Raw genomic sequence first — 56,911 nt, forward strand, 5'->3', positions numbered from 1 at the left:
GGTGCCGTCGACGATCAGGTCGTACTGGCGGAACAGCTCGATCGCGTTGTCGGGCTCGAGGCGAATCTTGTGCAGCTCCACGGTGATTCCGGAGTTGATCTCCAGGATCGAATCGCGGGCGCTGTCCGCCTTGGAACGGCCGATATCGGATTCGCCGTGGATGATCTGGCGCTGCAGGTTCGAGGCGTCGACCTCGTCGAACTCGACGATGCCCAGGGTGCCCACGCCCGCGGCGGCCAGGTACAGCAGCGCCGGGGAACCGAGGCCGCCCGCGCCGATGACCAGCACGCGCGCGTTCTTCAAACGTTTCTGCCCGACCGTGCCCAGGTCAGGGATGATCAGGTGGCGGCTGTAGCGGGCGACCTCGTCGCGGGTCAGCTCCGCCGCCGGCTCCACCAGGGGCGGCAGGGAGGGATGCGATGACACGTCTTCGGACTCCTCAATCGAATTCGCCGGATACTCGCGGCCACTTCTGCAACACCGGGCCAGGCGGCGTTCTTCCCCCAGCCTAATTCCCGATCGCGACCCGGACCGACCTGGGTTACAGCCAGGCCGGGAGGTTGAAGAAGCGGAACAGGTCGGGGTCGTGGAAGAGGTCCATGCGGGCGATGCCGTCGGTGTCGAAGGTGAGGATGTGCAGGTTGGCGGCGACGAAGACGCCGTCGCGGCGGGCGTAGGCGGCCAGGGCCGGGCGGTCGTTGGCGCGGGTGGGGAGCAGGCGGAAGCCCTCGTCGCGGTCGAAGATCCGGGACAGGAAGGCGGTGATCGCCTGGCGGCCGTCGAACCAGGCCAGGAACGGCGGCATCTGGAGCATGGCGTCGTCGCGCAGGATGCGCTTGAGGGCGTCGATGTCCATCGTCTCGAATGCTTCGACGTAGCGCTGTAGCAGTTCGCGCTGCTCCTCGTCGCCGAGTTCGGCGGGAGCCGCGGGTATCTCCGACAGCTGCGCGTGCGCCCGCTGCAGCGCGCTGTTGACGGCCGCGGTGCTGGTCTCGAGCAGCCCGGCCACCTCGTTCGCCCGCAAGGCCAGCACATCGCGCAGGATCAGCACCGCTCGCTGCAGCGGCGGCAGGTGTTGCAGCGCCGCCACGAACGCCAGCCGCACGCTCTCCCGGGCCGCCACCACCGCGGCCGGATCGCCATCACCCAGCAACGCGTCGGGAAACGGCTCCAGCCAAGGCAATTCGGGCGACTTCTCGAACCGCCCCGGCCCCAGCACCGGATTCGGCTCCGCCAGATCCACCGGCAACGCCCGCCGCTCCGCCGTCTTCAACGCCGTCAGACACACATTCGTGGCGATCCGATACAGCCACGTCCGAATCGAAGCCCGTTGCGGGTCATACGATCCCGCCGCCTTCCAAGCCCGAACCTGAATCTCCTGCACCAGATCCTCCGCATCATGCAGCGACCCGGTCATCCGATAGCAGTAAGCCAGCAATTCCGAACGATGCGATTCAGCGACGGCGACCACGTCGTCGACAACAGCGGTCATCCCACCTTGCTAGCACGCCCCCACCCCACCGTCGAGCGATGAGTTTTGGCGGGGCGGTGAGTACGTATCTGCGACACCCGGAATCACTCGAAAGGTCGATTTCATGACCACGCATCAACGGTGGACGCTGGCGCTCGCTTCGATGGCGTCCTTGATGGTGGGGCTCGACGCGCTTGTCGTGACCACCGCGCTCAATACGATTCGCGTCAAGCTCGGGGCCTCGTTGGAGGCGCTGGGGTGGACGCTCAACTCATACACGCTCGCACTGGCCGTGCTGCTGTTGACGGCGGCGGTGCTGGGCGATCGGTTCGGGCGGAGGAATCTGCTCGTGGCGGGGCTGGCGTTGTTCACGGCGGCGTCGGCGGCATGTGCGCTGTGCACCGATATCGGGTGGCTGATCGCGGCACGAGGGGTGCAGGGCGTGGGGGCGGCGATGATCATGCCCGCGTCGTTCGCACTGGTGGGCGTGGCCTTCCCGCCTGAGCAAAGGGGCAGGGCCATGGGCATTTTCGCGGGGATCATCGGGCTGGCCATTCTCGGCGGGCCGGTGGTCGGCGGGGCGGTCGTGCAGGGGCTGACCTGGGAGTGGATCTTCTGGTTGAACGTGCCGATCGGCGTGGCGCTGATTCCGCTGGTGCGGCGGTTCGTGGCCGAAAGCACCGGGCCCGCACGGCCGGTCGACGTGCTCGGCGTGGTGCTGTCGGGGCTCGGTGTGCTGGGACTGGTGATCGGGCTGGTGCGCGGCAACACCAGCGGCTGGACCAGTGCCGAGGTGCTGGGCGGGTTGATCGGCGGGGCGGTGCTACTGGCGGTCTTCGTCGGGTGGGAGTTGCGGGCCCGCGCGCCGATGATTCCCATGGGGCTGTTCACGCATCGCGCGTTCAGCGCCGCCAATCTGGCCGGACTGCTCATGACCGCGGCGCTGTTCGGCACGGCGTTCTTCTTCGCCCAGTATCTGCAGGCCGGACTGCACAACAGTCCGCTCGGGTCCGGGCTGCGGCTGCTGCCCTGGACGGCAACGCTTTTCGTGGTCGCGCCGATCTCCGGCACGTACATGAGCCGGATCGGGGAGCGACGTCTGGTCGTGGGCGGGCTCGCGCTCTCGGCGGCCGGATTCGCGTGGATCGCGGTGGCGGCGGGCACCGGGGCCGGATATCCCGCGCTGATCGCGCCCATGCTGCTGGCCGGAGTCGGCATCTCGGCCGCCATGCCCGCCGTGCAGAACTCGGCCATCAGCTCGGTCGGCCCCGAATCCATCGGCACCGCCTCGGGCATCTACAACGCCACCCGCCAGCTCGGCGGCAGCCTCGGAATCGCGGTCACCTCGGCGGTTTTCACCGTCGCGGGCGGCTACACCTCGACCGCGGCCGTCCAGCACGGCTTCCGCGCCGCGATCCTCGCCGCGGCGGCCTGCGCGGGCCTCGGCGCGCTCACGGGACTGGGTGTGCTTGCGCGGCAGCGGGTTTCCATCGAACCCGCCGCGGAACCGGTGACCGTCGCGACGGCGTGACCCCTCCCCCACGATTCCGGCGCGCCACCCCGGCGCGCCGGAATCTCGGCGATTCAGCCGCGCGGGTAGGGCCAGGGGTTGAAGCGGCAGGTTTTGCCGTCCATGGGGACGACGCCCTCCGGATCCAGCTTCGCGATGTCGTTGTTCTTGATGCCGAAGGTCTGCTGCATCATGACCGGGGCCAGGCCGCCGTCGATCTCGCAGGGCTGGTGCTCGTGGTAGCCGATGGCGTGGCCGACCTCGTGGTTGATCTGATACTGCCGGTAGGAGCCGACGTCGCCCTCGTCCGACAGCGCGCCGCGCACCCAGCGCACCTGCGAGAGCAGCACGCGGCCGAGATCGGCGTTGTAGCAGGAGGAGTCGACCGGGATCTCGAATCCGCAGGCCTTGCGGGTGGTGTCACGCGAGGTGAGCGAGATGCGGAAGTCCGGATTGCCGGTATCGATGCGGCGGAAGGCGAAGCGCGGATCATGGGTCCAGGACTTGGGATTGGCCAGCGTCGCGTCGATCATCTTGCCGATGGCGTCATCGCCGCCCAGACTCGCGGTGTCCACGCCGTCCTCCACCTCGACGGTGTAGTTGAAGACGTGCTCGGAGCCGGTGCCCACCTGCCCGGTCGTCCCCGGCACCACATGCCAGGTGTCCTTGCCGGTGTCGGTGTACGCGCCGCCCGCGGGCACCGCGCCGGAGGGCAGGTCCGCGGCGTACTTCCCGTCGCCGCGCGGCGCGCCGCCGATGATGCCGCTGGGCTTGTCGGTGTGCTCGCTGAAATGTCCGAAGCCGGGGAGGCCGGTATCGCTGTCGCCGGTGTGGCGCAGGGCGTCCACGGCCACCACGATAGTGATCACCAGCAGCACCGGCAGCGCGTAGGCGCGCCAGCCGTAGGTGTTCACGAAACGCCCGATCGGGCTCTGCTTCTTGGTCTCGCGGTCGGGACGCTGCCGGTTCGGGCCGTCGGCGGGCGGGGCGGTGGGATCCCAGCGCGCCCGCAGGGGTTGATGCGAGTCGGGTCCTTGCGAAGTCGGCGATACCGACGGGCCGGTCTGCGGTGTGCCGCTGTCGGAATACAAACCGAGCGGATCGTAGATCGGCCCGGTGGGTCTTCCCCGTCGCTTGGAACCGGCGGCCCGCGGCGCACCGGCAGCCACGGGACGGCGTGTATCCCGCCCGCTGGAATTGCTGCCCCCATGGTCGGTCACGTCTGACAGACTCTCACAGCGCGGGCTCGAGCACGCGGGCGCCATCGGGGCCGCTCGTATTGCTGCGAGATATCTCACGGTAATGCGGCAGATCTCACAAATCGGAACATGTGCTACACAGTTGTGATCGGCCTCGCATAATCGACGCCACAATATTCGGAACCTGGATCGGCACCGGCCCCCCGAGCGAGTATCGTTCGGTGGATACCGCCCGGTGACATCCTTCCCGCCGGGAATCAACTGGGAGATCGGAATGACTGACCTCGTGGACCGGATGACTTCGCACCGCATGTCATCCGAGGCGACGAGCAAGCGCGGCACCCGCCTGCCTCGCGAGGCACGCCGGGCGCAGCTACTCGCCGCAGCCAGCGAGGTGTTCGTCCAACGCGGCTATCACGCCGCGGGCATGGACGAGATCTCGCAGTGCGCCGGTGTGAGCAAACCAGTGCTCTACCAGCACTTCTCGAGCAAGCTCGAGCTGTACCTGGCGGTGCTGCAGAACTATGTCGACGCGCTGGTGTCCAGCGTGCGCCAGGCGCTGCGCTCCACCACCGACAACAAGCAGCGCGTGCGCGCCGCCGTGCAGGCCTACTTCGATTTCGTCGATCACGAAACCCAGGGCTTCCGACTGGTTTTCGAATCCGATCTGACCAATGAGCCGCAGGTCCAGCGCCGGGTCGAGCAGGCCACCGAGGCGTGCGTGGACGCGGTCTTCGACCTGGTCGCCCACGATTCGGGGCTGGATCCCTACCGCGCCCGCGTTTTGGCCGTCGGCCTGGTGGGCGCGAGCCAGCTGAGCGCGCGCTACTGGCTCGAGGCGGATCGTCCGATTCCGAAGGATGACGCGGTGGATACCACCGTCGCGCTGTGCTGGGGTGGACTCAAGCACGTGCCGCTGCATCCGATCGATTGAGAGCACCCGATTGATTGAGAGAAATTCTCTCTCGCGCAATCAAATAGAAATTGCCCCGCCGAGTTGCTCGGCGGGGCAATTTCTTTCGTTCGAAAGATTAGACGGCAGCGAAGCCGACGCGACCCGAGGACGGGGTGCCGATCTCGACGTAGGCGACCTTGGAAGCCTGAATCAGGAACTTGCGTCCCTTCTCGTCGGTCAGCGCCACGACGCCGCCCTCGCCCGACAGCGCGCCGGTGACGAGCGCCTCGACCTCAGCCGGGGTCTGCGAGCTGTTGATGATGAGCTCACGCGGGCTATCCGAAATGCCGATCTTGACCTCCACGGCCAACCTCCGAACCTAGAGTCCTGTGATGTCTTTGATCAGGTTAGTGGAGCCGGAACCAGGCCCGGCCGCCACCGCCTGCGCTGTCAGCGAACAAGTACGGGAGCGCCGGTCTCACCCGGGCGGGGGCGATCTCAGCCCAGGCCGAGCACCCGCATGCGCTCGGCGTGGCTGTTCTGCATGTGCTCGAACAGCGTCGCGATCCCGTTCAGGTCGCCGGTGGCGGTGAGCACCAGCTCGGTGAGCTCGTCGCGCTGCGCCATCACGTACTGCGCCTGGGTGATGGCCTCGCCCAGCAGGCGGCGGCCCCACAGCGCGAGCCGGTCGCGCTCGGAGCGGTTCTGCGCGACCGCGGTCCGCACCTCCTCGATGACGAACTCGGAGTGGCTGGTCTCGGCCAGCACATCGCGCACCACGTCGGCGACCTCGGGAGCCAGGGCGCCGGCGATCTCGGTGTAGAAGTCGGCTGCGATGCCGTCGCCGACGTAGAACTTCACCATCGACTCCAGCCAGGTGGAGGGGTCGGTGGAGGCGTGATAGGCGTCCAGGGCGCGCACGAAGGGGGCCATGGCGTCGAAGACGTCCACGCCGCGATCGGCGAGCGCCTGTTCGAGGGTCTTGAAGTGTTCGGACTCGTTGCCCGCCATCTTGGCGACGGCCACCTTGCCGCGCAGCGTGGGCGACAGCTTGGCCTCTTCGGCGAGCCGGTAGAAGGCGGAGATTTCGCCGTAGGCCAGAACGGCGAACAGATCGGTGACGCCGGGGTGTTCGGCGGAGATACGACCGTCAGCGGACGCTGCGAAAGGGGCTCCCATGAGACCCCACCCTAGCGGCAGAAAATGACGGGCATTCACCCATCGGACCAACCGTATGGGGCGTACGCTCGAAAAGTTCGAATGGCCTTGTGCCACTTAGTTATTCACAAACCTACCGGTCGACTCGGGGCTCCCGGCAGGTATCCGACACCGCGGAGTTCACCATGCCCACCGCAATCCAGAACCTCATCGTCCTCGGCGACAGCCTCTCCGACATCGGCAACAAACGCGAGACCCCCGCGGGAATGTTCGCCCGCGCGGCGGGATTGATGCGCACCAACGAGGCCGGCCGCTACAGCGACGGCAAGAACTGGACCGACTTCCTCGTCGAATGGATGGGCGGCGAACCGCTGATCCGCGGCGACCTGAAGCAGACCGACTACGCGACCCTGCCGCATCGCAGCCTGTCCAAGGATTCGCTGGTGCTGCGCACCGATTTCGGCGATCTGCCCCCGGTGCGCTACGCCAATTTCGCCGAAGGCGGCGCGATCGCGTCCTCGGACTGGCCCAAACGCCCCAAAGAAGGGGCGCTCGGATTCTTGAAAGAGCAGGTCGATCGTTATATTCGCCATCGCCGCGAGATGGGCGCGGCCTACACCGGCGAGACCCTGCACATCATCTGGATCGGCCTGAACGACATCGTCACCGCGAAGCGGCCGGACGGCATGGATTTGGATGCGCAAGCCGCCACGACCCACGACCCCGTGACCAAGGTGCCCGATGTGAATACCGCCGGAACCGGCGTCGCGCCGATCGTCGCGGAGATCAATGCCGAGGTGAACCGGATCGCGGACGAATTCGGCCCGGCGCACGAGCACTTCATCCTGATCGACCTGCCCGACCCCCGCGTATCGGTCCGATTCCAGGAGCGGATCGCGGACAAGGGCGAGGGCGTGGCCGCGAAGGAGGTGCGCATGGTGGCCCGATTCAACGAGTTGCTGGCCCTGCTGACCGCGCACTGGCCCGCCACCGAATCCCAGACTCCCGCAGTGTCGTTCAGCGCCGAGAAGAAGGCCGCCAAGGCCAATGCGGGGCACCGGGTGCCCGACGGTCCGAAGTCGTCGTTCGGCGCCGCCGAGGTGACCCCGATCGGCGGCGCCGATCCCGCCAAGATCACCCTGGTGCGTATGTCCGACTGGATGCGGGTGGTCGGCGAGAAGCCGGACGTCTTCCGCCTGAAGCCGCTTCCGCAACGCCACGGCCCGGTGAGGTACCTCGGCGCGCAGGAGCCGATGCCCGATCCGGAACTGCGCCGCGCGCTGACCACCAGCGATCTGGCCCATCCGACCGAGGCGGTCTACGAGCTCATCGGACGGCAGATCGTGGATACCGCGCTGGCGAAGGGCTACCGGATCGGACGGCTCACCACCGAGTCCTGGCCCGACCAGCGGCCCTTCCGCGGGATTCCCGGACTCTGAACGGGATTCCCGCCTCGGGCGGGCCGTCCGTCAGGCGAGGTCGCGCAGGAACTTGTCCAGGTACGTCCACGTGGTGTCGCGGGCGATGAGAATGCCGAGGTGAGAACCGGGTGCGGTCTCGTACCGCACCTCCTGCGACCCCGTCAGCGTCTCGAGGCCGTGCTTCACCGCGGCGGCCGCGGTGATGGCGTCGTTGGGGCCGCCGACCAGCAGCACCGGCTGGGTGATGTCGGCCAGGGCGATGGCCCGATCACCAAGGTGCACAACGCCTTTGCCGATGTCGTTGGCGAGAATGAAACGGCCCCACAGCTGGTTGTAGAAGCGCCCCGGATAGCCCGGCAGCGCGTTCTGGAACCGGTCGATGGTCTCCATCCGCGCCAGCGTCGCGGTATCGGTGAGATTGCTGGCAATGAAGAAGGGGCGCTTGAGTTCTCGATCCCAGGCGGTGGCGCGGTAGGCGATCCGGGTCACGCGCGAGGAGACCCCGCCGATCGCGCGAATGGCCGCGGTCGTGGTGCGGCCGCCGTCGATCCGGGCCAGCGCGCGGAGTTCGCGCGCGCCGAACATGTGGTCGTAGCTCAGGGGTGCGCCGACCGCCGTGATGGAACGGATGGGCAGCGTCTGGTCGGCCGCCGCCGTGAGCAGGGCCAGGACGCCGCCGATGGACCAGCCCACCAGATCGACCGGGCGCCCGCCGCGATCGGCCGACACCTGGCGGATGGCCTCGGGCAGGATGTCGTCGATCCAGGTCTCGAAGCCCATGCGGCGGTCCTCGAAACCGATCTCGCCGTAGTCGACCAGGTAGGGCGCGCGGCCGGAGTCCAGCAGGAAGCGGGCCAGGCTCTGATCCGGGCGCAGATCGAAGCAGAAGGCGGGCGCGGCCAGCGGCGGCACCAGCAGCACGGCCGGATCGTCGTCGCCCGCGCCGTCGTAGCGGCGCAGTTCGCGGTGCGGCGCGTCCGACAACACCGTCGAGGGTGTCGGTTCGGGGGCCTCGATGCCCTCGCCGAAGGTCAGCGCCCACAGGTTCTGGGCGGCGGTGGAAACGGTGTCTGCCAAGCTCACGGCACAACCTTCGCAGATAGTGGTACACGGCGTATCACACATGTGAGCAACTCAACTGTCCGCAAGATCGCCGACACGGCAGCCCCCGGACGAATTATGCTGCGCCGCAATCATTAACGGCAATGCGAAACCCCGGATCAGCCCGCCTTTTCCGGCGATATGCGCGCCGACCAGCGCAATAACGCCGCACATTAGCGGTGCCGGAAATCAGGGCGAAGGCCGTATCACGCTACAATCTCCGCGGACGGCGGAAATTCACGCCCGTAGTCCAGGAAAATGTGCGCGCACTCCGATCCGCAGCACTGCACCGCCGCGCCAGGTCGACGCCCATCCACCGGAGAGGCATCCCAGCAGCGGCGAGAACTCGGATCAAGTGGTCGTCGCGGACCGTCCGGGTCCGCCCCACGCCTCGTGCGCGCGAGACGCGATAACGAGGAAAGGCAAGAACCTGAGCAAGATCACCGTAGAGCAGGAACCCGGCGTGGCCGACACACTGCTGACCGCAGAACTCGACGACACCCACCTCGCTCCCTCTTTCGCCGAATTGGGCGTACGGCCGGAAATCGTCCGGGCCCTCGCCGAGATCGGCATCGAACGCACTTTCGCCATTCAGGAACTCACCCTGCCGCTCGCGCTGGCCGGTGAGGACCTCATCGGCCAGGCCCGCACCGGTATGGGCAAGACCTTCGGCTTCGGTGTGCCGCTGCTGCACCGCATCGCCACCGGCGACTCCGGCACCATGACCCTCGACGGCACCCCGCGCGCGCTGATCATCGTGCCGACGCGCGAGCTGTGCATGCAGGTCACCGCGGACCTGGAGAACGCCAGCAAGTACCTGAAGGACGAGACCGGCACCAAGGTCCGGGTGCACGCCATCTACGGCGGCCGCCCCTACGACACGCAGATCGCGGCGCTGCGCTCCGGCGTCGACGTGGTCGTCGGCACCCCCGGCCGCCTGCTGGACCTGGCGCAGCAGAACCACCTGATCCTGGGCAAGGTCCAGGTGCTGGTGCTCGACGAGGCCGACGAAATGCTCGACCTGGGCTTCCTGCCCGATATCGAGCGCATCCTCAATATGGTTCCCGAGCAGCGCCAGACCATGCTGTTCTCGGCCACCATGCCGGGCCCGATCATCACCCTGGCCCGCACCTTCCTGAGCCGGCCGACGCACATTCGCGCCGAGGAGCATCACGAGTCCGCGGTGCACGACCGGATCCAGCAGCTCATCTACCGGGCGCACGCGCTGGACAAGAGCGAGCTGGTGGCCCGCATCCTGCAGGCCGAATCCCGTGGCGCCACAATGATTTTCGCGCGCACCAAGCGGACCGCGCAGAAGGTCGCCGACGATCTGGCCGAGCGCGGCTTCGCGGTCGGCGCGGTGCACGGCGACCTCGGGCAGATCGCCCGTGAGAAGGCGCTCAAGAAGTTCCGCGAGGGCAAGATCGACGTGCTGGTCGCCACCGACGTGGCCGCCCGCGGCATCGATATCGACGACGTCACCCACGTCATCAACTACCAGTGCCCGGAGGACGAGAAGACCTACGTGCACCGCATCGGCCGCACCGGCCGCGCGGGCAAGACCGGCGTCGCGGTCACCCTGGTCGACTGGGACGAGCTGCACCGCTGGGCATCGATCGACAAGGCCCTCGAGCTCGGCATCCCGGAGCCGGTGGAGACCTACTCGCGCTCCCCGCACCTGTACGCGGAACTCGGCATCCCCGAGGGCATCACCGGCGTCATCCGCAAGCGCCCGGCCGCGCGCGATGAGGACGCCGTCGTCGTCGAGCGCGAGGCCCGCGCCCCGCGCAGCCGCAACCGCCGCCGCACCCGCGGTGGCCAGGCCGTCGAGGGCGAGGCCGCCGCCTCGACCACCACTGTCACCGAAACCGTTGCGACCGAAGGCGATTCGACCGGCGATCCGGAGAAGTCCGGCCGCCGTCGCCGCCGCCGTCGCCGCGGCAAGGGCGGCAACACCCCGGTGGAGGCCGCGGCCAACACCACCGAGGCCGAGGTCGAAAACGACGGGCCCGCAACGGTTTCCGACGAATCCCCGGCGGCAGAGAACGGCAACGGCTCGCAGGAGAACGGCAACGGCTCGCGCCGCAACCGCACTCGCAACCGCCGCGGCCGTGGCTCCGCCGAGACGACCGGTTCCACAGAGGCCACCGAGGCCGTGCAGGCCCCGCAGACCATCGCGCCGGGTCAGCTGTTCTCGCACAGTGAATCCCCCGTGACGAGCACCGCCGCACCGGTCGAGGCGGTCACCGCCGAGCCGGTCGCCGCCGAGGCCGCCGCGGACGCGACCGCTCCGGCGGCCGCCGAGGCAGCCCCGCGCAAGCGCACCCGCAAGGCCACCAAGGCCAAGGCCGCGGCCACCGAAACCGCCCCGGCGGAATCGGCTGCCGCCGAGGGTGATTCGGCCGAGCCGGTGCTGAAGGCCCCGCGCAAGCGCGCTGCCAAGGCGGCGACCGAGGAGGCCGCCGGTACCGAGGCTGTCGCCGCGGAGGAAGCTCCGAAGAAGACGACCCGCAAGCGTGCCACCAAGGCCGCGAGCAAGGTCGAGGCGACCGACGGCGCCGCCGAAGTGGTTGTGGAAGCCGCCGAGGCCCCGAAGGCCCCGGCCCGCAAGCGCACTCGCAAGGCGGTCGCCACCACCGACGCCGCCGATGCCGTGAACGGCGCCGCCGATGCGGAGCCCGCTCCGAAGAAGCGCGTCCGCAAGGCGACCAAGGCCACGGTCGGCGGTAAAGCCGCCGCGGCCGAGGAGGCCACCGCCGCAAACGGTTCCGGCGAGGCGGCCGACGCCGCGCCGGTGAAGCGGACGCGGCGCAAGAAGGTCGAGGCCGCGGTGATCGTGGCCGACGACGCGGTCGCCGCCTCGGCGTAGCCGCACGGATCGGCTACTCTCGCTGTCGTGCTCGCACCCGAGCGGCGGACGCGCGCCGATATTCTCACCGCTGTCGCGATCGCCGCTCTGGTGGCGATCGCGACATTGGTGGTGGTGCTGACCAGCAGTGTGCGCGGTACCCACGCGGAGACCGCCACCGTCGATCTGCCCGCGCCCACCACCGGCGGCACGGTGCCCACCCAGGTCAAGGAACTGTGGCGGCAGCCGGATGCGGCGGCCATGCGCTCGCTCGTGGTGGCGGGGGTGGCCGTGACCGCGGACGGCGGCACCGTCACCGGTCGCGATCCGCGCAGCGGTGCGGCGGTGTGGTCCTATCGGCGGGATCTGCCGCTGTGCTCGGTGGAGGTCCAGTTCGGAACCGTCATCGCGACCTACCGCGACGATCGCGGCTGCAGCGAGACCACATTGCTGAACTCCCAGAACGGTTCCCGGGTGGCGGCGCGGTCCAGCTACATGGACAAGCAGATCACCCTCTGGCCCGACGGCACCTATGTGCTCGCCCTCGGCGACAACCGCTTGGAGATGTGGCGCTCGGACATGGTCCGCACCCTCGAATACGGCTACGTCGACGCCCCGGTGAATCCGCACACCCAGCCGCGCACCGACTGTCGCCTGCTCTCGGCCTCCTCCGCGCCCAGCCGGGTGGCGGTGCTGGAGCGCTGCCCCAAGGATTCCGCCGACCGGCTGACCGTCCTCAATCCCGCGCCCAAGGACGGCACGGTGCCCGAGGAGTACAGCTCGCACGTGCTCAACGAGGCCGGCGGCGCGGTGGACGGCGCGCGCGTGATAGCGGTGTCCGACAGCCGGATCGCGCTCTACCTGCCCGGTACCCAGACCACCCCGCCGGTGCTGACCATCTACGACGTCAACGGCAATCTGCTTGCCACCCATCAGCTTTCGGCCCCGCTGGCCGACGACGCCATGGTGGCCCGGCTGTCCACCGGGTTCTTCGTCTTCACCGGCGAGAACCTGATCGCCCTCAACGCCACCACCCTCGACCCGCTGTGGGGTACCCAGCGCGTGCTCGGCACGCCCGCGTTCATGGCCGGGCAGCTGCTGGTCCCGGTGGCCGACGGCCTGGCCGTGCTGGATCCCAATACCGGCGCGCAGACCAGCCGAATCCCGCTGCAGCGCAGCGACTATCACAACGAGCCCATCTCGCTGGCGGTCTCGGGCAATATCTTCCTGGAGCGCCGCGGCGGCCAGGTCTACGGCGTCGGCGGACCCACGCCCTGACCCGTCCGGCATGATCGTTGCCATGAGCGGTGGCGAATTCCGGCTGGTATTGCTGCGACACGGGGAGACGGAATGGTCGGCCGCGCGCCGCCACACCGGCCGCACCGACTGCCCGCTCACCGAACTCGGCGAGGCGCAGGCCCGCGCCGCCGGAAAACTGCTGTCCTACTTGGACTTGCGCAACCCGCTGGTGCTGACCAGCCCCCGGCAGCGCGCGGTACACACCGCCGAACTGGCCGGACTGCACGGGGCCGTCATCGACGACGACCTCGTCGAATGGGACTACGGCGACTACGAGGGACTGACCACACCCGAGATCCAGAAAGTGTCCCCCGGCTGGACCATCTGGACCGGCGAGACCCCCGGCGGCGAGACCGCCGACCAGGTCCGCAAGCGCGCCGACCACGTGCTGGCGACCGCCATTCCCGAGCTCGCCACCCGCGATGTGGTGCTGGTCGGCCACGGCCACTTCTCCCGCGCGCTCATCGCCCGCTGGTGCGAATTCGACGTCACCGAGGGCCGCCGATTCTTCATGTCCACCGCCGCGGTTACCGTCCTAGGACACGATCACCAGGCGCGAACCGTGCTGAAGCACAACCTGGTCGCGCCGCTCGACCCGCAAGGAGCCGCACAATGATCCGCCGCGCCACCCCCGCCGACATCCCGGCGCTCGTGGAGCTGGTCTACGACCTGGCCGAATACGAGAAGCTGCGCGAGGAGTGCACGCTCACCGCCGAACAGCTGGAGCAAGCCCTGTTCGGCCCGAAGGCGGCGGCGTACGCGCATGTCGCCGAGACCGATCGGGGCATCGTCGGCTGCGCGATCTGGTTCCTGAACTTCTCCACCTGGAAGGGCGTGCACGGGATCTTCCTGGAGGACCTCTACGTCAAGCCGGAGGCCCGCGGCACCGGCCTGGGCAAGAGCCTGCTCGCGGCGCTGGCGCGGGAGTGCGTGGAGCAGGGCTACGCCCGCTTCGAATGGTCGGTGCTGAAGTGGAACACCCCGTCGATCGACTTCTACGAGTCGATCGGGGCGGAGAACCAGCACGAGTGGACCGGTTACCGGCTGACCGGTGACGCGCTCAAGCGGCTGGCGACGCACGCGGACGACTGAACCGATCTGAAAAGCGCCCGCTCACCGGAAGGTGGGCGGGCGACCAAAAATCCGTCTCCAGGCCACTGAGCCGCCATTACGGCCCTTCGCAGCCCGGTCGCTACTCGGCCGAGCCGTACCCCGCGGCCATCCACTTGTTCGACGCGGGCGCGAACAACGCCCCCAGCGCACCCAACGCCAGCAACACCAGCGGCGCACCGAACTCGGGCCGGTCCGAGGTGAACATGTAGTACGCGACGCCCAGCAGCAGCAATTGCGTCAGGGTCGCGATGGCCCGCCCCCACCGCTTCCCGCGCATCAGCCCGATCCCGGCCGCGAGCACCGCGCCGCCCAGGATGGCCGCGTACCCGGCGGTGAGATAGCTGTTCTTCGCGTTCTGCGCCGACCCGTTCAGACCCACGATGATCAGCACGACCATCGCGACCAGGCCCAGGGCACCCTCCAGGGCGACCAGCGCGCCCGCCACGCGCACCGTGGTCGGCACGGTCTCGATGTCCGCCGACTTCTGCTCGCCACTGTTCTGCTCAGCCACCCGCTCAGCCTACGACCGTGCGTCGTTGCCGAATTCCGGACCCGCCCACCCGCATTCGATCGACGCCGGGCGGTCGTGTCGCGCCGGACCTCGATAGGCTGCGGGGGTGCGGACGCTGCTGATCGTGAACCCGAATGCCACTTCGACCACTCGGTCCACTCGGGATCTGCTCGCTCACGCACTGGAAAGCCGCACCCAGCTGACCGTTCGGCAGACCGAGCACCGGGGGCACGCCGCGGAGCTCGCGCGCTGGGCGGCCGACACCCGGATGGACCTGATCGTGGTGCACGGCGGGGACGGCACCGTGAACGAGACCATCAACGGCTTCCTCCCGCTGCCGGGTCAGCCGCAGCGCGAATGGCTGCCGCGGCTCGGCGTCATTCCGGGCGGCTCGGCGAATGTGTTCGCGCGCTCGCTGGGCATCGAGCCGGATCCGGTGACCGCCACCAATCAGCTCATCGATCTGCTCTCCGACGACGCGGACCGCCGCATCGGTCTGGGCGTCGCCGACGATCGCTGGTTCTGCTTCAGCGCGGGCGTCGGCCTGGACGCCGATGTGTGCGAGGCGATCGACGACAAACGCGCGAACGGCAAGGCCGCCACGCCCGCTCGTTATCTGCGCACCACGGTCAAGCAGTTCTTCCGCGCGAAACGCCATGCCCCGCAAGTGACCCTGAACATTCCAGGTCACGAACCGGTCACGGAGGTGCATTACGCATTCGTGACCAATGCCAGTCCCTGGACTTATCTCGACAACACGCCCGTGGTCACCAACCCCGGCACCAGCTTCGAATCGGGTCTCGGGGTGTTTGCCATGCGCACCATGGGCGTCATGCCGACCCTCATGATCGCGCGGCAGTTGCTGTCCGCCCAGGGGGATCCCAAGGGCCACAAATTGTTTCGCGAGGACGACGTTCCGGCCGTCACCATCACGGCGGAGGAACCGATCGGCTTGCAAATCGACGGCGACTTCATCGGTCGACGCAACATGGTGAATTTCACAGCCGTCCCGGATATCCTCGATGTGGTCGCGCCGAAGCCCTAGCCGGTTCGACACACCTGAGAAACCTAGCTGTTGCGCTGCGAAAACCCGCTCGACCGAGTACAAATGACACGGCGGACCCCCATGTAGGGGTCTTACAGCGTGAGCTTCCCCACGGTGCACCAGGTATCTATTGACATCTACGGTGTTCGTGAAAGCATTCACAAGCAACCGTGCGGAAACATTCGAGTCGCACAAGTGAACGGACCACAAACCCGAAGGGCAGCGCCATGCGCGCGCCCTAGCAAAGGAGCAGAGGAATGGACTGGCGCCACAAGGCCATCTGTCGCGACGAGGACCCCGAGCTGTTCTTCCCGGTGGGAAACAGTGGTCCGGCGCTCGCGCAGATTGCCGATGCCAAGCTGGTCTGCGCTCGCTGCCCCGTCACCGCTGACTGCCTGTCCTGGGCCCTGAAGTCGGGCCAGGATGCCGGCGTGTGGGGTGGTATGAGTGAAGACGAGCGCCGCGCGCTCAAGCGTCGCAACGCGCGTACGCGAACCCGCACCGTCGTCTAACCAGCAAAGACGGCAGGCGTTACGGCCCATCCCAGCCTCGGGGCCGCAACGTAATTCGGCCCGGCACCAATACAGGTGCCGGGCTTAAGTGTGTAAAGAGCGGAATTCTCGATCAACGGGATTCCCTCTTTTCGAACGAAAGTTCGGGCGCAGATTTTTCACTACGCCCGAACTCATGCGTCAGGCTTTATATTTCAGCGGGCGGAGCGGCGGCCCAAAGGAACTCGCAGGACCGCGTCGGTGCCGACATCGGCGCCGGGGTGAAGTCCGATCGAGCCGCCCAATTCGGCCGTGACCAGTGTGCGGACAATTTGCAGGCCCAACCGGTCGGAGGCTTCCAGGCTGAAACCGTCCGGCAAACCGCGGCCGTCGTCGCTGATGATGACGTCGAGCCAGCGGGCCGAACGCTCGGAACGGATTGTGACCGTACCGTTCTCGCCGGCGTCGAAGGCGTGCTCGATGGCGTTCTGCACCAGCTCGGTCAGCACCATGACCAGCGGCGTCGCGCGTTCGGCGGAGAAGACGCCGAGCGATCCGGCGCGGCGCACCTTGATCCGGGCGGTGTGGACGGTCGCCACATCGGCCATTATCGGCAGCAGGCGGTCCACCACCTCGTCCAGATCGACCTCTTCGTCAACCGACATGGACAACATTTCGTGCACCGAGGCGATGGAGGTGACGCGGCGGACCGATTCGGTCAAAGCCAGTCGCGCCTCCTCGTTTTCGGTCCGGCGCGCCTGCAGCCGCAACAGCGCGGCCACCGTCTGCAGGTTGTTCTTCACCCGGTGGTGGATCTCGCGAATGGTCGCGTCCTTGGACAGCAGCGCACGGTCGCGCCGCTTCACCTCGGTGACATCGCGGACCAGCACCGCGGCCCCGGCCAGCTCACCGTGCGGGCGCAGCACCAGGGTGCGCAGCAGCACGGTCGCGCCGCGGGCCTCGACTTCCATTCGGCGACCGGCCTTTCCGGCCAGGGCCGCCTGGATATCGCCGACCACCTCCTGCGCGTCGAACGGGTCGGTGATGAGCGAGCGCGTGGTCAGCGCCAGATCCTGGCCGACCAGATCGTTCTGCAGACCCATGCGGTGATAGGCCGAGAGCGCGTTGGGGCTGGCGTAGACGACGGTGCCCTCGGTGTCGAGGCGGATGAAACCGTCACCGGCGCGCGGGCTGGAATGCGAACCGGTGCGGTCCTCGAGCGCGGGCCAGGTGCCGTCGGCGACCATCTGGCACAGGTCGTCCGCGCAGGACATGTAGGCGATCTCCAGGCTGGATCGCATCTTGCGGCGCTGGGTGTCGGTATCGCGGCCGAGCACCGCGATGATGTCGTCGCCGATGCGCACCGGAATCGCCTCGCGCATGGCGTGCACCGGATGCGGGTGATAGACGCCGGTGAGGGCGGTATCGGTCTCGGTGCGGGCGATGTCGGCGTTCATCAGGGCCTCGAACACCTGCGGATTCGCCTCTTTGGTGGCAAGGGTGCCGACCAGATCCTCCGGATGCACGGTGGGCGCGGTGGTGGGGCGGCACTGCGAGACGCACACCACCTCCGCGCCCTCGGCGACCGGTCCGGTCCCCACCCACAGCAGCAGATCCGCGAAGGACAGATCCGCCAGCAGCTGCCAGTCCCCCACCACCCGCTGCAAATGATCGACGGCCGCACCCGGTAGATCCGTGTGCTCGGCCAGTAGCTCACTCAGTGTCGACATTCACCCACACTCCTCGGTTCCCACGTCGGGTGTATGTTCCCACGCGGTACGGGCAAGGTGCGTCAGCAGCAGGTCGGGGGCTGTGATCGGGCCGGGTCGAATCAGGAGATGGTGGCGATCAGATCGCCCGGCTGCAGGACGTCGCCGGGCTTGACGTTGATCGAGGCGACGATGCCGGCGCCCTCGACGATGACCGGGATCTCCATCTTCATGGACTCGAGCATCACGACCGGGTCGTCGGCCTTTACCGCGTCACCGACGGCGACCAGGATCTCCTGCACCGTCGACACCATCTCGGCCTTCACTTCCTCAGCCATGTACACCTCTCGCGTTCGAGTGACCCGTAGCCCCTGAAGGTACAGCCAACCACACGTGAAAGAATGGCTGCCGACTGAAGGGAGATTACCTATGGGTAAGCGTGGACGTAAGAAGCGTGGCCGCAAGAAGAATGCGGCCAACCACGGCAAGCGGCCTAACGCCTGAGCTGCCGTAACTGGCTCGAAAAATGTTGAGCGGCACCGCTTCCCGCACGGGAAGGGTGCCGCTCAGCTGTATCCGGGATACGTTATTCGGCCGCTTCGGTCCGGGTCTCGACCGCGGTGTAGCTGGTCCGGATCTCCATGGTCAGGCGCTGCCGGAGGGAATCCGGGGCGCGGTCGCCGCCGCACTTGCGGTTGAGCAGCGACTTGAGCTTCTCCTCGAGACCGTAGGCCTCGATGCACGGCGAGCAACGGTCGATGTGCGCGCGCAGGCGGTCCTTCACGGCCGCGTCGCACTCGTTGTCCAGGAGCAGCCAGACATCGGCCAGCACAGCCGAGCAGTCCAGATCATCCATGTCGTCGCTCACTGGGTTACCTCCTCACGAGCCGCGTCGCTACCCGATCGATTGAAGCCTCGTTCCCGCGCCACATCGGCCAGCAGACCCTTGAGCTGCTTGCGCCCGCGGTGCAGTCGGGACATGACGGTACCAATGGGAGTGCCCATGATTTCGGCGATTTCCTTGTACGGGAAGCCCTCCACATCGGCGTAGTACACCGCCATCCGGAATTCCTCCGGAAGCTCCTGCAGAGCGGCCTTGATGTCGTCGTCCGGCAGCGCTTCCAGGGCCTCCATCTCCGCCGAGCGCAGACCGGTGGAGGTGTGCTCGGCGGTGGAGGCCAGCTGCCAGTCGGTGATCTCGTCGGTCGGATACTGCGCGGGCTGGCGCTGCTTCTTCCGATACGAGTTGATGTAGGTGTTGGTGAGGATGCGGTACAGCCAGGCCCGCAGATTGGTGCCCTCGCGGAAGGACTTGAATCCCTGGTACGCCTTGGCGAAGGTCTCCTGCACCAAGTCCTCGGCATCGGCCGGGTTGCGGGTCATGCGCAACGCGGCGCCGTAGAGCTGATCCAGCAGCGGGAGCGCGTCACGCTCGAACCGCGCGGCCAGTTCCGCGACGGATTCGGTGCTCCTGGCACCGGATTCGTCCACTTCGTCGTAATCGACCGTTTGATCGTCACCGGCGTCGATGCCCTCGCTGTCCGAGTCGTCATCACGCAGGCGATCGACCATCTCGTCGTCGCTCGTCACGCTAATCCCTTCGATCGCCGTAGCAATTGAATCTACCGCGAACAGGGATTCGACCAGGAAACCGGCCGGGCGCTCTTCGACCAAAACGGTCACCGACTCCTCCTTCGTGAATGCGCGTACCGCATGCAACAGACACCGCCCCCGCCCTGTTCCCAGCACGGATAATCCGGTTGCGTTCGGTGATTAGGGTGAGCCCATGGCTGCTGCTTCGACCCCCGCGATCAAGGCCCTGGTGCAGGCGAAGGTTGATCATCGGGTACACGCGTATACCCATGACCCGCGCAGTGATTCGTATGGAGCGGAGGCGGTCGAGGCGCTGGCGGATCAGCTCGGGGTCACCGCCGGGCAGATCTTCAAGACGCTGGTGATCGAGCTGGGTTCGGGCGGGCTCGCGGTGGCCGTGCTGCCGGTGCCGACGAAGCTGTCGTTGAAGGCGGCGGCCGCGGCGCTCGGCGGCGGGAAGGCCGCCATGGCCGACAAGACGAAGGCCGAACGCACGACGGGCTATGTGCTGGGCGGGGTGTCGCCGCTTGGCCAGAAGAAGAAGCTGCCGACGGTCGTCGACGAGTCGGCGCTCGGGTTCGACCGGATCCTGTGCAGTGCGGGCAAGCGCGGGCTCGAGATCGAGCTCGCCCCCGCTGACCTGGTACGACTCACGAATGCGGTGACCGCGCCCGTCGCCTCCGCCTGAGAGCGGAGACACAACCTCCGGAAATCCCTTGCCAAAGCACAACCGTGCGGGAATACTTGCGTCGTACAACTAGTTGAGCACTACAAGCAGTTGCTCTACGCAAGGAGGTGAGATCGACCGTGACCGACGATGACCCGGCGATTACCCAGCGGACCGACATCGACGACGGCCTTGTCGACGCCATCGCATTCGAGATCGCCCGGCTCACCAAACTGCGTGATCGCACCAATGCGCAGATCGCGACCCTGAGCCACGGTGAGATCGAACCGGCGGCCTTCGGCATCCTGTTCCAGCTCATCCACACCGGCCCGGTCCGGTCGGGGGCACTCGCCGAGGCGCTCTACTCCGACGCCTCCACCATCAGCCGGCAGGTCGCGAGCCTGGTCAAGCGCGGACTCATCGAGCGCCGCGCCGACCCGTCCGACGGCCGGGTCAGCGTGCTCGACGTGACCGAGGCCGGTCGCGCGGTCGCCGCCCAGATCCGGGTCCGGCGCAACGACTCGCTGCGGCAGATGCTCGAGGGCTGGACCCCGGAGGAACGGGACACCTTCTCGAATCTGCTGCGGCGCTTCGTCGACGGCTACGAGGTGACCCGGCAACGCATGCTGGCCGATATGGCGGCCCACAAAGACCTGCAATCCTATTACGCACCCGCGGAGAACAATTCGTGACTACTCGAGTCGAAGCGGCGGAGCCCGAAGTCAATTCGTCGGGGTTCACCCACAAACAGATCCTGGTCATCATGAGCGGCCTGATGATGGGCATGCTGCTGGCCGCCCTGGATCAGACCATCGTGTCGACCTCCATCCGCACCATCGCCGATGAGCTGCAGGGCTATTCGGCGCAGGCGTGGGTGACCACCGCCTACCTGATCACCTCGACGCTGGCGACGCCGCTCTACGGCAAGCTCTCGGACATGTACGGCCGCAAGCCGTTCTACCTGGCCGCCATCTCCATCTTCGTGGTCGGCTCGCTGGCCTGTTCCATGGCGACGTCCATGTACGAACTGGCCGCCTACCGGGCCTTCCAGGGCCTGGGCGCGGGCGGTCTGATGTCGCTGGCGCTGACCATCATGGGCGACATCGTGTCTCCGCGTGAGCGCGCCCGCTACCAGGGCTACTTCCTGGCCGTGTTCGGCACCTCCAGCGTGGTGGGCCCGGTCATCGGCGGCCTGCTGTCGGGCACCGACCAGATCCTGGGCGTCACCGGCTGGCGCTGGGTGTTCCTGGTGAACGTGCCGATCGGCATCATCGCGCTGGCCGTGGTGACCCGCGTGCTGAAGCTGCCCAAGCGCCCGAAGAACAAGGTGCCGATCGACTGGATGGGCATCTCGGCGCTGATCGTCGGCCTGGTGCCGCTGCTGGTGGTGGCCGAGCAGGGTCGCGAATGGGGTTGGACCAGTGGGCATTCGCTGTTCTGCTACATCCTGGGCGCGCTCGGCATCCTGTCCTTCATCGCGGTCGAGGCCAAGCAGGGCGACGCCGCGCTGATCCCGCTGCGCATGTTCAAGAACTCCACCTTCGCGCTGGGCGTGGTCATCTCGGTGGTGGTCGGCGCGGCCATGTTCGGCGGCATCACGCTGCTGCCGCAGTACCTGCAGGTGGTCCAGGGCGCGAGCCCGACCAAGGCGGGTCTGCTCATGCTGCCGCTGGTGGCGGGCATGATGACCGGTTCGATCCTGGCGGGTCAGCTGATCTCGAAGACCGGGCGGTACAAGTACTTCCCGCCGGTCGGCGCGTTCCTGCTGACCTCGGGGCTGTTCCTGCTGCACTTCGTCTCCGCGGATACGAAGCTGTGGGTCGTCATGATCTTCATGGCCATCACCGGCTTCGGCCTGGGCAACCTGATGCAGCCGCTGACCCTGGCGCTGCAGAACGCCTTGCCGCCCAAGGACATGGGCGTGTCCACCGCGGCCGCGACCTTCTTCCGCCAGATCGGCGGCACCCTGGGTGTGGCGGTGTTCCTGTCGGTGCTGTTCACGCAGCTGGCCCCGAACATCACCACCTCGCTCGAGGGTGTGCGGAGCGACCCGGCCTACGTGCAGGCCGCCACCGAGGCGGTCAAGGGTCCGGACTCGGTCGACAAGAAGGTCGTGCTCGGCCTGTCGAACGAGAAGACCGCACCGGCGGTCGTGGGCCAGGTGCTCAATGACAGTTCGGTGATCCAGCAGCTGAATCCGACGCTGGCGCATCCCTTCAAGGAGGGCTTCGCCAAGTCCATGGACCGGGTGTTCCTCTCGGCCACGGTGGTGGCGCTGATCGGCTTCATCCTGGTGCTGTTCTGGAAGGAGGTGCCGCTGCGGACCGCGGGCGGCATCCAGGCCCGCAAGGAAGCCGTCGAAGAGGCGGACGTGGCGGCACTCTGAGCCTCGGGCAATACAGCGCCGTAGTCGCCCGAATGATCGATGCCCCCGTCGCGGAAACGCGGCGGGGGCATCGTCATTTCACATTTCGGGCGCTTATCTGTGAGTTACTTGGGAGCGAGCAGTGAGCTTGTTGTGAACCCTTTGTCCACAAGGTCCGATTCGAACCCGAGGATGTGATGAGGTTTATGTCTGCCCCTCGACTTGCCGCCGCCGTGGTGCTGGTGCTCGCGCTGGGCTCCGGTCCCCTGACCGTCGCCACCGCGACCGCCGGGCCGGTCAATCCGAGTTTCCCCAATCCGGGCGCGCCCGACAACGGGCAGCAGCCGAAGAAGGACGAACACGTCGACAAGGCCGAGAAGCTGGGCGGCGGCCTGATCACGAAGATGATCGATTCGGCGGCGGACACGCTCAAGTGCACGCTGAACATCCCGCTGCCGACGGTGAAGTGCGGGTAGCGGACCCGAATACCCTTGCGGGCCGGTCAGATCAGGCTGATCTGACCGGCCTGTTCGTTTACCTGGCCCAATAGCTCGGGGCCATTGTTCTTGACGCTGTTCACCAGCGACGGCACCTCACGCATGAGGATGTCCGAAACCGCTTCGGGCGAAGGGGTTTCCAGCAATTCCTCCGGAGCCGGGTGGTCCGGGTCCAGCCAGGTATCCCAGTGCTCGCGCGGCATGGGCAGCGGCATCCGGTCGTGGATCTTGGTGAGATCACCGACCGAATCGGTGGTCAGGATGGTGCAGGACAGCAGCGGTTTCGCCTCGTCGCCCAGGCTGCGATCGCGCCAGACCGACCAGAGACCGGCCATGTAGAGCCGCCCGCCATCGGACTTGGACATGAAATACGGCCGCTTGACGGCCTTTCCGGCCGAGTCCGTATCGGTGACCCACTCGTACCAGCCGTCCATGGGCACCAGGCAGCGCCGCTTCTTGACCGCGTCCCGGAAGGAGGCCGTGGTGGCTGCCTTGTCGGCGCGGGCGTTGAACAGCGGCTTGCCCTTGACCGGGACGCCGGGCTCGGCGGCCTTGGTCCACACGGGGATCAGGCCCCAGCGCATGGCGCGGATGCGCAGCGTGGCCGGGTCCTCCGGGTGATCGCGGTCGTGGCGTTCCACGACGGTGAGCACCTGATTGGTCGGGGCCACGTTGTAATTGGGGTTGAAGCCCTTGTCATCGGTCTCGTCGATAGCGTCGAGTTCGACGGCCAGCTTCGCGGGATTCGTCGTTGTCGCATACCTACCGCACATGCCGACCATGCTGCCACCGGGCACCGACACTCACCAGAAATGACGCTCACGAGATGAATCGCCCACGATGTGATGGCAATTGACATCACTTGGACGGTGTGAGACGTTCGTCTCATCACACTCTCATCCTCAAGGGATCGCCGCCAATCATGACTGCAACCGAAACCGCCCCGCTCGATCAGGCCGACACGCTGACTTCGGTCAACCCCGCCACCGGCGAGACGCTCGCCACCTACCCGATCGACGATGAGGCTGCGGTGCGAGCGGCCGTCGCCAAGGCCCGGACCGCCGCCGCCACCTGGGGCGCGCTGAGCTACGCCGAGCGCAAGAAGCACATTCTGCGCTGGGGCAGCAAGCTCGTCGAGAAGTCCGACGAGCTCAGCGAGCTCATCCACGCCGAGAACGGCAAGCCGCTCGACGACGCCTTCCTGGAGCTGATGCTCGCGCTGGAGCACATCAAGTGGGCCGCCTCCAATGCCGAGAAGGTGCTCAAGGCCAAGAAGGTCTCGCCGGGCGCGTTCATGGCCAACTTCGCCGCGCACCTGGAGTACCGGCCGCTGGGTGTCGTCGGCATCATCGGGCCGTGGAACTACCCGGTCTACACCCCCAACGGCTCCATCGCCTACGCGCTGGCCGCCGGCAACTGCGTGGTGTTCAAGCCCAGTGAGTTCTCCACGGGCATCGGCAATTTCGTGGCCAAGGCGTTCGCCGAGGCGAATCCGGAACTCCCCGATGGGGTTTTCATCACCGTCAACGGCTACGGCGCGACCGGCGCGGCGCTGGTCAAGTCCGGTGTCGACAAGCTGGCCTTCACCGGATCCACCGCGACCGGCAAGAAGATCATGGCCTCGGCCGCCGAGACCCTCACCCCGGTGCTGCTGGAGTGCGGCGGTAAGGACGCGGTGATCGTGGCCGCCGATGCCGACATCAAGGCCGCCGCCGACGCGGTCGCCTGGGGCGCGACCGCCAACTCCGGCCAGACCTGCGCGGGCGTCGAGCGCGTCTACGTGGACAAGTCGATCGCCGACGAGTTCATCGCCGAGGTCAAGCGCATCCTCACCGATATCAAGCCGGGTTCGGACGCCAAGGCCTCCTACGGCCCGATGACCATGCCCAGCCAGATCGACATCGTGCGCCGCCACATCGAGGACGCCATCAAGAACGGCGGCAAGGCCGTGCTCGGCGGGCCCGAATCCGTCAAGGGCCCCTACATCGAACCGGTGGTGCTGGTCGACGTGGACGAGTCCTCGGACGCGGTGTGCGAGGAGACCTTCGGGCCGACCGTCACCATTCGCACGGTCAACGGCATCGACGAGGCGGTGGAGCTGACCAACAAGAGCAAGTACGGGCTGGGCTCCGCGGTGTACTCCAAGAAGCAGGGCATGGAGATCGCGCGGCGGCTCGAGGTCGGCTGCACCTCGGTGAACTCGGTGCTGTCCTACGCCGCCATCTCGGGGCTGCCGTTCGGCGGCGTCCGCGACTCCGGCATCGGCCGTATCCACGGTGCGCCGGGCCTGCTGGAATTCGCGCGGCCGCATTCGATCGCGGTGCAGCGCTTCACGATTCCGGGCATGGCGCTGCTGTCCTACACGCGGACCGATCGCACCATGAAGCTGCTGCGCAAGATCGTGCCGCTGGTCCACGGGCGCGCCAAGTAGCGAAACACCTACTGCGACAACGCCGGTCTCCATCGAGGAGACCGGCGTTGGGCGTTATGGGGTGGGCGGCAACGGGGTTGGGGCAAAGAACTCTTCGAGCGGGGTCGGGCCGGTGTAGCGCTGGCAGTTGCAGCGCGCCCAGGCCTTGAGGCCCATGCCGGTCTTGCGGAAGGTCTCGGCGTGGCAGTGGCCCGCTTCGCGGTCGTGCAGCGCCAGGTCGTGCCCGCACCCGCAGACAGCGGGCTGCTGAGCCGCCACGGACTTGGGTCTCCGGGAACCGAATCGGCCCGCGAGCCAGCCGCCGCCGACGAGCGCGCCCCCGATGACGAGGCTGATGGGATCGATCACCGGCCCAGTATACGTAGTTCTATACGTATACGTCTAGCTCGAATCCAACGCTCGGGAAACGGACGCAACGCCCGCGACGGCCCGATCGTTTGGGAGGATGGGGGTGTGACTTTCTGGCCCGCGCCCCACGTCCGAGTTCCCGTCCACGCGACCGTGACCCTGCCCGGGTCCAAATCCATTACCAATCGGGCGCTGATCCTCGCCGCGCTGGCGGATCGGCCGTCCACCCTGACCGGCGCGCTGCGCAGCCGCGACACCAATCTCATGATCGAGGCGCTGCGGGCCATGGGAACCGGGATCGAGGGCGACGGGGAGACCCTCACCGTCACGCCCCCGGCCGAATTCTCCAGCGCCATGGTCGATTGCGGGCTGGCGGGCACGGTCATGCGCTTCCTGCCGCCGGTGGCGGCGCTGGCCCACGGCGATGTGGCCTTCGACGGTGACGAGCAGGCGCGGGCGCGGCCGCTGACCACCATCCTGGACGCGCTGCGGGCGCTGGGCCTCGACATCGACGGCAACCAGCTGCCGTTCGTGGTGCACGGGACGGGATCGTTGCGCGGCGGGCCGGTCACCATCGACGCGTCCGGATCCTCGCAGTTCGTGTCCGGACTGCTGCTCTCGGCGGCGCGGTTCGAGCAGGGCGTCACGGTCAATCACGACGGCGCGGCGCTGCCGTCGATGCCGCACATCGAGATGACCGTGGAGATGCTGCGGCGCGCCGACGTGCGGGTGGACGCGCCCAATGATCCGCGCAAGGCGCAGACCTGGACCGTCGCGCCGGGCCCGATTCGCGCGGTGGACTGGGAGATCGAGCCGGACCTGTCCAATGCCACCCCGTTCCTGGCGGCCGCCGCGGTCACCGGCGGCGAGGTGAGCATTCCGCATTGGCCGCGGTACACCACCCAGCCCGGCGACGTGATCCGCGAGATCCTGGTGCGCATGGGCGCGGAGGCGCGCTTCTACGAGAACGTGCTGACCGTGCGCGGCCCGGAACGGCTGGCCGGCATCGACATCGACCTGCACGATGTGGGCGAGCTGACGCCGACCGTGGCCGCCCTTGCGGCACTGGCGGATTCGCCGTCACGGCTGCGCGGCATCGCGCACCTGCGCGGGCACGAGACCGACCGGCTGGCGGCGCTGGCCACCGAGATCAACCGGCTCGGCGGCAAGGTGACCGAGACCGAGGACGGGCTGACCATCGTGCCGAATCCGCTCACCGGCGGGCAGTGGCACTCCTACGCCGACCACCGGATGGCCACGGCCGGAGCCATTATCGGGCTGGTGACGCCGGGCGTGGAGATCGAGGACATCGGCACGACCGCCAAGACGCTGCCCGGGTTCGTGGAACTTTGGGACAACATGCTCGCGGGAGCAGAGCACTGAGGCGCCGCGAGTACGACGAGTCCGATGTCCGGGTGCGCCCGGGCAAGGGCTCGCGCCCGCGCACCAAGACCCGGCCGCAGCATCTGGATGCCGAAGCGGCCATGGTGGTTTCGGTGGACCGCGGGCGCTGGGGCTGCGTGCTCGACGACGATCCGGACCGGCCCGTGGTGGCCATGCGGGCGCGCGAGCTCGGGCGCACCCCGATCGTGGTCGGCGATCAGGTGGACCTGGTCGGCGACCTGTCCGGCAAGCCCGACAGCCTGGCCCGCATCGTGCGGGTGTCGGATCGGCGAACGGTATTGCGCCGCACCGCCGATGACACCGATCCGTTCGAGCGGGTGGTGGTCGCCAATGCCGAGCAGCTGTTCATCGTGGTGGCCCTGGCCGACCCGCCGCCGCGCACCGGATTCGTGGAGCGCGCCATGGTGGCGGCGTATGTCGGTGGGCTGCAACCGATCCTGTGCCTGACCAAACACGATCTGGCCGCCGAATCCGAATTCGCCGCGGCCTTCGAGGATTTGGATCTGACCATCGTCTACGGCGGCATCGAGGATCCGCTGGAACCGGTGCTGGAGCTGCTCGACGACAAGCTCACCGCGCTCATCGGGCACTCCGGGGTCGGCAAGTCGACCCTGGTGAACCGGCTGGTGCCGGATGCCGAGCGGGCGGTCGGCGTGGTCTCCGGCGTCGGCAAGGGGCGGCACACCTCGACCCAGTCGGTGGCGCTGCCGCTGCCCGACGGCGGCTGGGTCATCGACACCCCGGGCGTGCGGTCGTTCGGACTGGCCCACATCACGCCCGACGATGTCATCCAGGCGTTCTCGGATCTGGCCGACGCCATCGAGGACTGCCCGCGCGGCTGCACCCACCTCGGGCCGCCCGCCGACCCGGAATGCGCGCTGGACAATCTGCCCGGCAAGGAGTTGCGGGTGGCCGCCATTCGCCGCTTGCTCACCGCCCTTAATTCCAATGACCCGTGGTTTCGGGGAAACACCGACACCTGAGTTAGCCAGGAAATCGCCCATTCGATACCTTTTGTGCATAACCGGCATGAAAGGGTCGTCATGGGCGAGGAAAACCCCGACGGGCCGCCCGCCAGCGAGCGGCGGCACAGAATTGCCAAGGCCGCACGGGACCAGGCCGCGAAATCGGCGCGTGAACAGGCGGAATTACCGCGGGAGCACGATGAGGACCGGTCACCCGCCGATCCGCACGATTGGCAGGACGAGTGGGATCGCGCACGTTGGGCGCCGTGAACCCGACCCCGAACGTGCGGTAGCAACATAATCATGGGATGGCATTCGCTGAATGGCGTCGCCGGCCCGAGGCGCCCGCTCGATTCAATCCGCTGCCCCGGCTGGGCCGATCCCTGGCCCGCCGCCGCACGGTCATGCGCGCCGCGCCCGCGGTCTTCGCACTGGAACGGTTCACGCGGCGGGTGACGAAGGGCCGCAAGGGAATCCTGGACGTGGCGGGCCTGCCCGCGCTGCAGGTGACGGCGCCCGGCCGCCGCAGCGGCATGCCCCGCACCGTGACCTTGCTGTATGTGCCCGATCCCCACGACGAGAAACGCTTCCTGATCGTCTCGTCGAATTGGGGGCGGCCCGAACAGCCCGCCTGGTCGTCCAATCTGCGGGCCACCGATCAGGCCGAGTTGGAGGTGCGCGGTGAGCGGTTCCCGGTGCGGGTGCGGCAGCTGACCGGGGGCGATCGGGATCGGGCCTGGCGGCGGGCGCTGGAATTCTGGCCGGGTTACGCCATGGAACAGCGGCTCGCGGGTGAGCGAAAGTTCCGGCTGTTCGAACTCGAACGCATATGAGTTGCCGCTGATTCGCCGAAACCCCTTCAGCGCGGGCGGATCAGGCGCATCCCGTTGTCGAAGTCGATGCCGCGCAGCTCGGAACGCCCGGTGAGGCCGAGCTTTTCGAGAATCCGCGACATGTGATGCCCGACCGTGCGCGGGCTCAGGAACAATTCCGCGCCGATCTCCCGATTGGTGAACCCCTGCGCGGCCAGTCGGGCCACCTGGGACTCCTGCGCGGTCAACGGGGTGGACCCGGGGGCGGCCTTCGCGCCGGTGCCGGTGAGGTCGAGTTCGTGGCGGGCGCGCGCCGCCCACGCGGTGGCGCCGATCAGGTCGAAAGCGTCGGCGGCGGTGCGCAATTGCTCGGCGGCGTCGCCGCGGCGGCGGACCCGGCGCAGCCACTTGCCGTAGAGCAGCCGGGTGCGGGCGCGGCCGAAGTTGGTGTGGCGAGCGTCGCCGACGGCCAGCGCGCGGCGGTAGTACCGCTCGGCGCGGTCCTCCTCGGCCAGCAGCGCCCGGCAGGCGTACGCATCGGACAGGGCCCATGGCGCCCGGGATCGCCACGCCCAGGCCGCGATTCGCGCGGCGTGCGCGGCGGCCTCGTCGAAACGGCCGACCCGGCACGCCGCCTCGACCAGGTCGACGGTCGCCAGCCGGGCCAGCGTCGGATGCGCGGCCTCGTGACCGGGCCGCGCCAGCGCGGACAGGCGGCGGTGGGCCGACTCGGCATCACCCGCGGCGAGCGCGTGGAAACCCTGATGCCAGTACGCACCGCCGATCAGCACCGATACCGCGTGCGGACGCGCCAGTGCCAGTGCGTGATCCGCGCTCTCGGCCACCGTGTCGCCGTCGCCGCGCTGGGCGGCGAGCCGGGCCCGCAGATTCCAGCACTGGGCCAGGATATTGGCCGCGCCCGCACCGGTGGCCAGCTCGAACGCCTCGGCCAGCGTGGCCTCCCCCGCCTCCCAGCGGCCGGTGGCGAACTGCACGATGGCCAGTTGCGGCAGCAGGCCCAGCACCGCCGCGCGATCCCCCGAATCCCGCAGCGCCCCGGTCACTGTCAGATACGGCTCGACCCCGCGCTCGGCCAGACCCCATTCCAGCAATTGCGCGGCCGGGGGCAGCAGATGCGCGGCCACGATGGGCGACGGCGCGGCGGCCACGGCCTCGAGCTGACCGTCGAGCGGCAGATCGGCGGAGCGGCCCACCACCCAGGCGGCACGGTCGGCCAGCAGGCGCAGGGCGGCCGCCAGGTCGGAGGACGAGGAAACCGTCGATGGCAGTGAGGGCAGCCCGGGCGCGGTCGAGGCGTCGATGAGGTCCGCGTCGCGCAGCAGGCGGGTGTGGGCCTCGGCCGGATCACCGGCGACGAATTCGAGCAGGCCCGACAGGCCGCCACCGGCGGCCGCGAGTTGCGCCGGGGGCGTACGGGTTTCGGCGAGCGAGAGCAGGCGGCGGGTGGATTCGATATCGCCGCCCGCCCAGGCGAGGCGGGCAGCGGCGGCCAGCCGGACCCCGGCGGTACGCGGATCGGGAGTGATGGCGGCGGCGCGGCGCAGCAGCGCGGCGGCGGCCAACGCACCGGCCCGGGCCTGCACCACCTCCGCGCCGTCGGAAAGCGCCTGGGCGAGAGTCGAATCGGGGCCGTCGAGCGTGGCGGCCAGATGCCAGGTGCGCAGCACGCCGTTGTCGGGACCCCGCAGCGCGTCGGCGAGCGCGAGGTGCGCCGCCCTGCGTTGCGCGGGAGACGCGGCGTCGTAGGCCGCGCCGCAGAGCAGCCGGTGCCGCATCTCGACGCGCCCGTCGGTGACCGCGAGCAGACCGGCGGCGAGCGCGGCCTCCCAATCCGCCGCGGTGACACCGAGGCTGGTGGCCGCCGCCGAGATCGCGCTCAACGTGCCCCGGTCCTCCGCGGCCACCACGGTGAGCAGGGTGCGCACCGGTGTGCTCAGGGCCGCCAGCCGATCGGCGTGGGCTGCGCGCAGGCGCGGGCCGAAAGGGACCGGACCCCAGGCGATTCCGGAGCCGTCCTCGGTGTCGACGGGAAACTCGGTCAGCGCCAGTGGATTTCCGGCGGTCATGCGCAACATGCGGGCCGCCCGTGGCGCGCCGACGCCGCCGGAGCGCAGCGCCAGCAGCCGCCGCGCCTGCGCGTCGGTCAACGGCCCGATCGGCAGCACCGGCAATGCCTGCCAGACGGAGCCCGCCGGGTTGTCGCGCATCGCGGCCAGCAGGGCCACCCGGTGCGCGCCCGCGCGGCGCAGGGCGAAGATCAGGGCCCGGGCCGTCGCGGCGTCGACCCACTGGGCGTCGTCGACCACCAACAGGATCGGCTCGGTGCGGGCGACCGACGCCAGCAATGTGACCAGCGCCGCGCCGACCAGAAAGGGTTCGGCCGAGCCCGCGTCGCTGCCCAGGGCCGCACCCAATGCCCGTGCCTGCGGACCGGGCAGCCCGGTGAGTCGATCGGCCAGCGGCAGCAGCAGTTCGTGCAGGCCCGCGAAATCCATCTCGGCTTCCGCGCGGAATCCGCGGCCGGACAGCACCCGGAAATCCGTTGCGCGCGCTTCGGTATCGCGCAGCAGCGCCGTCTTTCCGATACCCGGCTCGCCCCACAACAACAATCCGCCGCCGCGTCCGGCGCGTGCCTCACTCAATAGACGAGACAGTTCGACCTGTTCTCGTTCCCGCCCCTGGAGCACCCGAATCTCGCGCACATCGCAAGTTACCCCGCCCCGCGATAAGCGGACAAACTTGCAATAAGGCGTGTCCCAGCGGCTGAGATCACCTGGCGGATATGCGATTCCGAGTCTTTCGGCAACCGACCGATTCGATGACCGATACGATGACCGATCGCGAATCCGGAGCGTCCGGTAAAATGCGCGAGGCAAATTACGTCCGGAATTGGCGGAATTCGGTGCTTCGACTCCCATTACTTTCCCAGCGGCCCACCCGCTAAACATTCCCGGCCGCACGGGGTGCGGACGATGCCGGAACTGGTTAGCCTGCCGAGGTGGAAGACCGTGAGCGCAAGGAATTCTCGCCGCTCCTCGACGCGGCCCTCGGCCCCGGCGCACCCGTCACCCCGGAAGTCCGGATCGGGCGCAACGACCCCGACGGCGAATTACCCGAGTGTGTGCGCTGTGGCAGGCCCGCCGCCCTGCACCTGCGGGCGGTGTGGCTTTCCACCCGGGCCCTGCTGGCCGGGGACACCGATGTGGACAGCCTGATCCAGGTGCACGCCTGCGGTGGCTGCGCCGGCAGCGTCGCGGGCATGATCCTCATCAACTGGGATCCCCGCTATTGGGGCGAGTCCGTGCACCTGGAATAGCGAAAACTTCAGCGCGGCCGGACGATTCGCATTCCATTGTCGAAATCGACGTCGACCAGATCCGCCCGGCCGCTGAGCCCCAGCTTGCCGAACACCCGCGACAGATGGTGCCCCACCGTGCGCGGGCTCAGGAACAGTTCGGTCCCGATCTCCCGATTGGTGAGCCCGTGCGCGGCCAGCCGCGCGACGCGCAGTTCCTGCGCCGTCAGCACCGAGGTCTCCCCGTGCGCGGTGACCGGCGCGGCGCGGCGCCCGGTGAGTTCCAGTTCCTGCTGCGCGCGCGACACCCACTGCTGCGCGCCCATGCGATCGAAGGCCTCGGCGGCCGTGCGCAATTGCTCGGCGGCGTCCGCGCGGCGGCGCACCCGGCGCAGCCACTTGCCGTAGAGCAGTTGGGCGCGAGCATGATTCAGGTCGTGGCGGCTGCGGCGGACCGCGAGCGCGCGCCGGAAGTACCGGTCGGCGCGGTCGTCGGTGCTCAGCAGTGCCCGGCAGGTGTAGGCGGCCGAGACCGCCCAGTCGGCGCGGGAGCGGACGGCCCAGTCCCGGATGTCCGCGTAGTACGCGAGCGCCTCGGCGTGGCGGCCGACCCGGGTGGCCGCCTCTACCAGATCCACCGCGGCGAGCCGGGAATAGGTCGGATGGCAGGCGTCGTGCCCGGGCTGCGCGAGGGTGCGCAGGCGCAGATACGCGTTCTCCGGATCGCCATTGCTGAGCGCGTGGAAGCCGAGGTGCCAGTGCACCGACGCGACGAGCGCCCGTGTCCGCCGCGGTCGCGCCAGCGCCAGGGCGTTGTCCGCGGCCTCCCGCACGGCGTCCGAATCACCGTGCAGCGCGGTGATCTTCGCGCGCAGGGACCAGCAGTGGGCGAGCACGTTCTCCACGCCGCCCGCGGTGGCCAGCTCGAACGCCTCGGCCAGGGTCTGCTCGGCGGCCGGGAGCCGGCCGTTGGCGAACTGGATGATGGCCAGCTGCGGCAGCAGCGACACCGCGGCCGGGGCGGAACTGCCCCGCAGCCGCGCGGCGGCCCGGGTGTAGGGCTCCAGCGCCCGGTCGGCCAGGCCCCACAGCAGCACCAGGGGCGCGGGCGGCAGCGGCCGGATCATGGTGTGCAGGCGCGAATTGCCGTCCGTCACCGCGATTTCCGCGGGGTCCAGGTCGAGCCCGCCGAGCCCGGCGGCCCAGCGGGCGCGGGCGGCGTCGATGCGCAGATTCGCCGCGGTCTCCGGATCCACCAGTTCGGCGTCGCGAAGCATCAGCTGGCTGGCCCGTTCCGGTTCGCCCGCGACGAATTCCAGCATTCCGGCCAGGCCGCGGCTGGCGGTCGCCGCCCGCTCCGGACCCAGGCGGGCGGTGGCGCGGTCGAGCAGGCCGTGCGCGGAGGCGATATCGCCACCCGCCCAGGCGAATCGGCCGGCCGCGGCCAGCCGCTCCCCCGCCCGCTCCGGATCGGGGGAGATGGCGGCGGCCTGACGCAGCATGGCGGCGGCCGCCAGCTGCCCGTGATCGGCCGCGGTCCCGCGTTCGGTCAGCGCCGCCGCCAGCGCCTCGTCGGGGCGGTCGGAGGCCATGGCGCCGTGCCAGATTCGCAGATCCGCGGCGCCCGGCTCGGTCAGCGCGGCCGCCACGGCCAGCTGGGCGGCGCGGCGCTCGGCGGGCGCGGCGGCATCGTGGGCGGCGGCGCACAGCAGGGCGTGGGTGCGCTCGACGCGGCCGTCGCCGACCGCGAGCAGGCCCGCGGCCGTGGCGAACTCCCAGGCGGTGGGCCCGGCCCCGAGCGCGGCGGCCGCGGCGGTCACCACGCCCAGCACACCGCGGGTCTCGGTGGCGGCCACCGTGAGCAGCACCCGCACCTCGGGCGGCAGCGCCGCGACCCGGTCGGCGAAGGCGGCGCGCACGCCCGGGCCCAGCGCCATCGGTTCCGGCGCGGTGCCCGCGAGTTCGCCCACCACGCCGGGTAATTCGTGCAGGGCCAGCGGATTGCCGCCCGCCACCTCGAGAATGCGGGCCAGGCGCAGCGCGCCCAGCGGGCCGTGGCGGTCGGCGATCAGGCGGCGCGCCTCGGCGTCGGGCAGACCGGTGACCGCCAGCGACGGCAGTTCGCGCCAGACGGTGTCGGCGGGATCGTCGCGCACCGCCACCAGCAGCGCGACCGGAACCGCGGACAGCCGGCGGATGGCGAAGATGAGCGCCTGCGCCGATTCCGGATCCAGCAGCCGGGCCTCGTCCACCACCAGCAGCAGCGGCGTCTCGGCGGCCAGCACCGCGAGCAGCCGCACCAGGGCCGCGCCGACCAGGAAGACCTCGGCGGGCGCGGCGTCCAGGCCGAGCACCGAACTCAGCGCGCGCGCCTGCGTGGGCGGCAGCTGCGCGAGCCGGTCCGCGACCGGGAGCAGCAGTTCGTGCAGGCCCGCGAACCGCAATTCCGATTCGGTGCGAATGCCCTGGCAGCGCAGCACGCGGAAGTCCGCGGCGCGTTCGACGGCGCCGCGCAGCAACGCGGTCTTACCGATGGCCGGATCGCCGTACAGCACCAGTCCCGTGCCCCGCCCCGACCGCGCGGCCCCGAGTAGCCGATCCAATTGGATTCGTTCCCGGTCCCGCCCGTACAGCATTGATTCCTCCCACACACCCCGAAATTTAGACGAGCTAATAGCCTGCAACCAAGTCGGGTCGGTCAAGTGGCACAAAATGTCCTGGAATGACACAGATCACAGGATTTGCCGCGGAATTCACATAACGCGCAGGCGCGTTCGCGCGATATTTCAGGCCATTTTCGCGCGACCGAAGTGAAATGAAGCTGAATACGATTCGGTCGATTTTCACCGGAACCGCGAAAACAAAAGCGCCCCCGGCGAATTCGCCGGGGGCGCTTTGGTGCTGAGAGCGATCAGCGGAACAGCGTCAGGTTGACGGTGCCGTCGGCCTGCGGGTCGCAGCTGTACTGCCAGCCGGCGTTGCCGTCGAGCAGGGTGCCGTCCGGCGCGGTCCAGGAGCCCTTCGAGCCGTCGGCGACACACGCGTCCATGGTGGCGTAGTTGCCGCCGAAGTAGGACTCGGCGTGCGCGGTGGCGACACCGAAGCCGGCGATGCCCAGGGCCATGGCGGTAACAGCGAGAGTCTTGCGCATGATTTCGGTTCCTTCTTCCTTCGCGATCGCCCCTCGGCGACCGGACTGGAACCATTTGATCGCAGTGATCGTGACTGTTTCATGACCGGGCGAAAAGTGCTGGTACGGACCGAAAAACAGTGGGCCCCGGGCGTAAACGCCCGGGGCCCACCATGTTTCACATACCTAGTGCCGACGCTTGGTGCGGGGCGCGCGATCCTGCTTGCCCTGCGCACGGGCGGCCTCGCGGCGCTCGCGGCGGGTGCCGCCCTGGCCGTCCTCGTTGCCGTACTCGTCGCTGTCGCTGCGAATGGCGGCGTGGCCGCCCTCGTCCGGACCCGAGTAGGACAGGCCGCGCGGGCCCGACTCGTCGATGCCCTTGGCGCGCAGGGCCGGCGGAGCGCCGTTGCCCGCCTGGGCGGCGTCCTCCTGGGTGGGGAGCGGGCGGTTGCCGACGGGCGACTGCAGACCCGCGGCCACGTTCACGCCGACCGGCTGCGGCTGCTGCACCTCGACCTGGAGGTTGAACAGGAAGCCGACCGACTCCTCCTTGAGGCCCTCGAGCATGGCCGCGAACATGTCGAAGCCCTCGCGCTGGTACTCGACCAGCGGATCGCGCTGCGCCATGGCGCGCAGGCCGATGCCCTCCTTGAGGTAGTCCATCTCGTAGAGGTGCTCGCGCCACTTGCGGTCCAGCACGCTCAGCAGGATCTGGCGTTCCAGATTGCGCATGCTGCCCTCGCCGGCCAGGCCGTCGATCTCGGACTCGCGGTTGGCGTAGGCGCCGTGCGCGTCCTCGAGGACGGCCTCCAGCAGCTCCTCGCGGGACAGCTCGCCGACCTCGCCGGTCTCGCTCTCGCCGGTCAGGTCCTTGTAGTCGATGCCGATGGGGTACAGCGTCTTCAGCGCGCCCCACAGCTTCTCGAGATCCCAGTCCTCGACGTAGCCCTCGGCGGTGGCGCCGTTGACGTAGGCGGTGATCACGTCGGTGATCATCTCCTGAACCTGGCCCTCCATGTCCTCGCCGTTGAGGATGCGGGCGCGCTCGGCGTAGATCACCTTGCGCTGCTGGTTCATGACCTCGTCGTACTTGAGGACGTTCTTGCGGATCTCGAAGTTCTGCTGCTCGACCTGGGTCTGCGCCGACTTGATGGCCCGCGAGACCATCTTGGCCTCGATGGGCTGGTCGTCGGGCAGGTTCAGCCGGGTCATGATCGACTCCAGCGCCGCGCCGTTGAAGCGCCGCATGAGCTCGTCACCCAGCGACAGGTAGAACCGGGACTCGCCCGGATCGCCCTGACGGCCGGAACGACCGCGCAGCTGGTTGTCGATGCGCCGCGACTCGTGGCGCTCGGTGCCCAGCACGTAGAGGCCGCCCGCGTCGCGCACCGCCTCGGCGTCGTCCTCGACCTGCTCCTTGACCCGCTCCAGGGTCGGATGCCACTGGGCCTCGTACTCGTCGGGGGTCTCGACCGGGTCCAGGCCCTGCCGGCGCAGCAGGATGTCGGCGATGATGTCCGGGTTGCCGCCCAGCACGATGTCGGTACCGCGACCGGCCATATTGGTGGCGACGGTGACCGCGCCCGGGCGACCCGCCTCGGCGACGATCTGCGCTTCCTGCTCGTGGAACTTGGCGTTGAGCACGTTGTGCGGAATGCCGCGCTTGGTCAGCAGCTTGGACAGGTACTCCGAGCGCTCGACCGAGGTGGTGCCGACCAGGACCGGCTGGCCCTGCTCATGCTTCTCCTGGATGTCGTCGGCGACCGCGGCGTACTTGGCCTCCTCGGTCTTGTAGATGAGGTCGGTCTGATCCGCGCGGATCATCGGCTTGTTGGTCGGGATCGGCACGACGCCCAGGCCGTAGGTCTGGTGCAGCTCGGCCGCCTCGGTCTCGGCGGTACCGGTCATGCCCGAGAGCTTGTCGTAGAGGCGGAAGTAGTTCTGCAGCGTGATGGTGGCCAGAGTCTGGTTCTCCGGCTGGATCTCCACGCCCTCCTTGGCCTCGATGGCCTGGTGCATGCCCTCGTTGTAGCGGCGGCCCACCAGGATTCGGCCGGTGAACTCGTCGACGATGATGACCTCGCCGTTGCGGACGATGTAGTCCTTGTCCCGCTCGTAGAGCTCCTTGGCCTTGATGGCGTTGTTCAGGTAGCTCACCAGCGGCGAGTTGGCGGCCTCGTAGAGGTTGTCGATGCCCAGCTGGTCCTCGACGAATTCGACGCCGGCCTCGTGCACACCGATGGTGCGCTTCTTGATGTCGACCTCGTAGTGCAGGTCCTTCTTCAGCAGCGGCGCGATGCGCGCGAACTCCGCGTACCACTTCGAGGAGGCGTCGGCCGGGCCCGAGATGATCAGCGGGGTGCGGGCCTCGTCGATGAGGATGGAGTCGACCTCGTCGACGATGGCGAAGTTGTGCCCGCGCTGGACCAGATCGTCCAGCGAGTGGGTCATATTGTCGCGCAGGTAGTCGAAGCCGAACTCGTTGTTCGTGCCGTAGGTGATGTCGGCGGCGTAGGCCTCGCGGCGCTCGGCCGGGCTCATGCCGCCCAGGATCACGCCGACCTCGAGGCCGAGGAAGCGGTGCACGCGGCCCATCCACTCGGCGTCGCGCTTGGCCAGGTAGTCGTTGACGGTGACGACGTGCACGCCCTCGCCGGAGATGGCGTTGAGGTAGGCGGGCAGCACACAGGTCAGGGTCTTGCCCTCACCGGTCTTCATCTCCGCCACATTGCCGATGTGCAGGGCGCCGCCGCCCATGATCTGCACCTTGTAGTGCTTCTGGTTGAGCACTCGCCAGGACGCTTCCCGCGCGGTCGCGAAGGCCTCCAGCAGCAGCTCGTCGAGGCTCTCGCCGTCGGCGTAGCGCTCCTTGAACTCCGCGGTCTTGGCCTGCAACTCGGCGTCGCTGAGGGCCGTGAACTCCTCGTCGAGGGCGATGACCTCATCGGCCAGACTCGCCAGCCGCTTGACCGTGCGACCTTCACCAATCCGTAGCAACCTTGAAAAACTCAGCGCAGGCACGGGTCTTGTAGTCCTCTGGTCGGTGTTGTCGGTAGCCCCCACCACAGCGGGAAGCCTGCGCGCGGGCGCGCAATCACTAGCCATGGTAATCCGGTGCCCAGCTTAGGTGCTGAACTGCGCACCCGATGGCCCAGGCACTGAGGAGATGCTGTGAAATCGCGGTCGGCCGCGGCGTCTTCCGGCGTCCAGCGACCTTGCAGCGAATGGCATTGCGTCCGAGGCTGTTTCGTTACCCCTGAAGTACCATGTAGGGGGTCCGGCGTGCGATGGCTTGCGCCCGCGCGCCCGGAGCAGGGACACCGACGACGGTGTGGGATCTCGGGCAGCGCCGCCCATCCATTCCCCCAGGTGATCGGATTGCGATAGCTTGCCTCTCGACGGCGAAACGCCGCTGATACGCCGACGCCTCGGCAGGGGGAACTTCCGCGGGCGCAGGCAGGGATTAGGGAGTAGCGGGCAGCGTGATCACCAGACTGACGCCGCAGGACGCGTCGTTCTACCGGCTGGAATCCAGCAGCAACCCGATGCACATCGGCTCCCTGGCCATCCTGCGCAATCCCGCGCCGCGGGCCAATTCCGGGCACGGCCCGCTCGACTACGAGCGGCTGGTGTCGCTGGTCGAGTCGCGGCTGCCGCTGGTGCCGCTCTACCGCCGCAAGGTGCGCGAGATCCCGTTCGCGCTGGGCCGCCCGGTGTGGGTGGACGACAGCCACTTCGACATCACCTATCACGTGCGCCGCTCCGCGCTGCCCGAACCGGGGACCGACGAGCAACTGCTGGACCTGGTGGCGCGCCTGGCCTCCCGCCCGCTCGATCCGACCCGGCCGCTGTGGGAGATGTATCTGGTCGAGGGGCTGTCCGAGGGCCGCTGCGCCATCTTCACCAAGACCCATTCCTCGCTGGTCGACGGCGACTCCGCGCTCGAGATCGGGCATGTGATCCTGGACACCTCCAAGGCGCCGCGCGAGGTCGCCGACGACGCCTGGATCGCGCATCGCGAACCCGCGGATCTGGAACTGCTGGTGGGCGCGGTCCTGCATCTGGCCACCCAGCCGCGCGAGGGTCTCGAGGTGGCGCGCCACCACATGGCCGAGGCGTTCGCCATGGTCGACGCCACCGGCAAGGCGGTGCGGAAGGTGGTGTCCATGGTCCGGGCCGCGGCCATCGGCGCGCCCGACAGCCCCCTGAACACCCGGACCTCCCGCAATCGCCGGCTCGAGGTGGTGCGCACCGATCTCGAGGACTACCGCAAGATCCGCAAGCGATTCAACTGTTCGATCAACGACGTGATCCTCGCGGTGGTGACCGGTGCGCTGCGCAATTGGTTGCTCTCGCGCGGCCAGGTGCTCACCGAGGCCGACCTGCTGCGCGCCGTGGTGCCCATGTCGGTCTACGCCGACGGCCCGCACGGCGAGCTGAAACCGGCGGGCGAGGTCACCTCGCTGCTGCTGGATCTGCCGGTGGGCGAGCCGAATCCGGTGATCCGGATGTCGCACATCAAGCACGCCACCGAGGCGCACTCCCGGCATCAGCGCGGAGTGCGGGCGCGCACCCTGGTGCACATGGCCGGATTCGCTCCGGCGAGCCTGCATGCCATGAGCGTGCGCTCGGCGAGTACTTTTGCAGAGCACACGTTCAATCTGGTGATCACCAACGCGCCGGGTCCGCAGCAGGCCATGTACATAGGCGGCGCGCGGATGCTGGAGATGTACCCGGTATCGCCGTTGCTGCGCTTTCAGGCTCTGAGCATCGGGCTCACGTCCTACGACGGACGGGTGTTCTACGGACTCACCGCCGATCGCGACGCCATGGCCGACATCGCGGTGCTGACCGCTTCGGTGCACGAGTCGATGGAGGAGATGCTCGGTGCCTGCGTCCAGTGAGTCGTCGCGCGTGTCGAAGAAGCTACGGGTCTATGTCCCGGCCACCGTGCCGATGTTGCGGGAACTGGTCGCCGACCGCGAGATTCGCGCGCTCAACGACACCGCCTTCGCGGTGACACCCGCGCTGCGCGAGGCCTACGCCTCCGGCGACGACGAGGAGCTGGCGGAGGTCGCCATGGCCGAGGCCGCGCGCGCCTCGCTGCGGCTGCTCGCCGAGGAACAGGCGGCGACGGATCTCGGCGGGGAGGACGCCGACGCCTCCGATGCCGCTCCGAAGGGACCGATCTTCCGCCGCGCGGTCATCGCCGCGGACGTGGACGACGCGACCCTGCGCCCCGATCTCGATGACGCGGTGGTTCGGCTCTCCGCCGCCATCCCCTACGACCGCATCGCCTCGATCCACGTGGATCTGGCGGAAGCGGAGTCCGAGGTCGCCAAGGCCGTCGAGGTAATCGACGCCGCCGATATGGGCGATGCCGACGCCGAATTCGTGCTCGGCGACGCCGAGGATCACCAGCTCGCCTGGTACGCCGCGCAGGAACTACCGTTTCTCCTCGACCTACTCTGATCAGGTCTTTCCGTCTGCCTCCGGCACCGTAACCTACGATGCCGTAACCTGGCCGTGACGGACGCGGTACGACGATAGGAACGGTTTCCGGATCATGGCATCGAAGAGTGGTGGATTCTCCGTGCGAGGTTTGCGGAATTGGCTCGAGGCTCCCGTGGCCGAGGGCGGAACCGCCGGGCGGACTCCTCTCGACACGCTGCGCGGCGCCGCCGCGCGCATCACCACTCCCCTATTGCCGGACGACTACGCGCACCTGATCAACCCCCTCTGGTCCGCCCGCGAGCTGCGCGGCCGCATCGTGGAGGTCCGCAAGGAGACCGCCGATTCGGCCACCCTGGTGATCAAGCCGGGCTGGGGCTTCGACTTCAAGTTCCAGCCGGGCCAGTACATCGGCATCGGCGTGCTGGTGGACGGCCGCTGGCACTGGCGCTCGTATTCGCTGACCTGCCCGCCGGATTGGTCCGGCGATGCCAATCACAAGGGCAAGCGGCTCATCTCCATCGCGGTGAAGGCGATGCCGGAGGGCTTCCTGTCCAGCCACATCGTCTCCGGCGTCCCGGCGGGCACCATCGTGCGCCTGGCCGCGCCGCAGGGCGGATTCGTGCTGCCGGAGCCGACGCCGGACAAGGTGCTCTTCCTGACCGCGGGCTCGGGCATCACCCCCGTGATGGCCATGCTGCGCACCATGGACCGCCGCGATTCGGTCCCGGACGTCATGCACATCCACTCCGCACGCACCCCCGACGACGTGATGTTCGGTGACGAGCTGCGCGAATTGCACGAGCGGCGACCGGGTTTCACCGCGCACCTGCACCTGACCGGCGACAAGGGCAAGTTCGCCCTCGCCGATCTGGACGAGGTGGTGCCGGATTGGCGCGAGCGCGAGGTGTGGGCGTGCGGCCCGCTGCCCATGCTCGACGAGATCGAGAAGTACTGGGCCGCCGCGGGTCTCGCGGACCAGCTGCACGTGGAGCGCTTCGAGATCGAGCGCAACGCCTCCGGCGAGGGCGGCACCGTCACCTTCGCCAAGGCCGGCCGCACCGCCGAGGTGGACGGCGCGACCACGCTGCTGCAGGCCGGTGAGAACGCGGGCGTGCGGATGCCCTTCGGCTGCCGGATGGGTATCTGCCAGACCTGTGTGGTGACCCTCACCGACGGCCACACCCGGGATCTGCGCAATGGCAAGGAGCACCGCGCGGGCGACAAGATCCAGACCTGCATCTCGGTCGCGGCGGGCGACTGCACCGTCGAGGTGTGACGCGCGGACCGGGCGCGCCCAATGCGCTCGGGAACGGCTACCCTCGATAGCAATCGAGCCTGAACGCGGTCCCGCTCGGGACCGCCCCCGCGCAGCGGTGCGAGGCAGTTCAACCACGGAAGGACCCGCCGGTGGCCATCACCGACATCAAGGCGTTCGCCCATCTCTCGGCGGCCGATATCGAATCGCTCGGCCATGAGCTCGACACGATTCGACGCAATGTCGAGAATTCCCTCGGCGAGAAGGATGCGAAGTACATCCGTCGCAGCATTGCGGCGCAACGCATTCTGGAGGCCGCGGGCCGTGCCACGCTGTTCGCGTCCAAGAAGCGCTGGGCCTGGCTCACCGGCACCGCACTGCTGTCGGTCGCCAAGATCATCGAGAACATGGAGCTCGGGCACAACATCAGCCACGGGCAATGGGACTGGATGAACGATCCGGAGATCCACTCCACCACCTGGGAGTGGGATATGACGGGCACCTCGGCGCAGTGGAAGGCCGCGCACAACTATTCGCACCACATGTACACCAATGTCCTCGAGATGGATGACGATCTGGGCTTCGGCATCCTGCGCATGACGCGCGACGAGGAGTGGAAGCCGGTCAATCTGGTACAGCCGGTGGCGAATCTGTTCCTGGCCGCGCTGTTCGAGTGGGGCATCGCGCTGCACGATCTGGCGGCGCAGAAGGAGCAGATGGGGATTCCTCCGACCTCGTTCTTCCCGCCGCGCAATGTGGTCAACGAGCCCAACAAGGCGTTCTGGCGCAAGGCCGGCAAGCAGGTCGCCAAGGATTTCGTGATCTATCCGGCGCTCACCGGTCCGGCGTGGAAATCGACGCTCAAGGCGAATGCCACCGCGAATCTGGTGCGCAATCTGTGGGCGTACGCGGTCATCTTCTGCGGGCATTTCCCGGACGGCGCGGAGAAGTTCACCGTGGAGCAGTTCGAGAACGAGACGCAGGGCGAGTGGTATCTGCGGCAGATGCTGGGCAGCGCGAATTTCGACGCGGGCCCGGTCATGGGCTTCATGAGCGGCAATCTCAGCTACCAGATCGAGCACCACCTGTTCCCGGACCTGCCGTCCAACCGGTATCCGGAGGTGTCGGTGAAGGTGCGGGAGCTGTGCGACAAGTACGACCTGCCCTACACCACCGGGTCGCTGGCCAAGCAATACCTGTTGGCGTTCCGCACGATTCACAAGCTGGCGCTGCCGGATCAGTGGCTCAAGCGGACCTCCGACGATGCGCCGGAGACGTCGTCCGAGCGCAAGTTCGCGGGCATCTCGCTGCCGTCGATGCCTACCTGGAACGGCAGTGAATGGCTGGCCGAGCACAGCGCGAGCGAGTGGCTGGCCGAGCATCAGCCGCACTGGGGGCTGGATCCGGTGACCGGTGAGCGGCGGGGGCTGCGGTCGGCCATGCAGGAGGCCAAGGTGGCGCTCAAGGAGAAGGCCGCGCACGAGAAGCAGGTGCTGCGCGAGGCCAAGCTCGCGCTGCAGGAAAAGGCAAGGGCCGAACGGGCTTTGCTGACGGACAAGGCCCAACGGGGCGGTTGGTTCTCGCGGAAACTCCGCCGCACTCGCTAGCAGAGTCCGATCTCGAAAACAATGCGGTATTCGACACGTCGGAGTTTCGATCCTCACCAACCTACGGGACCGTAACTTACGGTACTGTAACCGGCATGGCGATCTCGGATGTCAAGGAATACGCGCACCTCACCCCCGAGGATGTCGAGGCGATCGGGGCGGAGCTAGACGCCATCCGCCGTGAGGTCGAGTCATCCCTGGGTGAGAAGGACGCCCGTTACATCCGCAATGTGATCCGTCTCCAGCGTGGCCTCGAGATCAGCGGCCGCGCAGTGCTTTTCGCGAGTCTGTTCCCGCCCGCGTGGCTGGCCGGCGTCGCCCTGCTGGGCACCGCCAAGATCATCGAGAACATGGAGATCGGCCACAATGTGATGCACGGGCAGTGGGACTGGATGAACGATCCGGAAATCCACTCCACCCAGTGGGAATGGGACAACGCCGGTCCCGCCGAGCACTGGAAGATCACCCACAACTTCCTGCACCACAAGTACACCAACGTGCTGGGCATGGACGACGACATCGGCTACGGCCTGCTGCGCGTCACCCGGGATCAGCGCTGGTCGCCGTTCTACCTGGGGCAGCCGGTGTACAACCTGCTGCTGCAGATGTTCTTCGAATACGGCGTCGCCATCCAGCATCTGGAGCTCGGCAAGGTCGCCAAGAAGAAGTGGGCCCCGGATTCCCCGGAGCGCAAGCAGTTCGAGGAGGACCGCCGGACGGTGCTCAAGAAGATCGGCAAGCAGGCCGCCAAGGACTACCTGATCTTCCCGCTGCTCACCGGCCCCGCCTTCCTGGGCACGCTGACCGCCAACCTGGCCGCCAATGTGGTCCGCAATGTGTGGACCAACGCGGTCATCTTCTGCGGCCACTTCCCCGACGGCGCCGAGAAGTTCACCAAGTTCGACTGCGACAACGAGACCCAGGCCGAGTGGTACCTGCGGCAGATGCTGGGCTCGGCCAATATCTCCGGCGGCCCGCTCATGCACTTCATGACCGGCAACCTCTCGCACCAGATCGAGCACCACCTGTACCCCGACATCCCGTCGAACCGCCTGGCCGACATCGCGGTTCGGGTGCGGGCGCTGTGCGAGAAGTACGACCTGCCGTACACGACCGGTTCGCTGCCGGTGCAGTACGCCAAGTCGTGGCGCACCATCATGAAGCTGTCGCTGCCCAACAAGTACCTGCGCCGCGGCACCGACGACGCCCCGGAAACCAAGTCGGAGAAGGTCTTCGGCGGCGAGAGCACCATCGACCCGATGACCGGGAAGCGGCGCGGTCTGCGCACCGCGCTGGCCGAGGGTGGCCGCCGCCTGGCCCGCCGCAAGCAGCCCGCCATGGCGCGCTGAGCCGCGTAAATCGGTGAGAAAGGCCCCCGCTGACTGTTCGGCGGGGGCCTTTCCGCACTGATCGGGCACCGTGATTGACTGGTCGCCGTGTGTTCCGCAGGTCCCGAAGCCCCCACCGAATGTCTCAGCGTCTACGACGCCATCAAGCTGCGCCGTGACGTCCGCGCCGAATTCTCCGGCGAGGTGGTGGACGACGCGACCCTGCTCCGCATCCTGGAGGCCGCCCATCGCGCGCCCAGCGTCGGCAATTCCATGCCGTGGGACTTCGTCGTCCTACGGGACCCGGCCACGCTGAACAAGTTCGCCGACCACGTGGCCGAGAAGCGGCAGCAGTTCCACGATTCGCTGCCCGCCGACCGCGCCGAGACCTTCAACCCGATCAAGATCGAGGGGATCGTCGAGTCCGGCACCGGCATCGTGGTCACCCACGACCAATCCCGCGGCGGCACCCACGTCCTGGGCCGCGCCACGGTCCCCGAGACCGGGATCTACTCGACCATCCTGGCCATTCAGAATCTCTGGCTCGCGGCCACCGCCGAGGGTGTGGGCGTCGGCTGGGTCAGCTTCTATGACGAGCCCTACCTGGTCGATCTACTCGACCTCCCGGCCGACGTGAAACCGGTCGCCTGGCTCTGCGTCGGACCGGTCCACGAATTCCAGCAGGTTCCGGACCTGGAGCGTTTCGGCTGGCGCGACCGCCGCCCGCTCGAATCCGCGATTCACTGGGAACGGTTCACCCAGCGCGCCTGACTCAGTGCTGCGGGGCGGTGGCGTAACCGACGCCCGCGCCGATCCCGGCACCGAGGCCCGCGCCGACCAGTGCGCCACCGGCGGCGCCCACGGCGACCGGAATGGCCTCGCCCGCGGCGAATCCCAGCCCGGCACCGGTCACGATGCTCGCGGCAGTGAACGGCAGCACGACGGGAGCGCCACCGACCAGCATCGCGGGACCGTCGACCGCGGCACCCACGGCGGCGCCCGCACCGGCACCCACGGCCGCACCGGCCAGTCCGACGGGCAGACCCACGACGCCACCGGCCACACCGCCGGCGATGCCGCCGGTCACCGCGCCGACGCCCGCGCCGATGGCGGCGTCCTGGCCCATGAGGTTCAGGGTGTCGACCGGGATTCCGGTGGTGGGATCGCGCTGCACGTCGGCCACGGGGGCCGGGGCGGGATCATTGGAAACGGTTGCGGCGGAGGCGGTTCCGGCACCGGCCAGCACGACGGCGGCGGCGACGGGAAGAGCGATCACGGAGGAAACGACCATCTTGCGTACAGACATCGGAAACACCGGCTTTCAAGGGGAAGTTCGCTTTTCAATCCGCCTTTCACGGTAGTAACAGGTAAAAATGAGCGCACTCCGAAAAGGGCGTGATCGGCACCACGAAATGCTGCGGTTTGTCTCCGAAATACGCAGGTAGAAGCGATACGAACGCCCAAGACTGCTCTGTCCATCACATGTGATCGACAGAGCATTCCTCGATCTGGCTAACTTGTGGCCACCTCGGCCAGCCGCCGCGTCACCTCCGCGGCGAGTTCCGCACCGCCGGCCGTCCGCAGGGCCTCCTGCGCCGAGGCGCGCTGCACGTCGTCACGGGTGAGGAATCCGGCCTGGATCAAACCTTCGATCGGACTCACGCCATAGGTGCGGCTGAAGGCGATGACCGTTTCCGCGACCGGTGAATCGCCGCCGAGGTGGCGGGATACCCGCATCTGGTTGGTGCCCATGCGTGCGGCGATGGCGCGATCGCTGTCGCCGTGCGATACCGCCTGCTTCCATTCCCGGAATCCCACGGGGAAATTGTGTACCGGATGTGTTTCAGGCTGCGGCTATTTCGAGAAGGCTCGGCGCGTCTAGCGCAGGGCCTCGACGGGGCGGTGGCCGACGATCGCGAAGTCGTCCAGCGTTACCACCGGGTCACCGGAGTCCTGTTTGCCGGTGATGGTGATGGTGCCCGCGAAGACATCGCCCTGCGACACCGCGCCGCGGACCGGCGTCGCGAGCTCTACGCGCGCGCCGTCGATGGTGTAGTAGTCGGTCGGGCCGCCGTTGACGAACGCCAGCGTCCACACCGCCGCATCCGAATACACCAGCCCGTACACCGGAAATCGTTCGCCGGCGTGCTGTCCGGCGTTACGCAGTCGTTGATTCAGATCGTGATCGGCCACGGGCTGCTGCCCGGAGTCCGATCCCGTCGCCGGAAGTGGCAGCGCCGCAGCGCTTCCCATTCCACCGATACCGATGCCGACCGCGATCCCGATCGCCGCGGCACCGATCATCGTCCTGCGGACCATGATCCACCTCCGCTCGTCTCGTCCCCCTGGGGATACCCATTCGACACCGATTCCCCACCAAAGAAATACGAACCGGTAGCCAAAAGTCCCGGTCCGCCAGCGCGAACCGGACCTGAGCTGCGCGAAGACGCATTCACGCCGATCTCCGATGCCACGTCGCATACGGCACACGCGACACCGGAGCGGGTCGGCTAGACGCGTTCCAGGACGGCCGAGGCGCCGATGCCGCCCGCGGCGCAGATGCCGAGCAGGGCGGTGGACTTGCCGGTGAGGGCGAGTTCGTTGGCCATGGTGGTGACCATACGGGCGCCGGTCGCGCCGAACGGGTGGCCGAGGGAGACCGAGCCGCCGTGGACGTTGAGCTTGGCCGGATCGATCTGGCCGACGGCGGTGTCGCGGTCGAGGCGGGTCTTGGCCCATTCGTGGCTGGCCAGGGCCGAGACAACGGAGAGGGTCTGGGCGGCGAAGGCCTCGTGGATGTCGACGAAATCGATGTCATCCAGCGACATTCCGGCCTTGTCGAGGGCCCGCGGCATGGAGATGGCGGGGCCGATGAGGACCTGGTCGCGCGGGTCGACGCTGACGAAGCTCCAGGAGCGGAAGGCGGCGAGGGGTTCGAAGCCGAGCGCCCGGGCCTTCTCCTCGCTCATGAGCAGGACCGCGGACGCGCCGTCGGTGAGCGGGCTGGAGTTGCCCGCGGTGACGGTGCCGTTCTCGGCGAAAACCGGTGCCAGCTTGGAGAGTTTGGCCAGGCTGGTGTCGCGGCGCACGAGTCCGTCGCGGGAGACGGCGACGCCGTCGGGGGTGGATACGCTGAGCACCTCGCGGTCGAAGCGGCCCGATTCGATGGCGGCCGCCGCGCGGTGGTGCGAGGTGGCGGCGAAATTGTCCTGCGCCCCACGGGAAATGCCGTGGATGCGGGCCATCTTCTCGGCCGATTCGCCCATCACCTCGCCGGTGGTGCGCTCGGCGATCTGCGGCCGCCGCGGCATCAGGTCGAAGAACGGCGCCAATTGCGTTGCCGCGCTGAGGTAGTCCTTGGCCTTGGGCTTGCCCAATGCCAGCGGCGCGGCGGCGTGCACCAGCTTCTGCGGCAGCTTGACCTCGGCATTGCTGGTGGAGTCGCTACCGCCCGCGACCATGATGTCGTACTCGCCGCGCTCGATGGCGCCCGCCGCGGAGACGACGGCCTGCAGTCCGGACGCGCAGGCACGCGTAACGGTGTAACCCTCACAGCCCGGATCCATTTCGAGATCCAACGCGATCTCACGCGCGATGTTCGGCGCGCCGCTGGGCAGGATCACCCCGCCCCACACGATCGCCTGCACATCCCGCTTGGGCAGTCCGGTCCGTTCCAGCAGCCCGCGCACCGCGGTGTCGGCGAGGTCGATGGAGTCCATCCGCGTGAAGTCGGTGAATGCCCGCACGAACGGGGTCCGCGCCCCGGCGACGATGACAGCACGGCGAGCGCCCTTGGTAGCCATGGCACAGTTTTAACTGATACACGCCGTAACAGCAAGAGTGTGCTGGGCAACAGGCGACCGGGGCCTTGTCCCGAGACCCCGGTCGAAATGGGTGGTGTACGTGTCCCTTTACCGCGAACTAGGCGAGCCGGATGAGGCCGTAGTCGAAGGCGTGGCGGCGGTAGACGACCGACGGTCGGTCGGTCTCCTTGTCCTGGAACAGGAAGAAATCGTGGCCGACGAGCTCCATCTGATAGAGGGCGTCATCGACCGTCATGGGGATCGCGGGGTGCTGCTTGGTGCGCACGACGTGGCCGGGACCGGCGGATTCGCCGTCCATCTCGTCGGCCGAATGGTCGTGGGCGGCGGACCCGTTCGAGGTGAACAGGGAATCGTCGAGCAGGCCGGCCGTGGCTTCCGCCACCGAGATCGGGGTCTTGTCCCCGTGGTGCACGCGACGGCGATCCTTGAGCCTGCGCAATCGGCTCTCCAGCCGCTCCACCGCGAGCTCGAGCGCCGCGTAGAAGCTGTCCGCGCAGGCCTCGGCCCGGACGACCGGACCCTTGCCGCGGGCGGTGATCTCTATTCGCTGGCAGTTCTTGCGTTGACGACGATTGCGTTCGTGGGTGAGCTCCACGTCGAAGAGGTAGATGGTGGGGTCGAAACGCTCCAAGCGAGAGAGCTTGTCCGACACGTGAATTCGGAAATGGTCGGGAACTCCACCCTCACCGAGGGTCCTTCCCTTGACCACGACATCCGCACTGGTTGCCCGATTGGGCGAATCGTCGAGGGTGACCTCGTCGTCGAGCAGCACCGCGGTGTCTGCGTTCTTCGCTGAGAGTCGTGAAGTAGTCGTCACGCGTACCTCCCGGATCTGGCCGCACAAGCCGCTCGTGCGGCGGGATTGAAACGTGTGCCGATCGAATAATTCGCGTCGGCACATATGTCCGAGGCGCCACCTCCAAACTTGCGGTTCGGGTGTCTGATCGCCAACCTAGTGCGCCAGCGACCTGTCCGCCAGTGTTCACGCAAATTTCGAAGAATCAAGCCGCGCAGGTAACCAGCACGGCACGAACCGTCACATCCGCATCAGCCAGCGCAGCCACCGATTCGCGCATCGTGACACCGGTGGTCAGCACGTCATCGACGAGCACTACCTCGGCATTTGCCGGAAACCGGACACCCGGTGGCCGGGTGGTGGCTAGCATGATCCGCCCGTGCAGATTGTGCTGGCGATCGCGGTGCCCCAGGCCCACCGAGTCACGCACACCTGGACGCATGCGCAACATACGTACCAGTCGGCAACCCGGCAGCCAACTCGCCGCGACGATCGCGGAACGCGTCACCGGATCGCCTCCACGACGGCGCGCGGACACCGCCCGGCTCGGCGCGGGGATCAATATCAGCTCCCGATCGGTGTCCCGCAAACGATCCAGTCCCCTGGCCAGCGCGACACCCAACGGCTTTGTCAGGTCCCACCGGCAATGCTCCTTGACGGCCAGCACGGCCGCCCGCGGCGCACCCCGGTACCCGGCCAGCGCCCAGCACGGCACCCCGGGATCGGCGCGCGGCCGGATCCGTACCGGCGGCCCGGACAGCGCGGCCGCGCACTCGGCGCACCAGGCGGTCCCCGCCCGACCGCAACCACCGCACGAACGCGGCAGCATCAGATCCAGCAGCTCCCCCAGGCCCTTTCGTACGTCCCTCGTGTCCACAGCCCCCATGCACCCCAGTGTGCGCCTAGCCGGGCAGCACCGGTACCGCGTTGGCCCCCAATCCGGGAACTTCGCGCCAGTAGTCCTCGCGCCCTTCGGGATTGCGGGTCAGCTCCAGCACCGCGCGCGAGTCGGCGACATATTCCTGGTCCGGCGCGGCGCTCACCACCCGCACCGGCGGGGTGAGGTTCTGCGAGGTCTGGGCGCGGAATTCGGAGCCGTCCACCAGCACCCCGGCCACCGGGTCCACATTGCCGTCGCGGGCCACGATGACCTTCTCGTCGGTGAGCCAGTCGATGGACACCGCGGGCGTGCTCAGCCCGATGGCCAGCGGCAGCGGCGAGGTGAGCGCGAACTTCCCGCCCGCCTGCGGCACCACCACGGCCACGTACACCTTGCCGTTGGCGATGAGCGCCGCGCGCGCCCCGGACGGGGAGATGCGCAGTTCGGTGATGGGCACCCGCGGCGAGTTCGAATTGGCCGCCGCCGCCAGCAGTTCCGAGATGTCGACGTCCTGCACCGACACATTGCCGGTGGTGCGGTCGTGCACGGCGCGGATCACCCGGTCGCCGTCCACCACCGACCAGGCCGAGCTGCCGTCGGCGGGCCAGGACGGGCGGGTGAAGGTGCCGCCGGTGGCGACCGGGAAGCCCTGGCCGTCATAGGTTCCGATGATCAGCGTGCGCTCGGGTTCGGGGTCGGGGCGGCCGGACTTGGCGACCGCGGCCACCAGCTGCCCGTCCGGGGACAAGCCGACCGACTGCAGGGTGTGAGTGGTGCCGAAGAAGCCGGGCGCGGGGGTGATCCCGGTTTCGGTGAGCGCCACCAGCGAGCCGTCGCGCGCCGCGTGCAGCCCGGCGCGATTGCGCGCGACCACATCCGGGCTCTTGGCCTCGACGTCGGCGCGCTGCCAGCCGTTGGAGAACTTCTCCTCGAGCGGTTTGCCGTCGGCATTGATCAGGTACGGCCCCAGCACGTCCGCGCTCGACAGGGTCAGCACCACCTGAGCGGCCATCAGATCGCGGGCGGCCGGATCCGGGGGAGCACCGCTGAAGTCCACGGCCACCCCGCCGCCGCCGACCCCGACATTGTCGGGATCGCCATTGGCCTTGGTGATCGGCCCGCGCAGGGCCACGGGCGCGGCCATCGGGTTGTGCGTGGCGGGCGCCAGCGCCGCCTGCGTGCCCGCGCCGAGCAGGCTCAGCAGCCGCTGCGCCAGCTGGTCCTTGCGCACCGAGATCCAGCGCAGGTCCGGCACCATGGCGGTCCCGGCCAGGTTCGGGAAGAACAGCGAATACCGGTGATACGACTTGGCGAAGGCGCCCTGTTCCACGATCACCCCGGCGGGCAGATCCTTGATCCGCCATTCGCCGTCCAGCTTCTCCATCTCGATCTTGGTTTCCAGGGTGCCGTCGGCGGCCCGATAGGAGCCGTCGGCGGCCAGCTCGCCGATCTTGCGCGCCCGGATCACATAGGTGGCGGCGTCACCGGTGCGGGACTCGCGCAGCGTGTTCGGCTGCGAGTCCACGATGGTGGTGCCCTCCGCGTCGTCCCACGCCACATTGGCCGCGGGCGAGAGGAACTGGCGCGCCGCCTGATGCTTGTTGGTGGGGTCGGAGGTGGCCTGCAGGAAGTCCAGCAGCAGCTGCTCGGGTTCGCGGCCGGCGATGGGCGGATTGGGCGCGGTGCTGGTGGGCTGGTGGTCGAGGCTGCCCAGCGCCTGCGGCGCCGAGGAGTCCGGCAGGCTGGCGCAGGCGGCCAGCGGAACCAGGCAGCTCAGAGCCACCAGAGCCCGGCACAGGCTGATGAGGGGATGCCTCATGATTGGCCGTCCCCGGCGGTACCGCCGTCCGCGGTGGCGGAGGCGGAGGGGAATTCCGGTGCGATGGCGTCGAATCCGTCCTCGGCCGGGGTCTGCTCGGGCACGCCGTCGCCCGCGCCGTCCTCCGATTCGGTTGTGGTGGGCGCGGATTCGAGCACCGCCGCGAACGAGGCGATGGCCTCGGGCGTGGCGTCCGACGCCGCGATGTCCAGCGCCAGCTGTTCGGGTGAGACCGTCCCGCGAATCTTGGGCGGCTCCAACGACAGTGGGCTCGACCCCAGCTTCTTGCCGCGCACCAGCGGCAGCGTGAGCCGGAAGCTCGCGCCCACGCCGATCTCGCCCCACGCCTCGAGCTTGCCCTCGTGCAGGTTGGCGTCCTCGACGCTGATGGACAGGCCCAGGCCGGTGCCGCCGGAGCGGCGCATGCGGGAGGGGTCGGAGCGCCAGAAGCGGTTGAACACCAGCTTCTCCTCGCCGGGCCGCAGGCCGACGCCCTGATCGCGCACCACGATGGCGACCGCGTTGGCGTCCAGGTCGCCGCGCATGCGCATGAGCACCGGCTTGCCCTCGCTGTGGTCGATGGCATTGGCGAGCAGGTTTCGCAGCACGCGCTCGACGCGGCGCGGATCCACCTCGGCGACAAGGGGTTCCTCGGGCATGTCGACCACGAGTTCCACGCCGGATTCCTTGGCCAGGTGCCGCACCGTGGAGACCGCGGCCCGCGCGCACATGCGCACGTCCAGCGATTCCACCTGCAGCTCGGCCACACCCGCGTCGTGGCGGCTGATCTCGAGCAGGTCGTTGAGCAGGCCCTCGAACCGGTCGAGTTCGTTGACGAGCAGTTCGGCCGAACGCGCCAGCGCCGGGTCCAGGTCGTCGCTGGATCCGTGGATGAGGTCGGCCGCCATGCGCACGGTGGTCAACGGCGTGCGGAGCTCGTGGCTGACGTCGGAGGTGAAGCGTCGCTGCAGATTTCCGAACTCCTCGAGTTGGGTGATCTGGTTGGACAGGCTTTCGGCCATCTCGTTGAACGACATGGCCAGCCTGGCCATGTCGTCCTCACCGCGCACCAGCATGCGCTCCTTGAGGCGGCCGTCGGCGAAACGACTCGCGATCCGCGCGGCGGATCGGATGGGCAGCACCACCTGTCGGGTCACCAGCGCGGTGATCGCGGCCAGCAGCACCAGCAGCACGATGCCGCCGATGAGCATGGTGCCGCGCATGAGCGACAGGCTCCGTTGCTCATTGGTGAGCGGGAAGACCAGATAGATCTCCAGCGAATCGATATCGGCGGACGGGCTGCCGATGATCAGGGCCGGGCCCTTGTACCCATCCGGGCTGGAGACCGTGGCGAACTGATAGGAGACCTGCCGCTGCTTCACGAATTGGCGTAGCTCGCTGGGGATCTCCTGAATGGACCCGGAGGTGAGCTCCTGCCCGGTGTCCCCCGTCATGGCCAGCGCCGCCTCGTAACTGCCTGCGGCGCCGCCACTCTGGTTCCCGCCGGCGCTGTTGAACAGCGCGCGGCGGGCATCATCCAGACGGCTCTGCTGAGTGCCCGAATCGTGCACTCCGGTCAGTTGATTCTGAACGGTATTGCGGGCGCGGCCCATTTCGTCGACGGCCGCGCTGATCTTCGCGTCCAACAACCTGTCGGTGATCTGACTCGTGAGCACGACGCCCAGAATCGTGATGACGATCAGCGACAGGGTGAGCGTGGACACGACAACACGCAACTGCAGCGAACGCCGCCATGCATGGCCCAGTTGCTCGCCCAGATTGCGGAACCAGGCCATCACTACCGCCAGCCACCGCTGAACGCGGTTTCTGGAACCAGCGATCACGGCGGTCCGGCCTTGTAGCCCACACCTCGCACGGTCAAGACGATCTCAGGGTTCTCCGGATCCTTCTCCACCTTGGCGCGCAACCGCTGCACGTGCACGTTGACCAGGCGGGTATCGGCGGCATGCCGGTAGCCCCAGACCTGTTCGAGGAGCACCTCTCGGGTGAACACCTGACGCGGCTTGCGGGCCAACGCCACCAGCAGATCGAACTCGAGCGGAGTCAGCGAGATCTGCTGGCCGCCGCGGGTCACCTTGTGCGCGGGCACATCGATGACGATGTCGGCGATGGACAGCAGCTCCTGCGGCTCCTCCTCGGTGCGGCGCAGGCGGGCCCGCACCCGAGCGACGAGTTCCTTCGGTTTGAACGGTTTGACGATGTAATCGTCGGCACCGCTTTCCAAACCCAGGACGACGTCGACCGTATCGGTCTTCGCCGTCAGCATCACGATGGGCACTCCCGAGTCGGCTCGCAGTACCCGGCATACATCGATGCCGTTCATGCCGGGCAGCATGAGGTCCAGCAACACGAGATCCGGGCGCAGCTCCCGGACCGCGGTCAGCGCCTGCGTACCGTCACCGACGACGTGGGGGTCGAAACCCTCACCGCGCAAGACGATCGTGAGCATCTCCGCGAGAGCCATATCGTCGTCGACGACCAGAATCTTCGGCTTCATAACGTCTAGTTTGTCACCTCTCCGGCTCTGATTCGGCCGCCACGCCAACACTCGTGACCTGTCGGCGCACATCCAACCCTATCCAGCAACAATTTCCGCGAGGCGCGCGGTAAGTGTTGCCGGTTCGTCACCGGTCCGATGCACCCACCACGGTCCGTGCCAGTTGATTTCGGCCAGCTCACGATAGACAGTACCGGTGCGGCGCTGCAGTCCCCCGTCTTTTTCGTAGGAGTCCAGCGCCCGCGCGGTGTCGGCCGCGCCGCGCAGCCGGGCGCGCTCCTCCGCCACATCGACCGGAACATCCAGGAGAATCTGGACATTCGGGGCAGGCAGGGCGAATCGCTCGAATTCCAATTCCTCGATCCAGGCCACGATTTCACCGTGCGCGTCCTGTTCCATCCGCGCGGCGGAATAGGCGGCATTGGAGGCCACATAGCGGTCCAGTAGCACGATGTCGTTGTCGGCCAGCAGTTTCGAGAGTTCGTCGCGCGCGTCGGCGCGGTCGAGCGCGAACAGCAGCGCCATGGCGTTCACAGACCGAGCGGTATCTCCATGGCCGCCGCGCAGCGCCTCGGCGGCGAGGTCGGCGTGCACCGAAACGCCGTAGCGGGGGAAGGCGAGGGTGGCCACGCGCAGCCCGCGGGCGGTCAGCCCGGCAACGACGGCCTCGGTCAACGTGCGCTTACCCGCGCCGTCGAGGCCTTCAACCGCCACCAGTGCTCCCATGCAGGGCAGACTACCGAATGCTCGCTATAGTCCGCTCATGACTTCCGTACGCGTCAAGTCAGTGCAGCTCAAGCGTGCTTTCGCGGTCCTGGGAGTGGCGGTTGCCGCCGTCGGTTTGGCGGCCTGCGGCAACGACTCCGGCGATACGAACTCCTCGACCCCGGCGAGCCCGGCCGCCGACCCGCACCGGGCCTTCGATCTGCAGGCCCACCGCGGCGGACGCGGCATGACCATCGAGGAGTCGCTGCCCGGCTTCGCGAAGGCCCTCGAACTGGGCGTGTCCACACTGGAACTCGATATCGTGCTGACGAAGGACAAGGCGCCGCTCATCTGGCACGACCCGAAGATCCAGGGCGAGAAGTGCACCGATACCGCCCCGGCGTTTCCCGACGATCCGCAGTACCCCTACGTCGGCAAGCTGGTGCACGACCTCACCTTCGACCAGGTCCACACCCTCGACTGCGGCAAGAAGCTCGCGGGATTCCCGGAGGCGCAGGAACTTCCGGGCAACAAGATCGCCCGGCTGCCGGAGCTGTTCGATCTGGTGAAGACCTACCCGGGCGCGTTCGACGCCATCCGCTACAACGTGGAGACCAAGGTCGAGGCCGAGCACCCCGAACAGTCCGCCACCCCCGAGGAATTCGTCGATGTCATCCTCGGCGCGATCGGAGCGGCCGGGGCCACCGACAAGGTGGAGATCCAGAGCTTCGACTGGCGCAGCCTGCCGCTGGTGAAGGCCGCGAACCCGAACATCCCGACGGTGGCGCTCTACGACGACACCACCTTCAAGCCGAACAGCGCCTGGCTCGGCCCGGTGCACTACGAGGATCACGCCGGTGATCCGCTGGGCGCGATCAAGGCTCTGGGAGCGAACATTTCATCACCGGACTACAAGCTGATGACCGGCGCCGAATACGTCCGCAAGGCACACGATCTCGGTATCAAGGTGATTCCCTGGACGGTCAATGAGAAGGACGCCATCGGGCAGATGTTGGACCAGGGCGTCGACGGCCTGATCACCGACTATCCGAACCGTGCCCGAGAAGTCATGCAGGACAAGGGTTACCCCCTGCCGCAGTCCTTCCATAAATAACCCGCGCAAATCCGAAACGCCAGTCCTTCAATCCTTGTAGGGTCCGAGCCACCACTCCCCCCGCAAGGAGAGCACCTGATGAAGTCCCGCTTCACCTACACCCTGGCGGCCGTCGCCATCTCCGCCGCGACCCTCTCCACCGCCACCGCGACGGCCGCCCCACTCACCCTCGACCCCACCCCGATCGCCGGCACCTCAGGCTCCGGATCCGGTTCGGGCTCCGGCGGTTCCGGCTCGAGCTCCGGCTCCGACAATGTCGGCGGCACCGGCTCCAGCGCCAGCGAACTGATCAGCGCCGCCATCTGCACCCTC

General features: G+C 68.2%; 53 protein-coding genes and 1 pseudogene (1 of these 54 cut by a window edge). 27 read left to right on the plus strand and 27 right to left on the minus strand.

All coding sequences use genetic code 11. The features are described 5' to 3' along the window. Positions 1 to 426, minus strand: a 426-nt coding sequence (locus ACAM49_RS06425) for a ThiF family adenylyltransferase (RefSeq protein ID WP_369634521.1), incomplete at its 3' end; no start/stop codon positions are given. Between the two features lie 115 nt (positions 427 to 541). Then, positions 542 to 1,492 carry a sigma-70 family RNA polymerase sigma factor gene (locus ACAM49_RS06430; RefSeq protein ID WP_369634522.1) on the minus strand — a complete coding sequence of 317 codons (951 nt, stop codon included), beginning with the start codon at positions 1,490 to 1,492 and terminating at the stop codon, positions 542 to 544. A gap of 103 nt (positions 1,493 to 1,595) precedes the next feature. Between ACAM49_RS06430 and ACAM49_RS06435 the strand changes: the two genes are divergently transcribed. Then, positions 1,596 to 3,002, plus strand: coding sequence for a DHA2 family efflux MFS transporter permease subunit (locus ACAM49_RS06435; protein ID WP_369634523.1), 1,407 nt, complete (start codon positions 1,596 to 1,598; stop codon positions 3,000 to 3,002). Between the two features lie 53 nt (positions 3,003 to 3,055). On the opposite strand, the gene ACAM49_RS06440 is transcribed toward ACAM49_RS06435, so the two are convergent. Beyond that, the gene (locus ACAM49_RS06440) at positions 3,056 to 4,201 is read right to left on the minus strand and encodes a DUF3152 domain-containing protein (RefSeq protein ID WP_369634524.1); all 1,146 of its coding nucleotides are present in this window, start codon (positions 4,199 to 4,201) and stop codon (positions 3,056 to 3,058) included. Between the two features lie 253 nt (positions 4,202 to 4,454). On the opposite strand from ACAM49_RS06440, the gene ACAM49_RS06445 reads away from it, so the two are divergent. Continuing rightward, positions 4,455 to 5,114: a TetR/AcrR family transcriptional regulator gene (locus ACAM49_RS06445; RefSeq protein WP_326306650.1), complete on the plus strand. Its 660-nt coding sequence runs from the start codon at positions 4,455 to 4,457 to the stop codon at positions 5,112 to 5,114. A 97-nt stretch (positions 5,115 to 5,211) separates the two neighbouring features. Here ACAM49_RS06445 and ACAM49_RS06450 read toward each other — a convergent pair whose 3' ends face one another. Then, a complete protein-coding gene (locus ACAM49_RS06450) occupies positions 5,212 to 5,439 on the minus strand; it encodes a DUF3107 domain-containing protein (RefSeq protein WP_040811831.1) in 228 nt (75 codons plus the stop codon). A gap of 134 nt (positions 5,440 to 5,573) precedes the next feature. After that, positions 5,574 to 6,254 (minus strand): ferritin-like fold-containing protein, encoded by a 681-nt coding sequence (locus ACAM49_RS06455; RefSeq protein WP_040811833.1) that lies wholly within the window; start codon positions 6,252 to 6,254, stop codon positions 5,574 to 5,576. Between the two features lie 164 nt (positions 6,255 to 6,418). Here ACAM49_RS06455 and ACAM49_RS06460 point away from each other — a divergent pair, with 164 nt between their 5' ends. After that, on the plus strand, positions 6,419 to 7,672 hold the full coding sequence (locus tag ACAM49_RS06460) for an SGNH/GDSL hydrolase family protein (protein ID WP_369634525.1): 1,254 nt from the start codon (positions 6,419 to 6,421) through the stop codon (positions 7,670 to 7,672). A 30-nt stretch (positions 7,673 to 7,702) separates the two neighbouring features. On the opposite strand, the gene ACAM49_RS06465 is transcribed toward ACAM49_RS06460, so the two are convergent. Then, positions 7,703 to 8,737, minus strand: a complete 1,035-nt coding sequence (locus tag ACAM49_RS06465; RefSeq protein ID WP_369634526.1) for an alpha/beta fold hydrolase — start codon at positions 8,735 to 8,737, stop codon at positions 7,703 to 7,705. A gap of 427 nt (positions 8,738 to 9,164) precedes the next feature. Here ACAM49_RS06465 and ACAM49_RS06470 point away from each other — a divergent pair. From ACAM49_RS06470 to ACAM49_RS06485, 4 genes and pseudogenes are all read left to right on the plus strand, one after another. After that, positions 9,165 to 10,577 (plus strand): annotated as a pseudogene (locus ACAM49_RS06470) (DEAD/DEAH box helicase); the annotation flags it as partial. Between the two features lie 1,074 nt (positions 10,578 to 11,651). Further along, a complete protein-coding gene (locus ACAM49_RS06475) occupies positions 11,652 to 12,881 on the plus strand; it encodes a PQQ-binding-like beta-propeller repeat protein (protein WP_369634527.1) in 1,230 nt (409 codons plus the stop codon). A 22-nt stretch (positions 12,882 to 12,903) separates the two neighbouring features. Then, positions 12,904 to 13,518: an acid phosphatase gene (locus tag ACAM49_RS06480; protein WP_369634528.1), complete on the plus strand. Its 615-nt coding sequence runs from the start codon at positions 12,904 to 12,906 to the stop codon at positions 13,516 to 13,518. After that, complete coding sequence (locus tag ACAM49_RS06485; RefSeq protein WP_369634529.1) at positions 13,515 to 13,994, plus strand: N-acetyltransferase family protein; 480 nt, start codon at positions 13,515 to 13,517, stop codon at positions 13,992 to 13,994. Before ACAM49_RS06480 ends, ACAM49_RS06485 begins: the two co-directional genes overlap by 4 nt. 100 nt (positions 13,995 to 14,094) lie before the next feature. Here ACAM49_RS06485 and ACAM49_RS06490 read toward each other — a convergent pair whose 3' ends face one another. After that, entirely contained in the window at positions 14,095 to 14,526 is a 432-nt protein-coding gene (locus tag ACAM49_RS06490) for a hypothetical protein (protein WP_369634530.1), read from the minus strand. Positions 14,527 to 14,632: 106 nt separating this feature from the next. Here ACAM49_RS06490 and ACAM49_RS06495 point away from each other — a divergent pair, with 106 nt between their 5' ends. Then, entirely contained in the window at positions 14,633 to 15,571 is a 939-nt protein-coding gene (locus ACAM49_RS06495) for a diacylglycerol kinase family protein (protein ID WP_369634531.1), read from the plus strand. A gap of 257 nt (positions 15,572 to 15,828) precedes the next feature. After that, a complete protein-coding gene (locus ACAM49_RS06500; protein ID WP_011211115.1) occupies positions 15,829 to 16,083 on the plus strand; it encodes a WhiB family transcriptional regulator in 255 nt (84 codons plus the stop codon). A 194-nt stretch (positions 16,084 to 16,277) separates the two neighbouring features. Here the strand turns inward: ACAM49_RS06500 and ACAM49_RS06505 are convergent, their stop codons facing one another. From ACAM49_RS06505 to ACAM49_RS06520, 4 genes are all read right to left on the minus strand, one after another. After that, positions 16,278 to 17,792 carry a sensor histidine kinase gene (locus tag ACAM49_RS06505; RefSeq protein ID WP_040811802.1) on the minus strand — a complete coding sequence of 505 codons (1,515 nt, stop codon included), beginning with the start codon at positions 17,790 to 17,792 and terminating at the stop codon, positions 16,278 to 16,280. Between the two features lie 101 nt (positions 17,793 to 17,893). After that, the gene (locus ACAM49_RS06510; protein ID WP_369634532.1) at positions 17,894 to 18,109 is read right to left on the minus strand and encodes a biotin/lipoyl-binding carrier protein; all 216 of its coding nucleotides are present in this window, start codon (positions 18,107 to 18,109) and stop codon (positions 17,894 to 17,896) included. A gap of 248 nt (positions 18,110 to 18,357) precedes the next feature. Then, on the minus strand, positions 18,358 to 18,627 hold the full coding sequence (gene rsrA, locus ACAM49_RS06515; protein WP_369634574.1) for a mycothiol system anti-sigma-R factor: 270 nt from the start codon (positions 18,625 to 18,627) through the stop codon (positions 18,358 to 18,360). An 8-nt stretch (positions 18,628 to 18,635) separates the two neighbouring features. Then, positions 18,636 to 19,361 carry a sigma-70 family RNA polymerase sigma factor gene (locus tag ACAM49_RS06520; protein WP_369634533.1) on the minus strand — a complete coding sequence of 242 codons (726 nt, stop codon included), beginning with the start codon at positions 19,359 to 19,361 and terminating at the stop codon, positions 18,636 to 18,638. A 196-nt stretch (positions 19,362 to 19,557) separates the two neighbouring features. Between ACAM49_RS06520 and ybaK the strand changes: the two genes are divergently transcribed. The 4 genes from ybaK to ACAM49_RS06540 all read left to right on the plus strand — a co-directional run bounded on the left by ybaK (position 19,558) and on the right by ACAM49_RS06540 (position 22,872). Next, complete coding sequence (ybaK, locus tag ACAM49_RS06525; RefSeq protein ID WP_369634534.1) at positions 19,558 to 20,052, plus strand: Cys-tRNA(Pro) deacylase; 495 nt, start codon at positions 19,558 to 19,560, stop codon at positions 20,050 to 20,052. A gap of 119 nt (positions 20,053 to 20,171) precedes the next feature. After that, positions 20,172 to 20,723, plus strand: coding sequence for a MarR family winged helix-turn-helix transcriptional regulator (locus ACAM49_RS06530; RefSeq protein ID WP_369634535.1), 552 nt, complete (start codon positions 20,172 to 20,174; stop codon positions 20,721 to 20,723). After that, positions 20,720 to 22,417 (plus strand): MDR family MFS transporter, encoded by a 1,698-nt coding sequence (locus ACAM49_RS06535; protein WP_369634536.1) that lies wholly within the window; start codon positions 20,720 to 20,722, stop codon positions 22,415 to 22,417. Before ACAM49_RS06530 ends, ACAM49_RS06535 begins: the two co-directional genes overlap by 4 nt. A 185-nt stretch (positions 22,418 to 22,602) precedes the next feature. Then, positions 22,603 to 22,872 (plus strand): hypothetical protein, encoded by a 270-nt coding sequence (locus ACAM49_RS06540; RefSeq protein WP_369634537.1) that lies wholly within the window; start codon positions 22,603 to 22,605, stop codon positions 22,870 to 22,872. Positions 22,873 to 22,898: 26 nt separating this feature from the next. Here the strand turns inward: ACAM49_RS06540 and ACAM49_RS06545 are convergent, their stop codons facing one another. Beyond that, a complete protein-coding gene (locus ACAM49_RS06545) occupies positions 22,899 to 23,666 on the minus strand; it encodes an SOS response-associated peptidase (protein WP_369634575.1) in 768 nt (255 codons plus the stop codon). Between the two features lie 149 nt (positions 23,667 to 23,815). On the opposite strand from ACAM49_RS06545, the gene ACAM49_RS06550 reads away from it, so the two are divergent. After that, on the plus strand, positions 23,816 to 25,324 hold the full coding sequence (locus ACAM49_RS06550) for an aldehyde dehydrogenase family protein (protein ID WP_369634538.1): 1,509 nt from the start codon (positions 23,816 to 23,818) through the stop codon (positions 25,322 to 25,324). 54 nt (positions 25,325 to 25,378) lie between these two features. Here the strand turns inward: ACAM49_RS06550 and ACAM49_RS06555 are convergent, their stop codons facing one another. Next, positions 25,379 to 25,672, minus strand: coding sequence for a hypothetical protein (locus ACAM49_RS06555; protein WP_369634539.1), 294 nt, complete (start codon positions 25,670 to 25,672; stop codon positions 25,379 to 25,381). Positions 25,673 to 25,777: 105 nt separating this feature from the next. Here ACAM49_RS06555 and aroA point away from each other — a divergent pair, with 105 nt between their 5' ends. From aroA to ACAM49_RS06575, 4 genes are read left to right on the plus strand one after another with little or no spacing between them, the layout of a single operon-like run. Then, a complete protein-coding gene (gene aroA / locus ACAM49_RS06560; protein ID WP_369634540.1) occupies positions 25,778 to 27,055 on the plus strand; it encodes a 3-phosphoshikimate 1-carboxyvinyltransferase in 1,278 nt (425 codons plus the stop codon). Beyond that, a complete protein-coding gene (rsgA, locus tag ACAM49_RS06565; RefSeq protein WP_369634541.1) occupies positions 27,022 to 28,059 on the plus strand; it encodes a ribosome small subunit-dependent GTPase A in 1,038 nt (345 codons plus the stop codon). Before aroA ends, rsgA begins: the two co-directional genes overlap by 34 nt. 60 nt (positions 28,060 to 28,119) lie before the next feature. Further along, on the plus strand, positions 28,120 to 28,311 hold the full coding sequence (locus tag ACAM49_RS06570) for a hypothetical protein (RefSeq protein WP_369634542.1): 192 nt from the start codon (positions 28,120 to 28,122) through the stop codon (positions 28,309 to 28,311). Between the two features lie 38 nt (positions 28,312 to 28,349). Continuing rightward, a complete protein-coding gene (locus ACAM49_RS06575) occupies positions 28,350 to 28,874 on the plus strand; it encodes a nitroreductase family deazaflavin-dependent oxidoreductase (RefSeq protein WP_369634543.1) in 525 nt (174 codons plus the stop codon). Between the two features lie 26 nt (positions 28,875 to 28,900). Here ACAM49_RS06575 and ACAM49_RS06580 read toward each other — a convergent pair whose 3' ends face one another. Beyond that, positions 28,901 to 31,822, minus strand: a complete 2,922-nt coding sequence (locus tag ACAM49_RS06580) for an AAA family ATPase (protein WP_369634576.1) — start codon at positions 31,820 to 31,822, stop codon at positions 28,901 to 28,903. A gap of 50 nt (positions 31,823 to 31,872) precedes the next feature. On the opposite strand from ACAM49_RS06580, the gene ACAM49_RS06585 reads away from it, so the two are divergent. Then, positions 31,873 to 32,190 carry a hypothetical protein gene (locus tag ACAM49_RS06585; RefSeq protein WP_369634544.1) on the plus strand — a complete coding sequence of 106 codons (318 nt, stop codon included), beginning with the start codon at positions 31,873 to 31,875 and terminating at the stop codon, positions 32,188 to 32,190. 8 nt (positions 32,191 to 32,198) lie between these two features. On the opposite strand, the gene ACAM49_RS06590 is transcribed toward ACAM49_RS06585, so the two are convergent. The 3 genes from ACAM49_RS06590 to secA all read right to left on the minus strand — a co-directional run bounded on the left by ACAM49_RS06590 (position 32,199) and on the right by secA (position 38,320). Next, complete coding sequence (locus tag ACAM49_RS06590; RefSeq protein WP_369634545.1) at positions 32,199 to 34,805, minus strand: AAA family ATPase; 2,607 nt, start codon at positions 34,803 to 34,805, stop codon at positions 32,199 to 32,201. A 275-nt stretch (positions 34,806 to 35,080) separates the two neighbouring features. Continuing rightward, positions 35,081 to 35,320, minus strand: coding sequence for a hypothetical protein (locus ACAM49_RS06595; protein ID WP_369634546.1), 240 nt, complete (start codon positions 35,318 to 35,320; stop codon positions 35,081 to 35,083). A 165-nt stretch (positions 35,321 to 35,485) separates the two neighbouring features. After that, a complete protein-coding gene (gene secA, locus ACAM49_RS06600; protein WP_369634547.1) occupies positions 35,486 to 38,320 on the minus strand; it encodes a preprotein translocase subunit SecA in 2,835 nt (944 codons plus the stop codon). 461 nt (positions 38,321 to 38,781) lie between these two features. On the opposite strand from secA, the gene ACAM49_RS06605 reads away from it, so the two are divergent. The 6 genes from ACAM49_RS06605 (at position 38,782) to bluB (ending at position 45,714) form a co-directional block, all read left to right on the plus strand. After that, a complete protein-coding gene (locus tag ACAM49_RS06605) occupies positions 38,782 to 40,203 on the plus strand; it encodes a wax ester/triacylglycerol synthase family O-acyltransferase (protein WP_369634548.1) in 1,422 nt (473 codons plus the stop codon). 52 nt (positions 40,204 to 40,255) lie between these two features. Then, positions 40,256 to 40,771 (plus strand): hypothetical protein, encoded by a 516-nt coding sequence (locus ACAM49_RS06610; protein ID WP_369634577.1) that lies wholly within the window; start codon positions 40,256 to 40,258, stop codon positions 40,769 to 40,771. A 94-nt stretch (positions 40,772 to 40,865) separates the two neighbouring features. Next, positions 40,866 to 42,029 (plus strand): ferredoxin reductase, encoded by a 1,164-nt coding sequence (locus tag ACAM49_RS06615; protein WP_369634549.1) that lies wholly within the window; start codon positions 40,866 to 40,868, stop codon positions 42,027 to 42,029. 131 nt (positions 42,030 to 42,160) lie between these two features. Continuing rightward, a complete protein-coding gene (locus ACAM49_RS06620) occupies positions 42,161 to 43,615 on the plus strand; it encodes a fatty acid desaturase (RefSeq protein ID WP_369634550.1) in 1,455 nt (484 codons plus the stop codon). A gap of 95 nt (positions 43,616 to 43,710) precedes the next feature. Then, positions 43,711 to 44,964 carry a fatty acid desaturase gene (locus tag ACAM49_RS06625; protein WP_369634551.1) on the plus strand — a complete coding sequence of 418 codons (1,254 nt, stop codon included), beginning with the start codon at positions 43,711 to 43,713 and terminating at the stop codon, positions 44,962 to 44,964. 87 nt (positions 44,965 to 45,051) lie between these two features. After that, on the plus strand, positions 45,052 to 45,714 hold the full coding sequence (bluB, locus tag ACAM49_RS06630) for a 5,6-dimethylbenzimidazole synthase (RefSeq protein WP_369634552.1): 663 nt from the start codon (positions 45,052 to 45,054) through the stop codon (positions 45,712 to 45,714). Position 45,715: 1 nt separating this feature from the next. Here the strand turns inward: bluB and ACAM49_RS06635 are convergent, their stop codons facing one another. The 10 genes from ACAM49_RS06635 to ACAM49_RS06680 form a co-directional block, all read right to left on the minus strand. Beyond that, positions 45,716 to 46,249, minus strand: coding sequence for a hypothetical protein (locus tag ACAM49_RS06635; protein ID WP_369634553.1), 534 nt, complete (start codon positions 46,247 to 46,249; stop codon positions 45,716 to 45,718). Between the two features lie 206 nt (positions 46,250 to 46,455). Then, entirely contained in the window at positions 46,456 to 46,761 is a 306-nt protein-coding gene (locus tag ACAM49_RS06640) for a hypothetical protein (protein ID WP_369634554.1), read from the minus strand. 60 nt (positions 46,762 to 46,821) lie between these two features. Further along, complete coding sequence (locus ACAM49_RS06645; protein WP_369634555.1) at positions 46,822 to 47,262, minus strand: hypothetical protein; 441 nt, start codon at positions 47,260 to 47,262, stop codon at positions 46,822 to 46,824. A 191-nt stretch (positions 47,263 to 47,453) separates the two neighbouring features. After that, the gene (locus ACAM49_RS06650; protein WP_369634556.1) at positions 47,454 to 48,746 is read right to left on the minus strand and encodes an acetyl-CoA C-acyltransferase; all 1,293 of its coding nucleotides are present in this window, start codon (positions 48,744 to 48,746) and stop codon (positions 47,454 to 47,456) included. A 118-nt stretch (positions 48,747 to 48,864) separates the two neighbouring features. Next, on the minus strand, positions 48,865 to 49,539 hold the full coding sequence (raiA, locus tag ACAM49_RS06655) for a ribosome-associated translation inhibitor RaiA (protein WP_369634578.1): 675 nt from the start codon (positions 49,537 to 49,539) through the stop codon (positions 48,865 to 48,867). A gap of 229 nt (positions 49,540 to 49,768) precedes the next feature. Continuing rightward, positions 49,769 to 50,449 carry a ComF family protein gene (locus ACAM49_RS06660; protein ID WP_369634557.1) on the minus strand — a complete coding sequence of 227 codons (681 nt, stop codon included), beginning with the start codon at positions 50,447 to 50,449 and terminating at the stop codon, positions 49,769 to 49,771. Positions 50,450 to 50,465: 16 nt separating this feature from the next. Continuing rightward, positions 50,466 to 52,262 (minus strand): MtrAB system accessory lipoprotein LpqB, encoded by a 1,797-nt coding sequence (lpqB, locus tag ACAM49_RS06665; protein WP_369634558.1) that lies wholly within the window; start codon positions 52,260 to 52,262, stop codon positions 50,466 to 50,468. Further along, positions 52,259 to 54,058, minus strand: coding sequence for an MtrAB system histidine kinase MtrB (gene mtrB, locus ACAM49_RS06670; protein WP_369634559.1), 1,800 nt, complete (start codon positions 54,056 to 54,058; stop codon positions 52,259 to 52,261). The genes lpqB and mtrB overlap by 4 nt, the downstream gene beginning before the upstream one ends. A gap of 44 nt (positions 54,059 to 54,102) precedes the next feature. Continuing rightward, on the minus strand, positions 54,103 to 54,780 hold the full coding sequence (gene mtrA, locus ACAM49_RS06675; protein ID WP_029931579.1) for an MtrAB system response regulator MtrA: 678 nt from the start codon (positions 54,778 to 54,780) through the stop codon (positions 54,103 to 54,105). A 78-nt stretch (positions 54,781 to 54,858) separates the two neighbouring features. Further along, entirely contained in the window at positions 54,859 to 55,506 is a 648-nt protein-coding gene (locus tag ACAM49_RS06680) for a dTMP kinase (protein ID WP_369634560.1), read from the minus strand. Positions 55,507 to 55,543: 37 nt separating this feature from the next. Between ACAM49_RS06680 and ACAM49_RS06685 the strand changes: the two genes are divergently transcribed. Then, on the plus strand, positions 55,544 to 56,599 hold the full coding sequence (locus tag ACAM49_RS06685; RefSeq protein WP_369634561.1) for a glycerophosphodiester phosphodiesterase: 1,056 nt from the start codon (positions 55,544 to 55,546) through the stop codon (positions 56,597 to 56,599). 78 nt (positions 56,600 to 56,677) lie between these two features. Next, positions 56,678 to 56,911, plus strand: the 5' portion of a protein-coding gene (locus tag ACAM49_RS06690) for a hypothetical protein (protein WP_369634562.1). Its footprint extends 42 nt past the window's final position; 234 of the gene's 276 nt are visible here — the first part of the coding sequence; it begins with the start codon at positions 56,678 to 56,680; its stop codon lies off the right edge, out of view.

Source organism: Nocardia sp. JMUB6875, from assembly GCF_041154655.1.
Classification (GTDB): domain Bacteria; phylum Actinomycetota; class Actinomycetes; order Mycobacteriales; family Mycobacteriaceae; genus Nocardia.

What these genes read in the sequence shown, in the direction of transcription:
- lpqB (WP_369634558.1), bottom strand. Translation starts at nt 52,262, where the DNA reads ATGAGGCATCCCCTCATCAGCCTGTGCCGGGCTCTGGTGGCTCTGAGC.
- ACAM49_RS06460 (WP_369634525.1), top strand. Translation starts at nt 6,419, where the DNA reads ATGCCCACCGCAATCCAGAACCTCATCGTCCTCGGCGACAGCCTCTCC.
- ACAM49_RS06455 (WP_040811833.1), bottom strand. Translation starts at nt 6,254, where the DNA reads ATGGGAGCCCCTTTCGCAGCGTCCGCTGACGGTCGTATCTCCGCCGAA.
- ACAM49_RS06625 (WP_369634551.1), top strand. Translation starts at nt 43,711, where the DNA reads ATGGCGATCTCGGATGTCAAGGAATACGCGCACCTCACCCCCGAGGAT.
- ACAM49_RS06615 (WP_369634549.1), top strand. Translation starts at nt 40,866, where the DNA reads ATGGCATCGAAGAGTGGTGGATTCTCCGTGCGAGGTTTGCGGAATTGG.
- ACAM49_RS06445 (WP_326306650.1), top strand. Translation starts at nt 4,455, where the DNA reads ATGACTGACCTCGTGGACCGGATGACTTCGCACCGCATGTCATCCGAG.
- ACAM49_RS06505 (WP_040811802.1), bottom strand. Translation starts at nt 17,792, where the DNA reads ATGTCGACACTGAGTGAGCTACTGGCCGAGCACACGGATCTACCGGGT.
- ACAM49_RS06685 (WP_369634561.1), top strand. Translation starts at nt 55,544, where the DNA reads ATGACTTCCGTACGCGTCAAGTCAGTGCAGCTCAAGCGTGCTTTCGCG.
- ACAM49_RS06650 (WP_369634556.1), bottom strand. Translation starts at nt 48,746, where the DNA reads ATGGCTACCAAGGGCGCTCGCCGTGCTGTCATCGTCGCCGGGGCGCGG.
- ACAM49_RS06510 (WP_369634532.1), bottom strand. Translation starts at nt 18,109, where the DNA reads ATGGCTGAGGAAGTGAAGGCCGAGATGGTGTCGACGGTGCAGGAGATC.
- ACAM49_RS06595 (WP_369634546.1), bottom strand. Translation starts at nt 35,320, where the DNA reads ATGCGCAAGACTCTCGCTGTTACCGCCATGGCCCTGGGCATCGCCGGC.
- mtrB (WP_369634559.1), bottom strand. Translation starts at nt 54,058, where the DNA reads ATGGCCTGGTTCCGCAATCTGGGCGAGCAACTGGGCCATGCATGGCGG.
- ACAM49_RS06580 (WP_369634576.1), bottom strand. Translation starts at nt 31,822, where the DNA reads ATGTTTAGCGGGTGGGCCGCTGGGAAAGTAATGGGAGTCGAAGCACCG.
- ACAM49_RS06660 (WP_369634557.1), bottom strand. Translation starts at nt 50,449, where the DNA reads ATGGGGGCTGTGGACACGAGGGACGTACGAAAGGGCCTGGGGGAGCTG.
- ACAM49_RS06500 (WP_011211115.1), top strand. Translation starts at nt 15,829, where the DNA reads ATGGACTGGCGCCACAAGGCCATCTGTCGCGACGAGGACCCCGAGCTG.
- ACAM49_RS06480 (WP_369634528.1), top strand. Translation starts at nt 12,904, where the DNA reads ATGAGCGGTGGCGAATTCCGGCTGGTATTGCTGCGACACGGGGAGACG.
- ACAM49_RS06645 (WP_369634555.1), bottom strand. Translation starts at nt 47,262, where the DNA reads ATGGTCCGCAGGACGATGATCGGTGCCGCGGCGATCGGGATCGCGGTC.
- ACAM49_RS06680 (WP_369634560.1), bottom strand. Translation starts at nt 55,506, where the DNA reads ATGGGAGCACTGGTGGCGGTTGAAGGCCTCGACGGCGCGGGTAAGCGC.
- ACAM49_RS06485 (WP_369634529.1), top strand. Translation starts at nt 13,515, where the DNA reads ATGATCCGCCGCGCCACCCCCGCCGACATCCCGGCGCTCGTGGAGCTG.
- ACAM49_RS06435 (WP_369634523.1), top strand. Translation starts at nt 1,596, where the DNA reads ATGACCACGCATCAACGGTGGACGCTGGCGCTCGCTTCGATGGCGTCC.
- ACAM49_RS06635 (WP_369634553.1), bottom strand. Translation starts at nt 46,249, where the DNA reads ATGTCTGTACGCAAGATGGTCGTTTCCTCCGTGATCGCTCTTCCCGTC.
- ACAM49_RS06545 (WP_369634575.1), bottom strand. Translation starts at nt 23,666, where the DNA reads ATGTGCGGTAGGTATGCGACAACGACGAATCCCGCGAAGCTGGCCGTC.
- ACAM49_RS06590 (WP_369634545.1), bottom strand. Translation starts at nt 34,805, where the DNA reads ATGCTGTACGGGCGGGACCGGGAACGAATCCAATTGGATCGGCTACTC.
- mtrA (WP_029931579.1), bottom strand. Translation starts at nt 54,780, where the DNA reads ATGAAGCCGAAGATTCTGGTCGTCGACGACGATATGGCTCTCGCGGAG.
- ACAM49_RS06610 (WP_369634577.1), top strand. Translation starts at nt 40,256, where the DNA reads ATGTTGCGGGAACTGGTCGCCGACCGCGAGATTCGCGCGCTCAACGAC.
- ACAM49_RS06540 (WP_369634537.1), top strand. Translation starts at nt 22,603, where the DNA reads ATGTCTGCCCCTCGACTTGCCGCCGCCGTGGTGCTGGTGCTCGCGCTG.
- ACAM49_RS06430 (WP_369634522.1), bottom strand. Translation starts at nt 1,492, where the DNA reads ATGACCGCTGTTGTCGACGACGTGGTCGCCGTCGCTGAATCGCATCGT.
- ACAM49_RS06570 (WP_369634542.1), top strand. Translation starts at nt 28,120, where the DNA reads ATGGGCGAGGAAAACCCCGACGGGCCGCCCGCCAGCGAGCGGCGGCAC.
- ACAM49_RS06550 (WP_369634538.1), top strand. Translation starts at nt 23,816, where the DNA reads ATGACTGCAACCGAAACCGCCCCGCTCGATCAGGCCGACACGCTGACT.
- rsrA (WP_369634574.1), bottom strand. Translation starts at nt 18,627, where the DNA reads ATGGATGATCTGGACTGCTCGGCTGTGCTGGCCGATGTCTGGCTGCTC.
- ACAM49_RS06575 (WP_369634543.1), top strand. Translation starts at nt 28,350, where the DNA reads ATGGCATTCGCTGAATGGCGTCGCCGGCCCGAGGCGCCCGCTCGATTC.
- ybaK (WP_369634534.1), top strand. Translation starts at nt 19,558, where the DNA reads ATGGCTGCTGCTTCGACCCCCGCGATCAAGGCCCTGGTGCAGGCGAAG.